The organism is Aeromonas sp. QDB63, assembly GCF_027707425.1.
Lineage (GTDB): Bacteria > Pseudomonadota > Gammaproteobacteria > Enterobacterales > Aeromonadaceae > Aeromonas > Aeromonas caviae.
In genome coordinates, this window is record NZ_JAPCIS010000009.1 from 67,394 (window position 1) to 123,516 (window position 56,123).

At 63.9% G+C, this 56,123-nt stretch carries 47 protein-coding genes, 3 tRNA genes and 2 pseudogenes (1 of these 52 cut by a window edge); 31 read left to right on the forward strand and 21 right to left on the reverse strand.

The features are described from left to right. Nucleotide 1: 1 nt before the first annotated feature. The 3 genes from PG879_RS08580 (at nt 2) to PG879_RS08590 (ending at nt 270) form a co-directional block, all read left to right on the forward strand. Nucleotides 2–77: transfer RNA gene (locus tag PG879_RS08580), tRNA-Val, on the forward strand. Nucleotides 78–99: 22 nt separating this feature from the next. After that, nucleotides 100–175 (forward strand) — tRNA-Lys (locus PG879_RS08585). 19 nt (nt 176–194) lie between these two features. After that, nucleotides 195–270 (forward strand) — tRNA-Val (locus PG879_RS08590). A gap of 47 nt (nt 271–317) precedes the next feature. On the opposite strand, the gene PG879_RS08595 is transcribed toward PG879_RS08590, so the two are convergent. Continuing rightward, nucleotides 318–2,423 (reverse strand): methyl-accepting chemotaxis protein, encoded by a 2,106-nt coding sequence (locus PG879_RS08595; protein ID WP_210600655.1) that lies wholly within the window; start codon nt 2,421–2,423, stop codon nt 318–320. A gap of 142 nt (nt 2,424–2,565) precedes the next feature. On the opposite strand from PG879_RS08595, the gene nadA reads away from it, so the two are divergent. Then, nucleotides 2,566–3,639, forward strand: coding sequence for a quinolinate synthase NadA (nadA, locus tag PG879_RS08600; protein WP_052816503.1), 1,074 nt, complete (start codon nt 2,566–2,568; stop codon nt 3,637–3,639). 70 nt (nt 3,640–3,709) lie between these two features. On the opposite strand, the gene PG879_RS08605 is transcribed toward nadA, so the two are convergent. Both PG879_RS08605 and gap read right to left on the reverse strand, forming a co-directional pair. After that, nucleotides 3,710–4,570: a D-hexose-6-phosphate mutarotase gene (locus PG879_RS08605; RefSeq protein WP_210600653.1), complete on the reverse strand. Its 861-nt coding sequence runs from the start codon at nt 4,568–4,570 to the stop codon at nt 3,710–3,712. A gap of 105 nt (nt 4,571–4,675) precedes the next feature. Continuing rightward, complete coding sequence (gene gap / locus PG879_RS08610) at nt 4,676–5,671, reverse strand: type I glyceraldehyde-3-phosphate dehydrogenase (protein WP_010672882.1); 996 nt, start codon at nt 5,669–5,671, stop codon at nt 4,676–4,678. A 345-nt stretch (nt 5,672–6,016) separates the two neighbouring features. Between gap and malQ the strand changes: the two genes are divergently transcribed. The 4 genes from malQ (at nt 6,017) to msrB (ending at nt 13,139) form a co-directional block, all read left to right on the forward strand. Next, nucleotides 6,017–8,206: a 4-alpha-glucanotransferase gene (gene malQ, locus PG879_RS08615; RefSeq protein ID WP_210600651.1), complete on the forward strand. Its 2,190-nt coding sequence runs from the start codon at nt 6,017–6,019 to the stop codon at nt 8,204–8,206. A gap of 82 nt (nt 8,207–8,288) precedes the next feature. Continuing rightward, nucleotides 8,289–10,466, forward strand: coding sequence for a 1,4-alpha-glucan branching protein GlgB (glgB, locus tag PG879_RS08620; RefSeq protein ID WP_210600649.1), 2,178 nt, complete (start codon nt 8,289–8,291; stop codon nt 10,464–10,466). Next, nucleotides 10,466–12,607, forward strand: a complete 2,142-nt coding sequence (glgX, locus tag PG879_RS08625) for a glycogen debranching protein GlgX (RefSeq protein ID WP_210600645.1) — start codon at nt 10,466–10,468, stop codon at nt 12,605–12,607. Before glgB ends, glgX begins: the two co-directional genes overlap by 1 nt. A gap of 145 nt (nt 12,608–12,752) precedes the next feature. Continuing rightward, complete coding sequence (gene msrB / locus PG879_RS08630; RefSeq protein ID WP_210600644.1) at nt 12,753–13,139, forward strand: peptide-methionine (R)-S-oxide reductase MsrB; 387 nt, start codon at nt 12,753–12,755, stop codon at nt 13,137–13,139. Between the two features lie 70 nt (nt 13,140–13,209). Here msrB and PG879_RS08635 read toward each other — a convergent pair whose 3' ends face one another. The 4 genes and pseudogenes from PG879_RS08635 to PG879_RS20525 all read right to left on the reverse strand — a co-directional run bounded on the left by PG879_RS08635 (nt 13,210) and on the right by PG879_RS20525 (nt 17,156). Continuing rightward, the gene (locus PG879_RS08635; protein WP_210600643.1) at nt 13,210–14,079 is read right to left on the reverse strand and encodes an AraC family transcriptional regulator; all 870 of its coding nucleotides are present in this window, start codon (nt 14,077–14,079) and stop codon (nt 13,210–13,212) included. Between the two features lie 137 nt (nt 14,080–14,216). After that, a complete protein-coding gene (gene chrA, locus PG879_RS08640; RefSeq protein ID WP_210600642.1) occupies nt 14,217–15,359 on the reverse strand; it encodes a chromate efflux transporter in 1,143 nt (380 codons plus the stop codon). Nucleotides 15,360–15,532: 173 nt separating this feature from the next. Beyond that, nucleotides 15,533–15,973, reverse strand: coding sequence for a nucleotide triphosphate diphosphatase NUDT15 (locus PG879_RS08645; protein ID WP_139736425.1), 441 nt, complete (start codon nt 15,971–15,973; stop codon nt 15,533–15,535). 178 nt (nt 15,974–16,151) lie between these two features. Beyond that, nucleotides 16,152–17,156 (reverse strand): annotated as a pseudogene (locus tag PG879_RS20525) (NADP-dependent oxidoreductase). Nucleotides 17,157–17,332: 176 nt separating this feature from the next. Between PG879_RS20525 and PG879_RS08660 the strand changes: the two are divergent. The 3 genes from PG879_RS08660 (at nt 17,333) to PG879_RS08670 (ending at nt 18,490) form a co-directional block, all read left to right on the forward strand. Next, complete coding sequence (locus PG879_RS08660) at nt 17,333–17,758, forward strand: MarR family winged helix-turn-helix transcriptional regulator (protein WP_029313694.1); 426 nt, start codon at nt 17,333–17,335, stop codon at nt 17,756–17,758. Nucleotides 17,759–17,793: 35 nt separating this feature from the next. After that, a complete protein-coding gene (locus tag PG879_RS08665; protein ID WP_210600657.1) occupies nt 17,794–18,024 on the forward strand; it encodes a hypothetical protein in 231 nt (76 codons plus the stop codon). Nucleotides 18,025–18,172: 148 nt separating this feature from the next. Continuing rightward, nucleotides 18,173–18,490, forward strand: coding sequence for a hypothetical protein (locus PG879_RS08670; RefSeq protein WP_210600640.1), 318 nt, complete (start codon nt 18,173–18,175; stop codon nt 18,488–18,490). Nucleotides 18,491–18,625: 135 nt separating this feature from the next. Here PG879_RS08670 and PG879_RS08675 read toward each other — a convergent pair whose 3' ends face one another. Together PG879_RS08675 and PG879_RS08680 are read right to left on the reverse strand one after the other, a co-directional pair. Then, entirely contained in the window at nt 18,626–19,102 is a 477-nt protein-coding gene (locus tag PG879_RS08675; RefSeq protein ID WP_010672894.1) for an Lrp/AsnC family transcriptional regulator, read from the reverse strand. A gap of 309 nt (nt 19,103–19,411) precedes the next feature. Beyond that, complete coding sequence (locus PG879_RS08680) at nt 19,412–20,035, reverse strand: helix-turn-helix transcriptional regulator (protein WP_041214535.1); 624 nt, start codon at nt 20,033–20,035, stop codon at nt 19,412–19,414. Nucleotides 20,036–20,183: 148 nt separating this feature from the next. On the opposite strand from PG879_RS08680, the gene PG879_RS08685 reads away from it, so the two are divergent. Both PG879_RS08685 and PG879_RS08690 read left to right on the forward strand, forming a co-directional pair. Next, nucleotides 20,184–21,422 (forward strand): MFS transporter, encoded by a 1,239-nt coding sequence (locus PG879_RS08685; protein ID WP_210600638.1) that lies wholly within the window; start codon nt 20,184–20,186, stop codon nt 21,420–21,422. A gap of 234 nt (nt 21,423–21,656) precedes the next feature. Then, nucleotides 21,657–22,478: a Cof-type HAD-IIB family hydrolase gene (locus PG879_RS08690; protein ID WP_049635931.1), complete on the forward strand. Its 822-nt coding sequence runs from the start codon at nt 21,657–21,659 to the stop codon at nt 22,476–22,478. 54 nt (nt 22,479–22,532) lie between these two features. On the opposite strand, the gene PG879_RS08695 is transcribed toward PG879_RS08690, so the two are convergent. Beyond that, nucleotides 22,533–23,096, reverse strand: a complete 564-nt coding sequence (locus tag PG879_RS08695; protein WP_010672898.1) for a DUF2799 domain-containing protein — start codon at nt 23,094–23,096, stop codon at nt 22,533–22,535. Between the two features lie 200 nt (nt 23,097–23,296). Here PG879_RS08695 and PG879_RS08700 point away from each other — a divergent pair, with 200 nt between their 5' ends. The 3 genes and pseudogenes from PG879_RS08700 to PG879_RS08710 all read left to right on the forward strand — a co-directional run bounded on the left by PG879_RS08700 (nt 23,297) and on the right by PG879_RS08710 (nt 27,387). Beyond that, nucleotides 23,297–24,136 (forward strand): isopenicillin N synthase family dioxygenase, encoded by an 840-nt coding sequence (locus PG879_RS08700; protein WP_010672899.1) that lies wholly within the window; start codon nt 23,297–23,299, stop codon nt 24,134–24,136. 209 nt (nt 24,137–24,345) lie between these two features. Continuing rightward, nucleotides 24,346–25,660: pseudogene (locus tag PG879_RS08705) on the forward strand (sodium-dependent transporter). Nucleotides 25,661–26,073: 413 nt separating this feature from the next. Beyond that, nucleotides 26,074–27,387 carry a sodium-dependent transporter gene (locus tag PG879_RS08710; protein WP_041211033.1) on the forward strand — a complete coding sequence of 438 codons (1,314 nt, stop codon included), beginning with the start codon at nt 26,074–26,076 and terminating at the stop codon, nt 27,385–27,387. Between the two features lie 36 nt (nt 27,388–27,423). Here the strand turns inward: PG879_RS08710 and PG879_RS08715 are convergent, their stop codons facing one another. The 3 genes from PG879_RS08715 to PG879_RS08725 form a co-directional block, all read right to left on the reverse strand. Next, nucleotides 27,424–29,061, reverse strand: a complete 1,638-nt coding sequence (locus PG879_RS08715; protein ID WP_270830009.1) for a hypothetical protein — start codon at nt 29,059–29,061, stop codon at nt 27,424–27,426. Nucleotides 29,062–29,203: 142 nt separating this feature from the next. After that, nucleotides 29,204–29,668 carry a hypothetical protein gene (locus PG879_RS08720; RefSeq protein ID WP_202040217.1) on the reverse strand — a complete coding sequence of 155 codons (465 nt, stop codon included), beginning with the start codon at nt 29,666–29,668 and terminating at the stop codon, nt 29,204–29,206. A 29-nt stretch (nt 29,669–29,697) separates the two neighbouring features. Next, entirely contained in the window at nt 29,698–31,071 is a 1,374-nt protein-coding gene (locus PG879_RS08725; protein ID WP_104451831.1) for an aminotransferase-like domain-containing protein, read from the reverse strand. A gap of 116 nt (nt 31,072–31,187) precedes the next feature. Between PG879_RS08725 and PG879_RS08730 the strand changes: the two genes are divergently transcribed. The 4 genes from PG879_RS08730 (at nt 31,188) to PG879_RS08745 (ending at nt 34,747) form a co-directional block, all read left to right on the forward strand. Next, nucleotides 31,188–31,784, forward strand: a complete 597-nt coding sequence (locus PG879_RS08730; protein ID WP_039039402.1) for a LysE family translocator — start codon at nt 31,188–31,190, stop codon at nt 31,782–31,784. A gap of 102 nt (nt 31,785–31,886) precedes the next feature. After that, entirely contained in the window at nt 31,887–32,477 is a 591-nt protein-coding gene (locus PG879_RS08735) for a LysE family translocator (RefSeq protein ID WP_010672906.1), read from the forward strand. Nucleotides 32,478–32,612: 135 nt separating this feature from the next. Further along, nucleotides 32,613–33,305 (forward strand): aspartate/glutamate racemase family protein, encoded by a 693-nt coding sequence (locus PG879_RS08740; protein WP_210600632.1) that lies wholly within the window; start codon nt 32,613–32,615, stop codon nt 33,303–33,305. Between the two features lie 227 nt (nt 33,306–33,532). Continuing rightward, nucleotides 33,533–34,747 carry an aldose 1-epimerase family protein gene (locus tag PG879_RS08745; protein ID WP_210600630.1) on the forward strand — a complete coding sequence of 405 codons (1,215 nt, stop codon included), beginning with the start codon at nt 33,533–33,535 and terminating at the stop codon, nt 34,745–34,747. A 60-nt stretch (nt 34,748–34,807) separates the two neighbouring features. Here PG879_RS08745 and PG879_RS08750 read toward each other — a convergent pair whose 3' ends face one another. Next, on the reverse strand, nt 34,808–36,598 hold the full coding sequence (locus tag PG879_RS08750; RefSeq protein ID WP_210600628.1) for an AMP-dependent synthetase/ligase: 1,791 nt from the start codon (nt 36,596–36,598) through the stop codon (nt 34,808–34,810). Between the two features lie 182 nt (nt 36,599–36,780). On the opposite strand from PG879_RS08750, the gene PG879_RS08755 reads away from it, so the two are divergent. After that, the gene (locus PG879_RS08755) at nt 36,781–37,323 is read left to right on the forward strand and encodes a thioredoxin family protein (protein WP_210600626.1); all 543 of its coding nucleotides are present in this window, start codon (nt 36,781–36,783) and stop codon (nt 37,321–37,323) included. Nucleotides 37,324–37,396: 73 nt separating this feature from the next. Here PG879_RS08755 and rimI read toward each other — a convergent pair whose 3' ends face one another. Beyond that, entirely contained in the window at nt 37,397–37,846 is a 450-nt protein-coding gene (gene rimI / locus PG879_RS08760; protein WP_029313700.1) for a ribosomal protein S18-alanine N-acetyltransferase, read from the reverse strand. A 74-nt stretch (nt 37,847–37,920) separates the two neighbouring features. Then, on the reverse strand, nt 37,921–38,358 hold the full coding sequence (locus tag PG879_RS08765) for a hypothetical protein (RefSeq protein WP_210600624.1): 438 nt from the start codon (nt 38,356–38,358) through the stop codon (nt 37,921–37,923). 216 nt (nt 38,359–38,574) lie between these two features. Here PG879_RS08765 and PG879_RS08770 point away from each other — a divergent pair, with 216 nt between their 5' ends. Both PG879_RS08770 and viaA read left to right on the forward strand, forming a co-directional pair. Next, a complete protein-coding gene (locus PG879_RS08770; RefSeq protein WP_201895115.1) occupies nt 38,575–40,188 on the forward strand; it encodes an ATPase RavA domain-containing protein in 1,614 nt (537 codons plus the stop codon). A 95-nt stretch (nt 40,189–40,283) separates the two neighbouring features. Continuing rightward, entirely contained in the window at nt 40,284–41,738 is a 1,455-nt protein-coding gene (gene viaA, locus PG879_RS08775; RefSeq protein ID WP_029313704.1) for an ATPase RavA stimulator ViaA, read from the forward strand. 12 nt (nt 41,739–41,750) lie between these two features. Here the strand turns inward: viaA and PG879_RS08780 are convergent, their stop codons facing one another. Beyond that, complete coding sequence (locus PG879_RS08780) at nt 41,751–42,755, reverse strand: sensor domain-containing diguanylate cyclase (RefSeq protein ID WP_210600622.1); 1,005 nt, start codon at nt 42,753–42,755, stop codon at nt 41,751–41,753. Nucleotides 42,756–42,950: 195 nt separating this feature from the next. Between PG879_RS08780 and PG879_RS08785 the strand changes: the two genes are divergently transcribed. The 5 genes from PG879_RS08785 to PG879_RS08805 all read left to right on the forward strand — a co-directional run bounded on the left by PG879_RS08785 (nt 42,951) and on the right by PG879_RS08805 (nt 48,208). After that, nucleotides 42,951–43,112 carry a hypothetical protein gene (locus PG879_RS08785; RefSeq protein WP_234839593.1) on the forward strand — a complete coding sequence of 54 codons (162 nt, stop codon included), beginning with the start codon at nt 42,951–42,953 and terminating at the stop codon, nt 43,110–43,112. Between the two features lie 18 nt (nt 43,113–43,130). Then, a complete protein-coding gene (locus PG879_RS08790; RefSeq protein WP_270830011.1) occupies nt 43,131–44,819 on the forward strand; it encodes a diguanylate cyclase in 1,689 nt (562 codons plus the stop codon). A gap of 244 nt (nt 44,820–45,063) precedes the next feature. Then, complete coding sequence (gene prfC / locus PG879_RS08795) at nt 45,064–46,653, forward strand: peptide chain release factor 3 (RefSeq protein ID WP_089503670.1); 1,590 nt, start codon at nt 45,064–45,066, stop codon at nt 46,651–46,653. Between the two features lie 168 nt (nt 46,654–46,821). Beyond that, on the forward strand, nt 46,822–47,160 hold the full coding sequence (locus PG879_RS08800; RefSeq protein ID WP_104451827.1) for a nuclear transport factor 2 family protein: 339 nt from the start codon (nt 46,822–46,824) through the stop codon (nt 47,158–47,160). Nucleotides 47,161–47,263: 103 nt separating this feature from the next. Further along, complete coding sequence (locus tag PG879_RS08805; protein ID WP_113069659.1) at nt 47,264–48,208, forward strand: bile acid:sodium symporter family protein; 945 nt, start codon at nt 47,264–47,266, stop codon at nt 48,206–48,208. A 169-nt stretch (nt 48,209–48,377) separates the two neighbouring features. Here the strand turns inward: PG879_RS08805 and PG879_RS08810 are convergent, their stop codons facing one another. Both PG879_RS08810 and PG879_RS08815 read right to left on the reverse strand, forming a co-directional pair. Next, a complete protein-coding gene (locus tag PG879_RS08810; protein ID WP_113069660.1) occupies nt 48,378–49,289 on the reverse strand; it encodes a bifunctional helix-turn-helix transcriptional regulator/GNAT family N-acetyltransferase in 912 nt (303 codons plus the stop codon). Between the two features lie 192 nt (nt 49,290–49,481). Beyond that, on the reverse strand, nt 49,482–50,519 hold the full coding sequence (locus tag PG879_RS08815; RefSeq protein WP_041214552.1) for an alkene reductase: 1,038 nt from the start codon (nt 50,517–50,519) through the stop codon (nt 49,482–49,484). Nucleotides 50,520–50,686: 167 nt separating this feature from the next. Between PG879_RS08815 and PG879_RS08820 the strand changes: the two genes are divergently transcribed. Further along, a complete protein-coding gene (locus tag PG879_RS08820) occupies nt 50,687–51,253 on the forward strand; it encodes a TetR/AcrR family transcriptional regulator (RefSeq protein ID WP_010672924.1) in 567 nt (188 codons plus the stop codon). Between the two features lie 339 nt (nt 51,254–51,592). On the opposite strand, the gene PG879_RS08825 is transcribed toward PG879_RS08820, so the two are convergent. After that, a complete protein-coding gene (locus tag PG879_RS08825) occupies nt 51,593–51,928 on the reverse strand; it encodes an endonuclease domain-containing protein (protein WP_210600620.1) in 336 nt (111 codons plus the stop codon). A 490-nt stretch (nt 51,929–52,418) separates the two neighbouring features. Continuing rightward, on the reverse strand, nt 52,419–53,330 hold the full coding sequence (locus tag PG879_RS08830; RefSeq protein WP_210600618.1) for a LysR family transcriptional regulator: 912 nt from the start codon (nt 53,328–53,330) through the stop codon (nt 52,419–52,421). Nucleotides 53,331–53,475: 145 nt separating this feature from the next. On the opposite strand from PG879_RS08830, the gene aguA reads away from it, so the two are divergent. Then, nucleotides 53,476–54,573: an agmatine deiminase gene (aguA, locus tag PG879_RS08835; RefSeq protein WP_210600616.1), complete on the forward strand. Its 1,098-nt coding sequence runs from the start codon at nt 53,476–53,478 to the stop codon at nt 54,571–54,573. A gap of 280 nt (nt 54,574–54,853) precedes the next feature. Next, on the forward strand, nt 54,854–56,123 hold the 5' portion of the coding sequence (locus PG879_RS08840) for an amidase (protein ID WP_210600614.1). Its footprint extends 434 nt past the window's final position; only the first 1,270 of its 1,704 coding nucleotides appear in the window; the start codon lies at nt 54,854–54,856; its stop codon lies off the right edge, out of view.

Consider the following 56,123-nt stretch of genomic DNA (forward strand, 5'->3'; position numbering starts at 1 on the left):
TGGTCGTTTAGCTCAGCTGGGAGAGCACCTCCCTTACAAGGAGGGGGTCACTGGTTCGAGCCCAGTAACGACCACCATGCTTTAAAAAATGATTTCGATGGGTCGTTAGCTCAGTCGGTAGAGCAGTTGACTTTTAATCAATTGGTCGCTGGTTCGAATCCAGCACGACCCACCATCATTTCAGTCATATCCCAGGTCGTTTAGCTCAGCTGGGAGAGCACCTCCCTTACAAGGAGGGGGTCACTGGTTCGAGCCCAGTAACGACCACCATATTGAAAAGCCCGCAGCGATGCGGGCTTTTTCGTTTCCGTCTCTCATCAGGTTCGCAGTCGATCCAGCTCGCTTGCCAGGGTGGTGGCCGCCTGTTCCAGTGCCTCGCTCAGGCGCTGGCTGGCATTGGCCTCTTGTCCCAGGGTGGTGGCGGCGTCGCCGATGCGCATCAGGTTCTGGTTGATGGTGTCGCTCACGGCACTCTGCTGCTCGGCGGCGGTCGCCACCTGGCTGATGTGATCATGGATCTGCTGGATCTGGGTGACCACTTGATTGAGTGCCTCGAAGGCCTGCTCCGTGCCTTCAACCGTGCTCACCGAGCGGGCGATCCCCGTGCTCATCAACTGCTGGCTGCTGGTGACCTCGGTTTGCAGGCTGCCGATGAGCTGCCCTATCTCGTCGGTGGATGAGCGGGTCTTGTTGGCCAGCGCCCTCACCTCGTCCGCCACGACGGCAAAACCCCTGCCCATGTCGCCGGCCCGCGCCGCCTCGATGGCTGCGTTGAGGGCCAGCAGGTTGGTCTGTTCGGCAATGGCCCGGATCACATCGAGAATATGGCTGATATTGGTGCTGCGCTGGGCGACCTGGGCGACCGCCTTGTCGGCCTGATGCATGTCCTCGACCAGGGTATGGATCTCGTTGCGGGCCCTGCTCAAGGTCTGCTGGGCCGTGCTGACATGGTGGGTCGCCGCTTCAGACTCCTGCGCCGCCTGTTCCGCATAGCCCGCCACACTGACTGCCGTGGTGCTCATCTCGTGCATGGCGCTGACCACGCTCTCCAGCTCCAGGCTCTGATCATCCAGGCTGCTGCGCATGGCATCGGCCGTCTGTTTCATGCCCCTGGCCTGCTGATGCACCTGTTGCCCTATCTGCTTGCTGCCCTGCACCATGGCCCTCAGCTTGCCGAGGAAGGCATTGAGATGCCTGCCCAGCTCGATGAGCTCCTGGTGGGTGTCGATACGCATCTGCTGGGTCAGGTCGCCTTCATTGCTGGCGAGGTGGGAGACGTGGCGGCTGATGAGGGAGAGGGGCGCCGTGATGGTCTGGATGAACCAGACAAGCAGGCCCAGGGCCACCAGGGTGATGACAACGATGGCAACCAGCTGCTGCTGCTGGGTAGCCTGCAACAGGCTGCCGAGCTGCTGGCTGATGGTGTTGGCCTGGCTGAGGGCGAGGGCCTTGGGCACCTTGATCATCAGCCACCACTGGTTGTCGGCGGCCTCGATCCGTATGGGCTGCTGCAGGATGAAATCGCTGTCGGTATCGGCGGGGTGTCCATTCGGGGTAACCAGTCCGGCCTCTGTCAGGGGGCGCCCCAATTTGTCCGAATGGCGGTTGCTGCCGACGATGAAGCCCGTCTTGCTGACCAGGGTGACCTCGGCCTGGTTGTCATAGAGGCTCTTGCCTAGGTGCTCGGCCAGTTGCTGGAAGATGGGCAGGTTCATGTCGACCCCGGTGATCCCGGCAAACTTGCCATCTTTGAGGACGGGCACCGTCAGGCTGGTCATCAGCATCTTCTGGCCAGTGCTTATCTCGTAGAGGTAGGGTTCCATCAGGCAGGGGCGACGAGTCTCGCGACCGCAGAGATACCACTCGCTGTTGCGAATGCCGAATTCATTGCGCGAGGTGTCGAACTTGGCGTCACTGGTGGCGGCATCTATGGTCTGCTGCGCGATGTTTCCGTTCTGTTCCCGGGTGAAGTAGACCTCGAGACTGCCCTTGCCGGCAACCGAATGGCTGGCGCCCGTCTGCCAGTCGGCGTCCTGTCCGTCGTAACCGTTGGGTTCGAACTGGGCGTAGATGGAACTGATCCCGTTTGCCTGGCGCAGGCGGCTGCCAAGCAGCAGCTCCACTTGTGGGCGACTCAGCCGCTGGTCCGGCTGGGCCATGCTTCCTTCAAGCTGCGCCGCCATGCCGAGCGGTATCTGATAGGCCTGCTGCAACTGGTCTTCGATCTGCACTGCATACCGCTCTGCCTGGAATTGCAGGGAACGGGAAACCTCCTGCTCCAGGGCGCCACGGGTCTGCGCCATGATGTCATCGCGCAGGCCGTTCAGCGAGGAGGACTGTATCCATGTCATGGCGACGCCACTGGCGAGAAAAAGTCCCAGCGTGAGCAACAACAACTTGGTCTTGAGCGAACGTTGTTTCATTCGACAACTCCTTTTGGCAAGAATGACAACGATATGGTCGGAGCGGATCCTGACAGTTGTACTGTACTGGATTTGTTGATGGGTTTGTGCACGGCTTCTGGTTATAATTTTGGCCTTCCCGAGCGTTGATGGAACAGTCGCAATGAGCAATGCACTGAGCAGTATTCCGCCGGTAGTCGAGATGGACTACCCCTTCCCGGCCAAACCACAGCCCCTGACTCCCGAGCAGAAGGCGACCCTGATCGCCGAGATCAAGGTGCTGCTCGAGGCGCGCCAGGCCGTGCTGGTTGCCCATTACTACACGGATCCCGAGATCCAGGCCCTGGCAGAAGCCACCGGTGGCTTCGTGGGTGACTCCCTGGAGATGGCCCGCTTCGGTCGCGACCATGCGGCCCAGACCCTGATCGTGGCTGGTGTGCGCTTCATGGGAGAGACCTCCAAGATTCTGAGCCCCCACAAGCGGGTGCTGATGCCGACGCTGGAGGCCGAGTGCTCTCTTGATCTGGGTTGTCCCATCGACCAGTTCTCCGCCTTCTGCGATGCCCACCCCGATCACATCGTGGTGGTCTATGCCAATACCTCGGCAGCGGTGAAAGCACGGGCCGACTGGGTGGTCACCTCCAGCATTGCGCTGGAGATCGTCGAACATCTGGACAGTCAGGGTCACAAGATCATCTGGGGCCCGGACCGCCACCTCGGCGCCTACATCGAGAAGAAGACGGGGGCCGAGATGCTGCGCTGGCAGGGGCACTGCATCGTGCACGACGAGTTCAAGGCCAAGGCGCTGCGCGAGCTCAAGGCCCAGAACCCGGATGCCGCCGTGCTGGTGCACCCGGAGTCTCCGGCCTCCGTCATCGAACTGGCGGATGCGGTGGGTTCTACCAGCCAGCTCATCAAGGCCGCCAAAGAGCTGCCCCAGCAGAAACTGATCGTGGCGACCGATCGCGGCATCTTCTACAAGATGCAGCAGGCATGCCCGGAGAAAGAGATGGTGGAGGCGCCCACCGGTGGTGATGGTGCCACCTGCCGCAGCTGCGCCCACTGCCCCTGGATGGCGATGAACGGCCTGGTGGCCATCAAGGAGGCCCTGACCGACGGCGCCGAGCGTCACGAGATCCATGTGGATGAGGCACTGCGTCTCAAAGCGCTTGTCCCGCTCGACCGCATGCTGGATTTCGCCGCCGAGCTCAAGCTCAAGACCCAGGGCAACGCCTGACTGACGCTGATGGCAAGATGCAAAGAGGGCTCCCGCGGGAGCCCTCTTTATTTATCCGTCATCTGTATCGTCAGATGATGACGGTGGAGAAGCTGTGCTCCTCGTCGGGCGGGACGGTGATCCCGTCCTCGGCGGTGATGGCCGCCTCGACACAGAGCATGGTGCGATAACCGTTGTCACTCATGTCGGCCATGGCGCTGGCCCCTTCCTGCCAGGGGGTCCAGACCACCACGCTGTCGTGGTTGCCGTTGACCACCCGGGTGGTGCGCTCACCATCCTGCACGCTGACCATGGCATCGGGCTGGCGGTAGATGCGATCCATGGCTGCGGTGACGGTCAGCGCTCCCTGTTGCAGTTCGTTTCGGCCGGTCAGCTTGTCCAGATAGGGTTCGCCGAGGCCGGTCACGGTCACCGCTTCCGGCGCACTGATCTGCAGGTAGGTGTGCAGGGCGGCATTGTAGGTGAGCGCTGACTTGCCGGTGTTGCGGGTGGTCAGCACCAGGGAAAGCTCCTTGCCGACCAGTACGTCCAGCTCCAGCTCGAAGGCATGGGGCCAGAGTGTCCTGCTGGCATCGTTGTCACGCAGGGAGAGGTGGACGAGTGTGCCATCCCCGTGATCGGAGACCCCATCCAGCGTCCACAGGCAGTTGCGTGCGAAGCCATGAGCCGGCTTGCCGCTGCCAACGCGAGCGGGGGAGGGGCCGAACCAGGGCCAGCAGAGGGGAATGCCGCCGCGAATGGGCTTGCTGCCATCCAGTATCGCCTTGTCGCTGAGCCAGAGAGAGGCCGGCTCACTATGGCGTTGGTAACGCAGCACATGGGCGCCAAACAGGCTTATCTCGGCCCTGGCGTGCTCATTGTCTATGGTCAGCAGGGGCAGGCCATCCTGGCTCAGGGTGCAGTGGGCAGTCAGCGTACGTGTCGGTGTCATAAAGGCTCCAGTGCTCGGGGACATTCAGAAAGGGTCCGTGATTCAGAATACAAAAAGGCGGCCATTGGCCGCCTTTTTTCAAGCTACGCGATTGCGCATCCCAAATTACTTGGAGATGTGAGCGATCAGGTCCAGAACCTTGCTGGAGTAGCCCATTTCGTTGTCGTACCAGGAGACGACTTTCACGAAGGTCTTGTTCAGCTGGATACCAGCCTTGGCATCGAACACGGAAGTCTGACGCTCACCCAAGAAGTCGGTGGAAACCACTTCGTCTTCGGTGTAGCCCAGCACGCCCTTCATGGCGCCTTCGGAGGCAGCCTTCATGGCCTGGCAGATTTCAGCGTAGGACGCTTCTTTCTTCAGGTTGACGGTCAGGTCAACAACGGACACGTCCGGAGTCGGCACGCGGAAGGCCATGCCGGTCAGCTTGCCGTTCAGTTCCGGGATGACCACGCCAACAGCCTTGGCAGCACCGGTAGAGGACGGGATGATGTTCTGAGCCGCACCGCGGCCACCGCGCCAGTCTTTGGCAGACGGACCATCAACGGTCTTCTGGGTAGCAGTGGTAGCGTGAACGGTGGTCATCAGGCCGGATTCGATACCGAAGGTATCGTTCAGAACCTTGGCGATGGGGGCCAGGCAGTTGGTGGTGCAGGAAGCGTTGGAAACGATGTCCTGGCCAGCGTAGGAATCCTGGTTGACGCCCATGACGAACATCGGGGTAGCGTCTTTGGACGGACCGGTCAGTACGACTTTCTTGGCACCGGCAGCGATGTGCTTTCGAGCGGTTTCGTCGGTCAGGAACAGACCGGTTGCTTCGGCAACAACGTCAACACCGATTTCGCCCCATTTCAGGTTGGCCGGGTCACGTTCAGCGGTAACACGTACGGTTTTGCCGTTGACGATCAGGTTGCCGTCTTTGACTTCAACAGTGCCCTTGAAGCGACCGTGAGTGGAGTCGTACTTCAGCATGTAAGCCATGTAGTCAACGTCGATCAGGTCGTTGATACCAACCACTTCGATGTCAGCACGCTCAGCGGCCAGACGGAAAACGAAACGACCGATACGGCCAAAACCGTTAATACCTACTTTGATAGTCATAATTGGTTACCTAACTGTTCAGTAGTCAAAGAAAATTCCGTTTGTAAATTTACTAGAACTCCCTCGCGAGTCAACCAACAATCTGCGCGAAATTGCGCTATATCATGAAAAACTGTGAAATTTATTTTCGGTTTATGTAACTGGCTACCAACTTTTGTTGAATGCATCATCAGCAAAGTCGGTGGCAGAGAACAACAATAGTGCCTGCCCGGTCACACATCCAGCCGGGGAGATATGTAAAAATGTGCGCGGTTTAGCATGGCCAAAGAGCCACTGTTCAAATACCAACCAAAAAATTAATCACAAAATAGCGTAGACAGAATCCACAGCGGGAATTCTCAAACTATGACCACCCTGATTGAACAGCTGGCTGCCGCCAAAGGCATTGCCAGTGAGTATGTTGATGCCTGGGGCCAGCCGGCCCTGGTATCCGAAGAGAGCAAGGCCGCCATGCTGGGCGCCATGGGTTACCGCGTCGACGACGAGGCCGCCCTGACCGAGCAGCTGGAGCAGGAGCATCGCCAGCACTGGCTGCGGCCACTGGATCCCGTGATGGTGGTCCGCAGCGGCGAGCCCATCAGCCTCGAAGTCCGTCTGCCCATCGAATTCGTCAACGACGCCCTCACCTGGCAGCTCCAGCAGGAGCAGGGTGCCGTGCTGTCCGGTCAATTCACTCCCATCGAGGGTGAGCTGGTCGGGGTGGCCGAGTTCGAGGAGATGGAGTGCCAGGCCTATCGCGTCACCCTGGATGTCCAGCCGGCGCTGGGTTATCACCAGCTCATCCTGCTCGAAGAGGGCAATGACGAGCCGCTGGCCACCATGCGTCTCATCGTCGCCCCCAAGTCCTGCTACAAGCAGGCGCCCATCGCCAATGGTCGCAAGGTGTGGGGCCCGAGCGTGCAGCTCTACTGCCTGCGCAGCCGCCACAACTGGGGCATCGGCGACTTCAGCGATCTCGGTCAGCTGGTGGAGAAAGCCGCCGCCTGGGGCGCCCACTTCGTCGGCCTCAACCCCATTCATGCTCTCTATCCGGCCAACCCGGAGAGCGCCAGCCCCTACAGCCCCTCTTCCCGTCGCTGGCTCAACGTCGCCTATATCGATGTGGAGGCGGTGCCCGAATTCCTGAGCAACGATCGCCTGAAGGCGGAGGTGGCGAGCCCGGCCTTCCAGCAGCACCTCACCTCCCTGCGGGTCAAGGACAACGTGGACTACACCGGCGTCATCCAGACCAAGATCGGCATGCTGCGCCAGGTGTTCGACCAGGCCAGCTTCAGCGCCGAGCGCCAGGCTGCGTTCGATGCCTTCGTGGCCGCCGGTGGCGACAGCCTGCAACAGCAGGCGGCGTTCGATGCCCTGCAGGCCCACTTCTATGCCAAGAGCGACAACGCCTGGGGCTGGCCGGTCTGGCCTGAGCAGTTCCGTGACTACCACAACCCGGCCGTTGCCGCCTGGATGGCCGAGCACAACCAGGACGTGGCCTTCTACCTCTACCTGCAGTTCCTGGCCGACGAGCAGCTGGCCCAGGCCGATGCCCGCGCCAAGGCCGCCGGCATGGTGATGGGGATCTACCGGGATCTGGCGGTGGGTGTCTCCGAAGGCTCCACCGAGATCTGGGCGAACCGGGATCTCTACTGCCCGAAAGCCTCGGTCGGTGCGCCGCCCGACATTCTCGGCCCCCTCGGCCAGAACTGGGGCCTGCCCCCCATGAACCCGAACCAGCTGTTCGAGGCGGCCTACCAGCCCATGGTGGATCTGTTCCGCGCCAACATGCGCTCCTGCGGTGCCCTGCGTATCGACCACGTGATGGCCTTGCTGCGCCTGTGGTGGGTGCCGCCCGGAGAGTCCGCCGCCAAGGGTGCCTACATCTATTACCCGGTCAACGACCTGCTGGGGATCCTGGCCCTCGAATCCCACCGCAACCAGTGCCTGCTGATCGGCGAGGATCTCGGCACAGTGCCGGAGGGGATCGACGTGACCCTGAAGGAGAACGGCGTCCACTCCTACAAGGTGTTCTTCTTCGAGCGCTCCAAGGACGATGGCGGCTTCATCTCCCCGGCCCACTACGCCGAGCAGGCGATGTCGGCCCTGACCACTCACGACATGCCGACCCTCAAGGGCTTCTGGCATTGCGACGATCTGGCGTTGGGACGCGAACTGGGCCTGTATCCGGATGAAGAGGTGCTCAAGACCCTGTATGCTGATCGCCACCAGGCCAAGCAGCGGATCCTTGACAGCCTGCATGCCCATGGGGTCATCTCTGGCAATATCAGCCACGACGTGAACTGGGTCGGCATGAACACCGAGCTCAACCACGGTCTGCAACTGCACATGTCCCGCGGCAGCTGTGCCCTGTTCAGCACCCAGCTGGAAGACTGGCTGGAGATGGACAAGCCGGTCAACGTGCCGGGCACCAGTTACGAATACCCCAACTGGCGTCGCAAGCTCTCCCGGGATCTGGAGGATATTTTCGCCGATGAGGCGCTCAAGAATCTGGCGGGCAAGATGAGCCGGGCCCGTGACGAGGCCAGCCGTTGAGCCTTAATCGCCAACATGTGACTCACTTTCATCCGCTTCGGCCCAGGCCGAAGCGGATGTTCAGCCATCAAAGGAAATGTCGATGCCCGTTGAACGTTTGGTTGCCGCCCGCTGTGCCGATCCCTTCTCCCATCTAGGCCTGCTGGCCAATCCGGATGGGCCAGGCCTGAAACTCACCGCCTGGTTGCCCGATGCGCTCGAGGTCCGGGTCAGAGACCTCAAGTCAGGCAAGATAGTTGCCACCCTGACTGCCGCTGACGAAGCGGGCCTCTTTGAAACTGTTTTCACCCGCCGCAAGAATCCCTTTCCCTACCAGCTCATCGCCAGCTACGCCGACGCCAGTGCCGACATCATAGACCCCTACCAGTTCCAGGCCGCCGCCTGGGAAGGGTTGGCGGAGCTGACCTGGCAACCGGAAAACCTCTACCACACCCTAGGTGCACAACTGCGCACAGTGGAGCACCTCGGCCAGCAGGTGGAGGGGGTGCGCTTCGCCGTCTATGCGCCGAGCGCCACCGCGGTGAGCCTCATAGGCGACTTCAACTTCTGGGATGGCCGTCGCCACCCCATGCAGCGCAGCCAGTGCGGTCACTGGGTGCTGTTCGTGCCGGGGCTCAAGGCCGGGGATCGCTACAAGTTCGAGCTCAAAGACCCCATGGGCAACCGGCTGCCCCACAAGAGCGACCCGGTGGGTTTCTACTGCGAGCAGTACCCCTCGTTCGCCTCCGTGGTCTATGACCACGATCAGTACCAGTGGCAGGATGCCGCCTGGCGCGAGAGCCAACGCAACGACAAGCTGGAGCAGCCGCTCTCCATCTACGAGCTGCACGTGGGCTCCTGGAAGCGCCACCCCAACGGCGACAGCCTGAACTGGCGCGAGCTGGCGGTGGAACTGGTGAACTACATCAAGGAGATGGAGTATACCCACATCGAGCTGCTGCCGGTCTCCGAGCACCCGTTCAGCGGCTCCTGGGGCTACCAGCCGGTGGGCATGTTCTCCCCCACCAGTCGCTACGGCAGCGCCGACGACTTCAAATACTTCGTGGACCAGTGCCACCAGGCCGGGATCGGCGTCATCCTCGACTGGGTGCCCGCCCACTTCCCGTCCGACGCCCACGGCCTGGCCCGCTTCGACGGCACCCCGCTCTACGAGTACGAGGATCCGCGCCGTGGCTGGCACCCGGACTGGAACTCCTACATTTATGACTTCGGTCGCGATACCGTGCGCCAGTTCCTGGTGGCGAGCGCTCTGTTCTGGCTCGACAAGTTCCACGTCGACGGCCTGCGGGTGGATGCGGTCGCCTCCATGCTCTATCTGGACTACTCCCGCAACGCCGGCGAGTGGGTGCCGAACGTCGATGGCGGCAACCACAACTACGAGGCAATCAGCCTCTTGAAGTGGACCAACGAGGAGGTGTACGGCAAGTACCCCCATGCCATGACCATCGCCGAGGAGTCCACCGCCTTCGCCGGGGTTTCCCGTCCCACCTTCCTCGGCGGCCTGGGTTTTGGCTTCAAGTGGAATATGGGCTGGATGCACGACACCCTCAGCTACATGCAGAAGGAGCCCATCCACCGCCGTTACCACCACAACGACATGACCTTCTCCATGGTGTACCACTATGACGAGAACTTCATCCTGTCCCTCTCCCACGACGAGGTGGTCCACGGCAAGCACTCCCTGCTCTACAAGATGCCCGGCGACGAGTGGCAGCAGGCCGCGAACCTGCGCGCCTACATGGGCTTCATGTATGCCCACCCCGGCAAGAAGCTGAACTTCATGGGTACCGAGATCGCCCAGAGCAATGAGTGGAACCACGACGCCCAGCTGCCCTGGCACCTGTTGCAGTATCCCAAGCACGGCGGCCAGCAGCGGCTGATCCGGGATCTCAACCACCTCTATCGTCACGAGGCTGCCTTGTATCAGGCCGATTATGAACAGGCCGGTTTCCGCTGGCTGGATCACAACGACGCCGACAACAGCATCTTCGCTTGGCTACGGGCGGACAAGCTGGGGGCGCATCCCCTGATGGTGGCCTGCAACTTCACCCCGGTGCCTCGGGTCGGCTATCGCCTCGGGGTGCCGGCGGCCGGCCACTATCGGGTGGTGCTCAACACCGACAGCGAGCATTACTGGGGCAGCAACTATGATGTGGGTCTGGTCTTCGTCGCCGAGCCGACGCCCTGGCAGGGCATGGCGCACAGCATAGTGCTGGATCTGCCGCCGCTCGCGACCTTGTTCATCAAACAGGAGTCTTGATGTTCGCAATGGAAAACGGGGTGGATCACCCGCTGGGCGCCCGGCTCGACGAGACGGGCTGCCACTTCTGCGTCTGGGCACCGCAATCGGACAAGGTGGAGCTCTGCCTGTTCGACGAAGAGGAGCAGGAGCAGGCCCGGCTGGCCCTGCCCGGCCGGCGAGGCCAGTACTGGTTCGGCCATGTGCGCGGCGTCAAGGCCGGTCAGCGCTACGGTTATCGGGTCCATGGCAGCCCCCAGGACGGCCTGTTGTTCGACCCGGACAAGCTGCTGATCGACCCCTATGCCAGGGCACTGAGCCGTCCTACCTACTGGGACGACGCCCTCTATCAGGGGGACAGCGCGGCCATGGTGGCCAAGTCCGTGGTGGTGGACGATGCCTTCGACTGGCAGGGGGTCGGCAAGCCCGGCATCCCGCCCGAGCGGGTCGTGCTCTACGAGACCCACGTCAAGGGCTTCACCCGCCAGCACCCCGGGATCCCCAAGGAGCTGCAGGGCACCTATCTGGGCATCAGCCACCCGCTGATGATCGAGCACCTGCAGTCGCTGGGGGTCACCTCGGTGCAGCTGATGCCGGTGGCGGCCTTCATGTCCGAGCCCAGGCTCGAGCAGCTCGGGCTCACCAATTACTGGGGCTACAACCCCATCGCCTTCTTCGCCCCCGAGCCGCGCTACGCGGCGAAGGAGGCGGTAACCGAGTTCAAGACCATGGTGCGGGAGCTGCACCGGGCCGGGATCGAGGTGATCCTGGACGTGGTCTACAACCACACCGCGGAATCCGGCTTCGACGGCCCCATGCTGTCGTTCAAGGGGTTCGACAACGCGGGCTACTACGCCTTCGAGTCGGGGGCCCACGGGCCGGACTACCACCGTCACGCCAACGTCACCGGCTGTGGCAACAGCGTCAATCTGGATCATCCCAACACCCTGCGGCTGGTGCTCGACGCCCTGCGCTACTGGGTCACCGAGATGCAGGTGGACGGTTTCCGCTTCGATCTGGCGGTGACTCTGGCGCGGGAGGCGGGGGAGTTCGATCCCATGAGCGCCTTCTTCAAGGCCATGATGGCGGATCCCGTGCTGGCGCGGGTCAGGCTCATCGCCGAGCCCTGGGACATCGGCCCCTTTGGCTATCGTCTCAGCCAGTTCCCGAGCCAGTGGCTGGAGATCAACGATCGCTATCGCGACACGGTGCGCGCCTTCTGGCGCGGCGACGCGGGCAAGATGGGGGACTTCGCCACCCGGCTGGTGGGCTCGCGGGATCTCTTCCCGAAGAACTGGCGCGCCCCCCACACCAGCGTCAACTACCTCTGCTATCACGACGGCTTCACCCTGGAGGATCTGGTCTCCTACAACCAGCGCCACAACCAGGCCAACGGCGAGGACAATAGAGACGGCCACGGTCACAACCTCTCCCATAACCACGGGGTGGAGGGGCCGACGCTCGACCCCAGGGTGAACAACCTGCGCCAGCAGCAGAAGCGCAACCTGATCGCCACCCTGCTGCTCTCCCAGGGGACGCCGCACTTCCTCGCCGGGGATGAGATGGGCCGCAGCCAGCTTGGCAACAACAACGCCTACTGCCAGGACAACCAGATCAGCTGGGTCAACTGGCAGTTGCGCCCGGAGGACGAGCGGCTGCTCGCCTTCACTCGCCAGATGATGGCGCTGCGGGCGGAATCCGGGGTCTTCTCCAACCTGCAGCTGAGCGACGACAGCTGGAATGGCAAGGCGACCAGCTGCCACCAGGTCAACTGGTACCACCCGGACGGCCACCAGCTCACCGATCAGGACTGGCATGCCCCCATGGGTCAGGCGTTCGCCATGGACATCGGCATGATCGGCTGCACCGGCGAGCGCTGGTTCGTGCTGTTCAACGCCAGCGATTACGACATCCAGTTCCGCCTGCCACCGCCGGGGGAGGGGATGGAGTGGATCCAGACCATAGACACCGCCACCAACGACGGCCTGCCCTTCCTGCCGGACGACATCAAGCGGCAGGTGGCGGTCGGGCGCGCCCACTCCCTCAAGCTGCTGGAGCGGGTCGCCCTGCCGGCGGTGGCCCTGGCCAGGGAGGGGGTAGTCGCCACGCAGGATGTTGCCGCCGTGTTGCCAACGGGATCACAGTTCCCGCTGGCAGGGTAGAGTGAAACGGCCTGACTCGGTATGCTGGTCACCGCTACACATGGCAAGGAGTCCATATGAATGGCAATAATCCTGGACGGTTGCGTAGCAATCCCGAGAACCGCGCAGTTTCATATCTGCCCGGTCAGCATGACGAGGAGTCAGTATGAGCGGTAACAATCCCGAGCAGTGGCGCAGCAAGTTGAGCGCCGAGCAGTTTCACGTCTGCTGGGAGAAGGGGACCGAGCGGCCCTACAGCGGTACCCTGCTGCACAACCGCAAGAGCGGCGACTACCTGTGCGTCTGCTGCAAGAGCGTGCTGTTCCACTCGGATGCCAAGTTTGACTCGGGCTGCGGCTGGCCCTCGTTCGATCGGGCCATCGAGGGGACTGTGACCTACACCGAGGACAACAGCCACGGCATGAAGCGGGTGGAGATCACCTGCCGTCAGTGTGGCTCTCACCTGGGTCACGTCTTCCCGGACGGGCCGACCGAGACCGGCCAGCGCTACTGCGTCAACAGCCTGAGCCTGGATTTCGAGCCCGACGCCTGATCCCCGACACGACCAGCGGCGCCTCCCTTCGGAGGCGCCGCTTTTTTATCTCCCCCTGTCAGGTGCCGGGCTATGCCAGCGGCAGGTAGATGTCGGTGACCAGCTCATGGGTGGGCACCTCGTGTACAAAGTTGTGGTAGTGGAAGAAGAGCGGAAAATCCCGCAGCTCTTCGCCGCTGGCGGGCAGCCAGTCGCGGTAGAGCGCCCGGGCACAGTCGGCCAGGAGGTCGTGGGAGCCGTGGTGGCGTACCACGGCGCAGCGCCCGGCCGGGATGAGGGCATTCTTCACGCCCCACTCATTGTCCTCGGCGACGGGGGCCTCGACGCTGCCACAGAGGGTAAAGCGAAACGCCGCACCCTCCGTCGTGGCGGGGTCGTCCGGCGCCAGGCCATAGGTCCGGCTGGTGGCGACCGGGGAGCCGCCCGTGGCCTTGCGCCACTGGATGAAGCGCGCCGCGGTGTCGTTGATGCGCTCGGGCAGGCCCTGATGGGTCAGGGCGGCGACGGCGGTCTGCGGGAACTGGATGATGTCGACTCGCATGGGGTCAATCCTCTTTGTGGGGGGCCGTGGCAGGCAGCGATGCCAGCTGGCCCAGTCCGGGTGCTGCCTGAACTGGCTGGGCGTCAGGCCGAACGTCTGCTTGAAGGCGCGACTGAAAGATTCGCCATGCTGGAAGCCGGCATCGAGGGCGATATCAGTCACCTTGTCCAGAGGAGCGAATGCCAACCGGTAAGAGGCTCGCTTCAGCCGCAGCAGCTGGATGTAACGCCCCAGCGGCACGCCGCAGTAAGCGGCAAATTGCCGATGAAAGTGAAAGGGCGAGAAGTGCGCCACGGCGCTGAGCTGCTCCAGCGACAGGTCGTCGTCGAGATGGCGCTCGATGTGCTCTGTCACCGTTTGAAAGCGTCGGCGGTAGGCCTCTGTCTGGTTGTGATCCATGGTCTCTCCTCTGTGCTGCCCACTATCGGCCAACGGGCCCGAGCTGTCCTGACGGATCTTGCTCTCTTTGCCTCCCCTCGGGGATAAGAGCCATGACCGCCAGCCCGGCGGGCGCTGCCTGACTTGTCGCGGGTTCGTCAGGCCAGCAGCAGGGCTGCCCCCGTCAGCAGGGCGGCGAGGGGCAGAACGGGGAGCCGTGGCACCCGCAGCAGGTAGAAGCCGACGGCGGCCAGCGCCAGATCGGTGGGGGAAAGCACGGCGCTCTGCCACACCGGCTGATAGAGGGCCGCCAGCAGCAGCCCCACCACGGCGGCGTTGATGCCGGCCACGGCCCCCGCCAGACGGGGGCGGGCCAGCCAGTGCTGCCAGCAGGGGCCCAGCGCCCAGAGCAGCAAGAAACCCGGCAGGAAGAGCGCCAGGGTCGCCAGCAGCGCTCCGATGAGGGGAGTGGCGGGCAGCAGCACGGCGCCCAGGTAGGTGGCCAGGGTGAACATGGGGCCGGGTACCAGCTGGGCCAGGCCGTAGCCGGTCAGGAACTGCTGCTCGCTCAGGTGGTGACCCAGGCTCTCCTGCAACAGGGGCAGCACCACGTGACCACCGCCAAACACCAGGCTGCCTGCCCGGTAAAAGTCGGCCAGCAACTGGCTGACGGGGCCGCTCGTCACCAGGGGCAGGCCGACGAACAGCAGGGCGAACAGCAGCAGGGTCGGCCAGTGAGGCTGGCGAGCCGGAGTGGACGCGAGGCCCTGACTCCCCGGGTGCGGCTCGCGCAAGGCACAGAGCAGGGCCGCGCCGAGCAGCGTGGCGACCTGGGTCAGAAGACCGGGGGCGCACCAGAGGGCGGCGGCGGTTGCCACCATGACGCCCTGTTGCAGCGCCGTCTTGCAGAACTGGCGGCTCATGGTGAGCACCGCATCCGCCACCACGACGAGCGCCAGCAGCTTGAGGCCGTGCAGGGCGGCGTCCAGCCAGAAGTTGCCCGCAAGCTGACCTAGACCGACGGCGGCCGCCAGCAACAGCAGGAAGGAGGGGAGGGTAAAGCCGACGAAGGCGGCCAGGGCGCCGCCGATGCCGGCACGGTGGCGGCCGATGGCAAAGCCGAGCTGGCTGGAGGCCGGACCCGGCAGCAGTTGGCACAGGGCCAGCAATTGGGCGAACTCCCCCTGGTTCAGCCAGCCCAGCCGCTGGACAAAGGTGCGCTGAAAATAGCCGATATGGGCGGCCGGCCCGCCGAAGCTGATGCACCCCAGCCACAAGAACTGCACGAATACCTGTCCCATCTTCCCCTCCTCGTCATCATCCTGGCCCGGATAATATGACAAAAAAGTGACGGTTTGGTGACGGTACGCCCTCCCGCGCTGCCTGCCATCAACAGGGGCTGGCGGGGTGGCGGGTCGCCTCCGCCAGCAGACGAGAGGTACCGGTATTACGTGCGGCAGCCTGCCGGTGAGGGTCAGGGGGCAGGTTGTGGCTGGGGCAGGTAGCATTGTCCCGCCAGCCAGCAGGCGATGGACTGGCGACTGGCATCGAAGTGAGGCTCGGGCAGAGTGTGCGGGTCGCACCAGATCCAGCCCTCGCATTTTTCCGGCTCCAGCAGTTGCGGCTCCCCGTCCACATCTGCCAGCAGGGTGACCGAGATGTAGTGCAGGCCGCTCTCGCGCCAGGTCTCCAGGTTGTTGGTGACGGCGATGACGCGAGGCTGGCGGATGACGAAGCCGGTCTCTTCCGCCACCTCCCGGATGGCTGCCGACTCGAAGGTTTCCCCCAATTCCAGATGACCACCTGCGATGGACCAATAGGGGGCATGGCTGCCCTTGCGCTTGCCAAGCAGTACCTGGCCCTGGCCATTGGTGAGAATGACGCCGACACCGACGCGGGGATAGGGGGTAGACATAGGGGAGGCTCCTTGCTGAGACGGCGGGGTGCGCCAGGGAAAACGGGCCCACCTTAGGGGGGATGGGCCCGTTGTGCAAGCCGCCTGTTCAAGGGGGATCGGATGCCGATTCTCCATCGCTTAAATGGATGGGTATGGCGAAATTCTATCTGTTAAACAGATGGAAAACGCCCCCGGATCAGGGCAGTCTGACCAGCATCTTGCCGGTATTGCGGCCCTGGAACAGTCCGATAAAGGCTTGCGGCATGCTGGCCAGCCCCTCGCTGACGGTCTCCTCGGCCTGGAGGGTGCCCGCCTCGAAGGCCGGCATGGCCTCGGCCAGGAATTCCCCGTAGTGCTGCCAGTGATCGGAGACCAGCAGCCCCTGCATCAGGATACGCTTGCGGATCACCTGGGAGAGGTTGCGCGGGCCGCTGGCCTGGCCGTTGCTGTTGTACTGCTCGATGAGGCCGCACAGCACGATGCGCCCGTGCACCACCAGGTGGTTGAGGGCGGCATCCAGCATGGCGCCCCCCACGTTCTCGAAGTAGACGTGGATGCCTTCGGGGGCGAGGCGGGCCAGCTCGGCGTCGAGATCCGGGGTCTCCCGGTAGTTGATCACCGCATCGGCTCCCAGAGTCTTGAGGTAGGCGACCTTGTCGGCCGAGCCGGTGGAGCCGATGACCCTGGCCCCCGCCTGCTTGGCGAGCTGGACCGCCATGGTGCCGACCGCCCCGGAGGCTGCCGAGACCAGCAGGGTTTCACCGGCCTTCAGGTGTGCCACCTTGTGCAGCCCCGCCCAGGCGGTCATGCCCGGCATGCCGAGGGCGCCGAGGAAGCGCTGGGGCGGCAGGGTGGTGTCGGGCAGGCGGGTGAGCTGGGCGGCGTTTGCCACGAAGGCATCCCGCCAGCCCAGCATGCTGCTCACCTTGTCCCCCACCTTGAAATCGGGATGGCGCGATGCCTGTACCGTGCCGATGGCGCCGCCGTCGAGGGGACCGTTGAGGGGGAAGGGAGGAACGTAGCTTTTGGCCTAGCTCATGCGGCCGCGCATGTAGGGGTCCACCGACAGCCACTGGTTGGCGACCTGCACCTCTCCCTCCTGCAGGGCGGGCAGGGGCACGTCCCGGAGGGCGAAGTCCTCCAGGGTGGGGAGACCGGTGGGGCGACGCAGCAGTTGGATTTGATGGCTGATGGCATTCATGGGCATTCTCCGGCAGTGGGGCCGCGCGTCGGGCAGCGGCCTGGTATTTTTGTTTGTGTGCAAACTAAAATCAGGGTAGTCCTGAACGCGGAGGCTGGCAACTGTTTTGTGTGCAAACTATTCAGCCCCGAAGTTGATGGGGTATACTGCCCCCCTTGTCGTCAGCGAGGTCCTCCATGAGCGAATTGAAAAAGCAGGTCTGTTTTGCCCTCTACAGCGCCTCCAATGCGGTGATGCGTGCCTATCGGCCGCTGCTGGACAAGCTGGATCTCACCTATACCCAGTACCTGGTGATGCTCTCGCTCTGGGCCCGGGACGAGGTCAGCCTCAAGGAGATAGGGCAGGAGACCGGACTGGATGCGGGCACCCTGACCCCCATCGTCAAGCGGCTGGAGAGCAAGGGGTGGCTGACCCGCACCGTCTCCCACGAAGATGAGCGGCAAAAGTGCATCAGCCTGACCGAGGCGGGACGCCAGTTGCAGCAGGAGGTCAGGGAGTGCTGTCTGGCGGACAGCTTGCGCAACCAGGTGGATCTGGCCGATGCTGAGTTGGCCCAGCTCAAGCAGCTTTGCGATCGCGTGGCGGCGCAGCTGGGGCGCTGATCCCTTTCCCCGTCAGGAGTGACCCGATGAAACCCATGCAATCCCTGCTCCCTCTGTTTGCCATCCTGCTGTGCGCCTGCGCCTATACCTCCTATCCCCGTTCCGAGTTGCAGATCGACGATGCCGATGCCTGGCAGGCCATCTGCAAGGACGGGGTCCGGGTGCGGGCGGTCACCGACGAGGGGATCTGTGCGGATCACCGCGGGGTGGCCATGTGGACAAATAAACCAAGGGCTGCACGGATGGCAGAAGAAGCGGCCAAGTAGTGTGACCTGTACGACATAAAATGACATGACCGGCCATGGAGCCGGTTTTTTTCGCGATCTTGCCAGCACTTTGGCACCTTGTTCATGGTGCACTCATTTTTCTCTTCCCATACTGGCCCTCAAGGTAGCAAACTAACAGGAGAGAGAGATGCAATCATCCATCGTCGGGCTCTCCATTCTGTGGGGGCTGGCCAGCTTTGGTGTTCAGGGGGATTTCATCGAGAGCCGTGATACCGCCTCCCCCTCCTGGCAGGCCGAGTCCAGAGTGGAGATGGAAGGGTACTTGATGGAGTCGTTGGGAGCCGATCTCTGGGTGTTCGACAACGGCAGCGAGAGCCTGGAAATCTCTCTGCCCAAAGGGCAGTGGGTGTCGACCGGTGAGCGGCTGCGGCTGCGCGGCGAACCCCTGCAGGAGCAGAGCGGCTGGTTGCTGCAGGTGCAGGACGTCAGCCAGGTCGAGGCATGACCAGGCGTCCACCACCTGGCGGCGCGATGGCGCCCGGGGGCTGTGTTGACCGCGAATGCCCTTGATAGCAGAGACAAGAAGAGGAGGCCCTGGCCTCCTCTTGCTTTTGGTGCTCCCCGGATGCGGGGTGGGTTGTCAGCCCAGGTGGTTGAGCGGCAGGGCGGTCTTGTGTTTGATGCGGCGCAGCACGAAGCTCGAACGCACCCCGGTCACGCCGGAGATGTGGGTCAGCTTGTCCAGCAGGAAGTGCTGGTAGTGCTCCATGTCCCGCACCACCACCTTGAGCTGGTAATCCGCATCGTTGCCGGTGATGAGGTCGCACTCCAGCACCTCGGGCAGATCCTTGACGGCGCGATCGAAGTTCTCGAACCGCTCCGGAGTGTGCCTGTCCATGGAGATGTGAATGTAGGCGGTGAGGGTCAGCCCCAGCTGGCGGGCATTGAGCAGGGTGACATGGGTATCGATGAGACCGGCATCCTCCAGCGCCTTGACCCGGCGCGAGCAGGGGGAGGGGGAGAGCCCGACCAGCTCGGCCAGCTCCAGGTTGCTGATGCGGCCATTTTCCTGCATCAGCTCCAGAATATGCCTGTCTATACGATCAAGTTTCAGCATTCTCCGTACCTCTTCGCAATTACTAATCCACTTTTCCTAGATTAAGGGTGAACTATTGCAAAAACAACTGAAAATACCTGCTACTTCACAACCACTCACCGCATCGCGGGGAGTACCATGGTTACATCTTCCGGTGGCAAGACAGGCGCCCGACCAGGCACCTGTGGTGAAGGACCTTACCGGGTCAAGAGCCCCATCAGCCGTTCGACCTTATCGGGAAACAACGGGCTGGAACGAGAGCACCCCCTCCCCGAAGGCAACAAAGCAGGCATCCCGGCGCCTGCTTTGTTGTTTTTGCGTTCCGCCCGCTCAGGGGCGGGGCGGCCGGATGCGATAGAGACAGCGGCTGTCCCCCTCCAGCAGATACTGCTCCCGCTCCACCTCGGCCGGCGCCAGCAACCGGCGAAACAGCGCCAGCTCGCTGCGGCAAAAGCCCCGACAGGCCCTGGCCGCACTGCAGATGGGGCAGTGACTCTCCCACCACAGCCAGCTGCCGTCCTCCTCCTGCGACATGTCCGCCATATACCCCTCCTGGGTGCGCAGCGCCTTGAGCGTCATCAGCCTGTCTGCCAGCGCCGGCTGGGTTAGCCTGGATTCATAGCGTGCCTGCATCTGCTGCTCCCGCCGCGTGATGAGCTGCTCCATGCCCGCGTCGCCAAACACCTGCCGGATGTCGTCGATCAGTTGCAGGGTCAGATCGCCATGGGTGTCGGGGAAGCGTTGCCAGGCCTGGTCGGTGAGGTGCCACAGGCGCACCGGGCGACCACGGCCGCGGGCCTCGTCACTAAACCCCACCCAGCCCTCGGACTCCAGGGCCATCAGGTGCTGGCGCGCCCCCATGGACGTCATCTGCAACTGGTCGCCGAGTTCGGCGGCGCTCTGGGGGCCGCGGGTTTTCAGCAGATAGAGGATCTTGTCGGTACTGGCGTTCATGGGGGCTCCGGTGGTGGGTATCGGTGCGGTGACTGCCTGGATGAGGTCATTATGGGTAGCAGGGCGATTTAAATCAACAATATGCTTTACTTAATGGACGACCCCTCACAATATAAATAAACCGATAACTTTATTTAATGAGGCGAAGATGGAAGGGATCAAGGGACAGGTGACCCTCTGGGTATTGGTGATGACGGTGACGCTGGCGGTGGCGGGATTCAGCCTGCCTTCCCCCGTCCTGGCGCCGCTGCTGCTGGATCCGGTCCAGGGCATGCTGACGCCACAGGCGTCGGACTGGAGCCGCAAGGTGTGGCTTGGCGTCATCATGGGGCTCTATCCGTTGTTTCAACTGCTGGGGGCCCCCTTGCTTGGCCGTCTCTCCGATCGCCATGGGCGCAAGCCGGTGCTGACCCTCTGTCTGGTGGGGGTGCTGGCGGGGTATGTGCTGATGGCCCTCGGCATCGCCTGGCGTTCCCTGCCGCTCTTGCTGCTGAGCCGGGTGGTGGAGGGCTTCTTCAACGGCGACATCGCCATCGTGCAGGCGATGGCGGCGGACATGAGCACGGCCAGGACCAAGGCACGCAACTTCGCCCGCATCAACATCGGCATGAACCTGGGCTGGGTGGTGGGCCCCATGATCGGAGGCTATGCGGCCGTGGTCTCGGGAGATTACAGTCTGGCGGCCTGGCTGGCGGTGGGGATGACGGTGATCAACCTGCTGCTGGTGCTCTGGCTGCTGCCCAATCGTCCCCCGGTGCCGGCGACCCGGGATGAGGTTCCTCTCTCGACCCGCCAATTGCTGTTGCAACCTCGTCTCCTGCCCTACTTTGCCCTGACCCTGGCAAGCTACGGGGCGGTACAGCTCTACTTCACCTACTTCAATGTCTGGCTGGTGGAGCGGCTGGCATGGGATCCGGTGCAACTGGCCCAGGCCGCCGTGCTGGTGAGCGTGCCCATGATGCTGGGCTCCTGGATCGGTGAGCAGCTGGCACGGCACTGGCGCGGCAGCTCCCTTGGCATCGTCGGCCACCTGGTGATGGCGGCGGGCATGCTGATGTTCATCCTGCCGACCCAGTGGTGGGGGCTCGCGCTCACCTTCATCCCGGCCGGCATCGGCATGAGTCTGGGGGAGCTGGCCACCTCGGTGGCGGTCTCCAACCGCAGCCATGCCAGCCAGCAGGGGCAGGCGATGGGGCTCTACCGCGGTCTGGCGGTGGGCAGCGAGATCCTGGCGGTGGTGCTGGGCAGCCTGGTGCTGCTGGCGGGGACCGAGTGGCCCTTCTACCTGGCCGGCCTCTGCGGCGTGATCTGTGCCCTCGGTTTCTACGGATTGCGCAGACGGGCGGACAGGCGAAACGCCGTGGCCGGGTGCGCCGAGGCGGGCTGACGAAGGGCGCGGGGATCACAGTTCGGCGACGGGATGGCGGGCCGGACTTGCATCGCGGCGCCGAGTCTGGGACGGTATGGCTCTTTGCTCCGCTGTTCCCGCCCCCCGGCGAGCGCGTCTCCCATCATGGGCCTTGTGATGCCCAGTCCGCATTCCCGGCGGTGAGATGTGTCGTCATGGCACTGGAAACGGGAGGGATGGCGCCGCACCCGTCTCGACATTCCTGGAGGTGATATGAGTCGTTATCAGGCCATTGCATTGGACATGGACGGCACCCTGCTGAACCGGGATCACAAGATCTCGTCCGCTACCCGGGCGGCCCTGGCCCAGGCCCGGGCCCACGACATCAAGGTGCTGCTGGTGACGGGTCGCCACTTCATGACGGCCCGTCCCTTCCACCACGAGCTGGCCCTCGACACCCCCATCATCTGCAGCAACGGCGCCTACCTCTATGATCCGGTGCAGGAGAGGATCCTCGCCGGGGATCCCCTGGCCGTGGCGCCTCTCACCACCCTGCTGGAGGAGGTGCAGGCCCAGCAGATGGGGGCGCTGTTCCACCTGGGGGACGGCATCGGCTACCTGGGCTGCGAGGAGCACGTGGGCCGGATGCGGCGCTGGTCGGCAACCCAGCCGGATCACCTCAAGGTCTCCCTGCTGCCCGCCGAGGATATCGAGTCCTGGTTGCAGTCCCCCATCTGGAAGCTGGAGTTGTTCAACCAGGATCCCGGCCGGTTGCACCGTTTCGTCGGGGAGGTGGTGGAGAGACTGCCCTTCACCCGTGACTGGGCGGCCCCCTATGCGGTGGAGCTGGTGCAGCCAGGTTGCAGCAAGGGCAACCGGCTGGCCCAGTGGGCGGCGAGGGAGGGGATCGCTATGGAGAACCTGGTGGCCTTTGGCGACAACAACAACGACATCAGCATGTTCGAGCAGGTGGGGCTGGCGGTGGCCATGGGCAATGCGGCGCCCCAGATCCAGGCCCATGCAGACCGGGTCACCGCGGATCACAACGAGGATGGCATCGCCCTGGCGTTGCAGCGCTGGGTCCTGCCCGCCTGAGGGGAAAAACAGTCTGCGGCATAAACAGAAAGGGGCCATGTCGGCCCCTTTTTGTCAGCTCCCGAAGGAGAACTGGATCACCCGATCCGGGAAGCGCAGCCGGTTATAGTCCCGGTACACCCCTTCGTAGTGACGGATGGCGCGCTCGCGCTGGGCACGGTAGTAGTCGCGCTGGCGGCTGTCGCTCTCGCCCCGGATCTGCTGATCCAGCTGGTGGATGCTCCGCTCGGTGCGTTCCAGCTCCTGCTGCAATTCGCCGAGGCGCTGCTCCAGCAGGTACTCCTTGCGGCCGCGCTCGAACTGGGTGAGGAAGCTGGTGTCGTTGGGGCAGACCCCCAGGTATTCGCTCCCTTCCCGTCCCTTGCTGTAGGCAAGCTCGGGGATGCAATAGAGCTCCAGCCCCTTGGCGTAGCCGCGCTGCCACTCCGCCTCATCCACCTTGAGGCCGTACTCCCCGCAGGTCTTCTGATAGTCGCGGGTGGCGCTCCGGGTCTTGCCCTGCTCCCCGTCCTGATAGCCCTGGTTGTACCAGCTCATGGCACGGCACTCCTCCTCCGAGAGGGAACTGCACCCGGCGAGCAGGAAGGGAAGGGTCAACAACAGGATCTTGGGGGACATGAGGGGGCTCCGACAGCAAAGGGGGTGGGGCATTCTAGAAGAGGAGGCCCGTCCGGGACAAGCACCGGGCGAGGGGGCCGTATCATGATGTTTTTATCAGTATTTTCAAGCCGTTGTAGACGGGCTTCCGGCAGCCTTTTCTTGCCGGGGGAGGCAGGGTAAACTGCGCCTACTTTTAACTGGCATGTAACATAAAAACAATGAAAGTCCTGACCGTCGATTATCGCTCCCCCGATGCGGCCGAGCGCTTCACCGAATCCCTGCGCACCACCGGCTTCGGGGTGCTGACTCACCACCCCATCCCGAAGGAGCTGGTGCAGTCCATCTATGACAACTGGTATCGCTTCTTCATGAGCGAACAGAAGCAGGATTTCCTGTTCAATCGCGAGACCCAGGACGGCTACTTCCCGCCCTCGGTGTCCGAGGTGGCCAAGGGTCACAGCCAGAAGGACATCAAGGAGTACTTCCACATCTATCCCTGGGGCCAGATGCCGGCAGAGCTGAAAGAGCAGGCGATGGAGTACTACCGCCTCGCCAACGATCTGGCCGCCGAGCTGCTGGGCTGGGTGGAGCAGCACACCCCGGGCGACATCGCCGCCCACTACAGCTGCCCGCTCTCCTCCATGATCGAAGAGAGCCACAAGACCCTGCTGCGGGTGCTGCACTACCCGCCCTTCGACGGCACCGAGGAGCCGGGTGCCATCCGCGCCGCCGCCCATGAAGACATCAACCTGCTGACCATTCTGCCCGCTTCCAACGAGCCGGGCCTGCAGGTGAAAGGTTCAGACGGGGAGTGGATGGATGTGCCCTGCGATTTCGGCACCCTCATCATCAACATCGGCGACATGCTGCAGGAGGCCTCCCGCGGCTACTACCCCTCCACCACCCACAGGGTCATCAACCCGACCGGGGGCAGTGCCGCCAAGTCCCGCATCTCCTTGCCGCTCTTCCTGCACCCCCGTCCGGACGTGGTGCTCTCGGAGCGTCACACCGCCCACAGCTATCTGATGGAGCGGTTGCGGGAGCTGGGGGTGATCTAATCCCGCCAGACCCGAGCAGACAACAAACCGGAGCATACCCGCTCCGGTTTTTATTTTGTGGCACGATTGGTGGGTTATCCGAATTTTATTTGTTAATGATGCTAAAAACTGAGTTTTATATCGGATATACGCCGAGTGATTGCGCGCCCGCGGGCGTACTCTGAGCGCCATTTCGGGCCTCGCTGGCAGGCCTTTCGCGTGGAGTTCTTATGAAGCAGTCCCAATGGTCATCCCGGCTCGGTTACATCCTGGCCGCCGCAGGTTCCGCGGTCGGTCTCGGCGCCATCTGGAAGTTCCCCTATGTCACCGCCGCCAACGGTGGCGGCGCCTTCCTGCTGGTCTTTCTGTTGTTCAGCTTCACCCTGGGGGGGGGCGGTGCTGATGGGGGAGACCCTGATCGGCAGCCTGACCCGGCGCGGGGTGGTGGGCGCCTTTGGCGAACTGATGGGCAAGCGCTGGCGTTGGGTCGGTGCCATGGGCTTGCTGTGCAGCCTGCTCATCTTCTGTTTCTACAGCGTGGTGGGCGGCTGGACCCTGGGGTATACGGGCATGGCCCTGGCGGGGGAGCTGCAACAGGGGGACGGCGCGGCACTGACCGCCCGTTTCAACGACTACGTCGGTGATCCGCTCTGGCCGGTGCTGACCCACCTGCTGTTTGCCGGCTTGACCTGGTGGTTCGTGCGGGGCGGTGTGCAACAAGGGGTGGAGCGCACCCTGCGCTGGATGATGCCGGCCCTCTTCATCATGATCCTGCTGCTGGTGGCCTTCGGCCTCACCCTGCCGGGCGCCATGGCCGGGGTGCGCCACTTCCTGATGCCCGATTTCAGCAAGCTCGGCATGTCGGGTGTGCTGGACGCCATGGGGCTGGCCTTTTTCTCCCTCTCCATCGGCCTTGGCATCCACACCACCTATGGCGCCTACCTGCCTTCCAGCGAAGGGGTCGGTCGCTCCAGCCTCTGGGTGGTGCTGCTGGCGAGCGTCATCGCCGTGCTAGCGGGCCTGATGATCTTCCCGGTACTGGCGGCGACCGGTATTGACCCGGCCTCGGGCCCGGGCCTCACCTTCATGACCATGCCAGCGGTGTTCCAGCAACTGCCCTTCGGCCAGGGGCTGGCGGTGGTGTTCTTCTCTCTGCTGGTGGTGGCGGCGCTCTCCTCCTCCATCTCCCTGCTGGAGCATTTGCAGTGTTTCCTGTGCGAGAGCCTGGGCTGGTCCCGCCGCGCGGCGTGCAACCTGGTCATTGCCCTGGTGATGGCGGGTGGCATCCCGGTGAGCCTGTCGTTCGGTCCCTGGGCCACCCTGACCCTGTTTGGCAAGAATATCTTCGAGTTGCTGGACTTCATCACCTCCAACCTGATGATGCCCCTGTTCGGGCTGGCCCTGACGCTGCTGCTGGGCTGGCGGCTCGGTCGCCAGGCGCTGCCCGAAGGGCTGGCTCCCCACTGGCGGGCCCTGCTGATGGGCTGCTGGCGCTGGCTGGCTCCCCTGCTCATTGGCGGCATTCTGGTGCGCGGCCTGGTGTAGGGAGGGTTGGTCATCTGTGCCACTCCCCGGCCGGGCTGGCTGGGGAGTGGGGTGGCAGGATTGACTCTTTATAAAAATCTGTCAATTAAAAATAAACAGAGCAACAGTCTGTAATCTCGATATTTTGTTTTGATTAAATCTGTTTTTGGTTCTGTTTTAGACTATTTCCTGTCAACTTCTCTTGCCATGGTTTAGGCTGTGGCTCCTTTTTACCGTGCAGGCGTCGCCCTCCCCATGTCACCCCTTATCGCTCTCTGTGGCCGATTTAGCCCCTTCCTGGAGAGGTGACCTTGCAGGTGTCGTTTGTCTGACTGTTCATTGCAAAGGTCGCCCTCAGGCGGCCTTTTTTGTTGCGGCGCACACCGCGTCTAGCCATGGAGTATCGAACTGATGTTGTCTTGCCCGGAGGTTGTATGAGCCAGGTTCAGTGGTCTTCCCGTATTGGTCATGTGCTGGCGGCCGCCGGCTCGGCGATCGGCCTTGGCGCCATCTGGAAGTTTCCCTATGTGACAGCCACCAACGGGGGCGGTGCCTTCCTGCTGGTGTTCCTGCTCTTCAGCTTCACCCTGGGGGTCGCGGTGCTGGTGGGGGAGACCCTGCTCGGCAGCCGCAGCCAGCGCGGCGTGCTCGGCGCCTTCCACAAGCTGGTGGGGCCGAACTGGCGCTGGATGGGTTACATGGGGATCCTGTGTGGCTTCTTCATCTACAGCTTCTACAGCGTGGTGGGGGGCTGGACCGTCGGCTATGCGGCCCTGGCCGTGGGCGGCGAGCTCAACCTGAGTGAGGCGAGCACCCTCACCGCACTCTTTACCGGTTATGTGAGCGATCCCCTCTGGCCGGCCCTCACCCATCTCGTCTTCGCCGGGCTCACCTGGTGGTTCGTGCAGGGAGGGCTGCAACAGGGGGTGGAGCGGGCGCTGCGCTGGATGATGCCGGCCCTGTTCGTGATGATGCTGCTCCTGGTGGTGACCGGGCTCTCCATGCCGGGGGCCATGGCCGGGGTACGCCAGTTCCTGATGCCCGACTTCTCCCACCTGACGGGGCAGGGGGTGCTCGACGCCCTGGGGCTGGCGTTCTTCTCCCTCTCCATTGGCCTCGGGGTACACACCACCTATGGCGCCTACCTGCCGAGCAGTGACGGGGCGCTGCGCTCCGGGGTCTGGGTGGTCACCCTGGCGAGCTGCATCTCGGTGCTGGCGGGGCTGATGATCTTCCCGGTGCTCGCCTCCACCGGTATCGATCCTGCCGCCGGCCCCGGCCTCACCTTCATGACCATGCCGGCGGTGTTCAACCACCTGCCGTTCGGTCAGGGGCTGGCGGTGATCTTCTTCCTGCTGCTGCTGGTGGCGGCGCTCTCCTCCTCCATCTCCATGCTGGAGCACCTGGTGCGCTTCACCACCGAGGAGTGGGGCTGGTCGCGCCGCAATGCCTGCCGGGTGCTGACCCTGCTCATCATGGCCTGCGGCATTCCGGTCAGTCTGTCGTTCGGGCCCTGGGCGGACTACACCCTGTTTGGCAAAACCCTGTTCGATCTGCTGGATTACCTCACCTCCAACCTGATGATGCCCCTGTTCGGTCTGGTGCTGACCCTGCTGCTTGGCTGGAAGCTGGGGGACAGTATTGTGCCTGCGGATCTCTCGCCGCTGATGCGTGGCGCGCTGCTCTGGTGCTGGCGGCTGGTCGCCCCCCTGCTGATCGCGGGGATCCTGGTGCGAGGCTTGTTGTAACGCACCAGCCAGGGCGGCATGCACCGCCCTGGATGGCTACAGGCCCTGGTGGGGACCGAGGGGCGGCAGTTTGGGGGCCAGATGGGATCTCACCTGTTGCAGGGTCTCCCGATAGGCGTTCCCATGGTGCTCCAGGAAGGCGGCACTGTGGTTGAGACGCTGCTCCAGCCTGTCCACCAGGCGGGCCACCGCCGGGGCCGCCATGCCGGCGGGCCAGCACTGGGTCAGCAATACCAGCAGTTGCCAGGCATCCCCCGCCTGGGCCGGGAATCGCTCCTGCAGGGTCAGTGCGCTCTGCACGGCGAGCTGGAGCTGACCCGTGGTCATGGCCCGTTGCCGCTCCTCGCGCAGCTGGGTCAGCTGCTGCTCCCGCTGCGCCAGTTGCCGCGCCAGATCGTCGACCACCTGCAAAATGAGCCCCTGCAGCAGCGGGGTCTGTGCCACCGGCCCCTGATACTGGCCGAGCTGGGCCAGATAACGCTGGGCATGGTGGGGAAGCCCGCAGAACTGGCTGACGGCCACCCCGAGCAACTGGTTGAGGTGATTGTCCCGCGCCGCCTCCGGCGGGTGCTTGGCCAGCAGCATCAAGGCGTCATCGAATCGATAATCCAGACCCAGCATCAGGGCGCGCAGCAGCCCCTCCTCGTGGGCACGCAGGGTCACGGCCTGCTGACCGAGCTCCTCCAGAGCCTGCTGCAGCCCATGAATTCTGGCCTCTCCCGGTGGATGCCAGAGCACCGCCAGGGTCGCATCCAGCAGGCAGCGTTCGACGGAGTGGCGAAACGTCTGTTTGGGGAAGTAGCGCAGGATGAAATCGGTGGCCTGCGCCAGCACCTGATCTTCATCCCTTCGCAGCAAGGCCAGCAAAATGGCCACCTGGCGCCACTGCGGCTGCCAGGGGCAGCGTTGCAGCAAGCCTGACAAGGTTTCCCAGGCAGGATCCCACTGCGCCTCGTGCAGTTGACAGGCGAGAACCAGCGCCTGATGGATGACGGGGGGCAGTCGCTCCCGGTTGCGGGCCAGATCCTTGTGGGCACTCTCCACCCGGTTCAGCCCGAGCAGGGCCTGGTTCAGCCCCTGGCGCGGCCACCAGGCATCGTGCTCCGTGGTGCAGATGGCGTAGTGCTGGGCGGCCTGCACCCGTTCCCGGGCTTGCAGCAGCATGTAGCCCTTTACCCTGTCCATCTGTGCTTCCAGCCCCTTGTGGCTAGCGTGCCGGTAAAGCAGATCCTCGCACTGGGCGCAGGCGCTGCGCCACTCCCTGAGCGCCATGGGGGTGGCCAGGGGGCGGGTCACCGTGGTCAGTGTCAACAGCGCTTGCAGGCTGTGCGCCAGCTGCTCCGTGGTGAAGGGCACGGCCAGACGCAGGGCGAAATAGAGGTCGGAGGGGGGGAACTGACCGGTGTCCTCGTCCTGCTCCAGCAGCAGGAGCACGCAGCCGGGCGCGAGCAGGCCCAGGTGGTGTGCTTCATGCAGCAGCCTGACTCCCTCGTGGGCCTGGTGGTGATACTGGCGGCAAAGAATGGCATCGAAGGCGTGCTGGCGCAGCAGGGCGGGCAGGCTTGCTATCTCTTTGCAGTGAAACAGCTCGGTGGGGGGCTGCCCCAGATCACTCAGTCCCTGGGTGAGGGTCGAGCCCATCATGGCATCGTCTTCGATGAGGAGGATCTGCATCTTTGACGCTCCTTCGCCGGTCGGGGGTGGCGAGGTTGGATTCAAAGTTAGCCTCCACTCTCCCGCGAGAGCCAGAGGGGGTCAATACCCCACCTGGGTCAGGGATGGCTCAGTGCCGGCTTTGGGCGGGGCAAAGATAGCATCACTGAAGGCCGGGCCCCCTGGCCGAGAAGGGGCAGTCCCGCTGGGGGACACGCAGCTCCCCGGCTCCCGCCTTTCCCTGCCAGGCGAGCTCGAGCTGGCCCAGGCGCCCGAGGCGGCGCAGCTCGAACTCGTAGCGCAGGCAGGGGTTGTCGGTGGGCAGCTGCGTCATTCCGGCGGGCAGCCGGTAGTCGTAGCGCAGCAGAGGGCCATCTTGCAGTCGGCTCTGCACGGGCACCAGCCCCTCCGCCGTCGGTGCGGGGGCCTTGAGATAGCGGCGCAGCGCCACCGGGGCGTCGATGGCTTTTTGATAGTGAAGGCCGTTCATGGCTGCCAACTCCTCCTCCAGCCGCGTCAGCTCCCCCTCCAGTCCGCTCAGGGCGGCGCCAAGCTGTTGATGGGCCGGGGAGGCGCAGCCTCCCAGCAGCAGGGTCGCGATCAGCAGGGCGGGACGGACGGCAGACATGAAGGCTCCTCGGGTGCCAGGGTCAATGACTATAGCAGGGGATTGGTGGGCGGCGTGCCCCTCAGCAGCCCGGCGAGGCGCTCCAGCCCTTCGGCGACGCGGGCGTCGGTGGCGGGCTGGCTCAGGCTGAGGCGTACTCCCTGCGGGGCGGCAAACTGGCCGGCGGCGAAGTGTTCTCCGCTGGCGACCCCCACGTCAAGGGCGTTGGCGGCCTCCGCAAACTCCTGGCTGCGCCAGGGCTCGGGCAGCGGCAGCCAGGCGTGCATGGACCCCGCCTGCCAGCGCGCTCCCGGCAACAGGTGGCGCAGGAGCTCACCCCGGCGCGCCAGGATTTTTCGCTGGTGTTCGATGAGCGGCATGATCTGGCGCTGGCTCACCAGCTTGCAGGCCAGCTCGATGAGCAGCGGACTCACCATCCAGCTCGACAGCCGCATCGCCTGGGCGAAGCCGTTGCGAAGGGCGGGAGGGGACAACACGAAGCCGACCCGCAGGCCGCCGCAGGCGATCTTGGCGAGACTGCCGAGGTAGATGACCCGCTCCGGTGCCAGATTGACCAGGGGAGGGAGCGCACTTTCGGGCAGCAGGCCGTTGACGTCGTCCTCGACGATCAGCAGATCGTGGCGACGGGCGATGGCGACGATGGCGTCGCGCCGCGCCAGGCTCATGGTGGCCGTGGTGGGGTTTTGCAGGGTGGGGGTGAGGTAGAGCAGCTTGGCCCGGCGGGTACGGCACGCGGCATCCAGCGCCTCTGGCAGCAGTCCCTCCTCATCCATCGCCAGTCCCACCACCTGATTCTTGAGCTGGCGTGCATTGCCCAGCATGCCGGGGTAGCTCAGGCCCTCGCAAAACAGGGTCTCTCCCACGCAGCCGGTGGCCAGCAGGGCCAGCATGATGCCGTGCTGGGCCCCATGGCTGAACAGCAGGCGATCTTCGCTCGCCGTGATGCCCTGCTCGGCGAGCCAGTCGACGAACAGCTGGCGCTGTGCGGGGCGTCCCGCCTCTTTGTCATAACCGAGCAGGCCGTTGAGATCCCCCTGCGCCAGATCGGTGAGCAGGGGCCTGATGATGGCGCCCCTGTCCAGCTGGACCGGGAGGTTCTGCCACAGCTCGATGCGCTGGCTGTCTTCATTGCGGATCACCCATTCGTTGGCAGGATCCGCCGCTCCCCTGACCCAGGTGCCGTGCCCGACCCGGGCCGCCAGCAGGCCCCGTCGCTCCGCCTCGGTGTAGGCGCGGGTGACGGTGCCCACGGTGACCCCCAGCTTGTCTGCCAGAGCCCTGTGGGTCGGCAGCCGGGTCTCGGGTGAGAGGATGCCGGTGGCGATGGCCTGCTCGATGGCCTTGACCAGTTTGAGGTAGAGGGGCCCCTCGAAAGGGGTGAGGTCGGGCGTCCAGATTGTCATGGTGACAATAAATCCATTGATCCAAGATTGTCCGCAATATAGCGTGATTATCAGTCTTTACACAACCAACAAGCACGCATTGTATCGGTACAATGTGGCGAGAAAGGAGTCTCCCCATGACCATCGAATGGTATGCCACCCTATTTGGCTTCGCCCTGCTCACCTGCGGTACGCCCGGGCCGAACAACCTGATGTTGACGGCGTCCGGTGCCAACTTCGGCGTGCGTCGCACCCTGCCCCATCTCATCGGGGTGGCGGTGGGCCAGCCTGTGCTGCAACTGGTGCTGGCGCTCGGCTTCTATCCGCTGTTCGAGCGCTGGCCCCTACTCAAGCTGAGCCTGCAGGTGCTGGGCAGCCTTTACCTGCTGTGGCTGGCGTGGCGCATCGCGGTGGCAGGCGCCCCCGGAGATCCCGCCAGCCGTGCCCGGCCCTTGACCCTGCTTGAAGGGCTGGGCTTCCAGTTCCTCAATCCCAAGGCGTGGATGATGGGGATCTCGGCCATCAGTCTGTTCAGCCTGCCGGGGAGCGACTACTGGCCGAGCATGTGGGGTATCATGAGTGTCTTCCCCATGGCGGGGTTCCCGGTCTGCTTCGCCTGGGTGATGTTTGGCCATCAGCTCAGCCGCTGGATCAACTCGGACAAGGGGTGGCGTCGTCTCAACGGCAGCCTGGGTGCCTTGACAGCCCTGTGCGTGGTGATGCTCTGGTATTAACAGCACCTTGATTATTCATGCAAAGAAAATGCATTGCTGACCTTGTCGTCAGGGCGTCGGCTCTGCATATTAGGAGGCTTGCCGTATCTGAACGAGGTTGAGATGGATCTGAACTGGTTGCTCCCCCTGGCGGGCTTTGCCCTTATCACCTGTGGCACGCCGGGCCCCAACAACATGCTGCTCACCAGTGCCGGGGCTGCCCAGGGGTTTCGCCGCTCCGTGCCTCTGCTGGTGGGGGTGGTGGGAGGCATCAACCTGATGATCCTGGCCACGGCCCTGGGGCTTGGGGTGGTGTTCGAGCGTCTGCCCCTGCTGCACGACGGCCTCAAGCTGGTGGGGTCGGCCTACCTGCTCTGGCTGGCCTGGAAGGTGGCCAACGCCAGTGGCCCGGCGGAGGGGAACCGGCCGCTCATCCCGGCCCATCAGGGGGCCATGCTGCAACTGCTCAATCCCAAGGCCTGGATGATGGCGCTCTCCGCCATCAGCGGCTTCACCCTGGCGGGGGAGGCTTACTGGCCGTCCGCGGGCTGGGTGCTCGGCATTTTCTTCGTGACCGGCCTCTATACCGGTGCCTTCTGGGTGCTGTTCGGTGCCCAGGTGCGCCGCCTCATCCGCACCGCCACCGGCTGGCGTCGTTTCAATCTGGGCATGGGGCTCGCCACGGCGGCCTGCGTGCTGATGATCTGGGTTTAGGCCTCGGCCTGAGCCTTTACCGGCTGTCTTGTTGGCCCTTCGGGGCCTTTTTTATTGCCGGGGCGGTGCAATCAAACGCGCCCCCTGAGGGATTGCGGCATTGGTTTGCATCATCGGGTTACATAAGGAGATCCCATGAAATGTATCGGTCTGCTGGGTGGCATGAGCTGGGAGTCCACCGTCAGCTATTACCAGGCCCTCAACCGGGGGGTACGCGAGCGGCTCGGCGGTCTGCACTCGGCGCGGGTGCTGCTGAGCAGCGTGGATTTTGCCGGGATAGAGCGGTTGCAGCACGCCGGTGACTGGCCCGCCACCGCCCGTCTGCTGGCGGCCGAGGCCAAGGCCATCCAGGCCGGTGGCGCCGATTTTCTGCTGATCGGGACCAACACCATGCACAAGGTGGCGCCGGAGATCGAGGCCGCCATCGACATTCCCCTGCTCCACATCGCCGATGCCACGGCCCATCGCCTCCAGGCCGACGGGGTGACCCGGGTAGGCTTGCTCGGCACCCGCTTCACCATGGAGCAGGATTTCTACAAGGGGCGGCTCCAGGAGCGCTTCGGGCTGGAGGTGCTGGTGCCTGATGACGCTGCACGGGAGCGGGTGCACCGCATCATCTATGACGAACTCTGCCTCGGCGACATTCGCGAGTCGTCTCAGGCCGAGTATCTGGCCATCATCGCCGATCTGGCACAGGCCGGTGCCCAGGCGGTGATCCTGGGTTGCACCGAGATCGCCCTGCTGGTGGGGGCGTGCCAGGCCGCCGTGCCCCTCTATGACACCACCGCCATCCACGCCGAAGCCGCGGTGACGCTGGCCCTTGCCTGATGTGGTGCGGGCGGGGTGAGGGGGCGCCCCTCTCGGCGCCCCGCCTGTTTTTTCCTCCTTTCATAACTGTGAGTCAGCCTTCATTTCAGCAGGGCTGAAGCCGTTTTTATTGTCAATCGGCTCACATTTCCTCCGTTTGTCTCTTGAGTCCGGGGCGTCAGGAGCCTAGTTTTCGATCACTGAAACGATTCAGCTTTCACAAAAACAAGAGACACGAGGATAAATCCATGTTGAAGAAACTCTCCATTGCCGTGCTGCTCGCCCTGGGCGCCACCGCGGGTCACGCCGCCGAATTTCTGCTGACCGACTCCCAGCAAGGGCTGGATGTGGGTGACTGGAAGATCACCAGCGAGAAGCTCGGCATCAAGAGCCCGGTTCCCTTCACCATCGAGAAGAAACGCCTGCACGGCGGCCGCCAGGAAGGGGTGGATCTGCTCATCGTCGACAACGGCGTCATGAAGATCACCCTGGTGCCGACCCGCGGCATGGGGATCAAGGAGGTCAAGGCGGCGGATCTGCGCCTCGGCTGGGATTCACCGGTCAAGGAGGTGGTCAACCCCGCCTTCATTGATCTCGAGAGCCGTGGCGGCCTCGGCTGGCTCGACGGCTTCAACGAGATGCTGGTGCGCTGCGGCTACGAGTGGACGGGTCATCCCGGAGTGGATGACGACGGCCGCCTCAAGAGCCTGCATGGCCGGGTGCAGAACATTCCCGCCTCAGTGGTCAGCGTGACCGTGGACGAAGAGCCGCCCTATGCCATCCACGTGCTGGGCCGGGTGGACGAGCGCACCTTCAAGATGAGCGAACTGGTCACCTGGACCCAGCTGAGCGTGGTGCCCGGTCAGGCGGAGTTTGCCCTGCAGGACAAGCTGACCAACCACGCTGACTACGAGAACGAGTACCAGATCATCTATCACGGCAACTTCGGGGCTCCCATTCTGGAGGAGGGAGCCAGGGTGAGCACGCCGGTGAAGCAGATCTCCCCGTTCAATGACTACGCCAAGGCCGGACTCAAGGGTTGGCAAACCTATCTGGGGCCCACCAAGGGCTTCGACGAGATGGTGTTCAACCTGATGCCCTACAGCGACGCCGACGGCAATACCCTGGCAGTGCTGAACAACCGGGCCGGCAACGCCGGTGTGGCGGTGGGCTACAACACCCGACAGCTGCCGGTGCTGACCCTGTGGAAGAACACCGACACCCGGGCCCAGGGCTATGTGACCGGCATCGAACCCGGTACCAGCTATGCCTACAGCACCAAGTACCAGCGCCCGCTCGGGCTGGTCCCCAAGATCCAGCCGGGGGAGACCAAGACCTTCGATCTGACCTATCGCCTGCTGCAAAATGCCGACGAGGTGAAGCAGGCCCTGGCCCAGGTGGAGAAGATCCAGGGCGGTCGGGCCACCGAGCTGCGCGAGCAACCCCTGGTCAAGCTCCCATAAGGGAGAGACCCCCAGCAAAAAGCCGCTCCATGAGCGGCTTTTTCATATCAGGCCCGTCGATCAGACGTGGCTGTACATGGCTTCTATCTCGCGCTGGTACTTGGCCTCGATGATCTTGCGGCGCAGCTTCATGGTGGGGGTGATCTCCCCGAGTTCCATGGAGAAGGCGCTCGGCAGCAGGGTGAACTTCTTCACCTGCTCGAACTTGGCCAGCTCCTTTTGCAGATCCTGAATGCGGGCCTCGAAGAACTCCATCACCCGGGAGTGGCGCAGTAGCTCGGTCTTGCACTGGTACTGCAGGTTGATGGAGCGGGCGTACTCCTCCAGGGACTCGAAGCAGGGCACGATGAGCGCCGACACGAAGTGGCGGGCATCGGCGACGATGGCAATCTGCTCGATGAAGCGATCCTTGCCGAGGGTCCCCTCGACCAGTTGCGGCGCCACGTACTTGCCGTTGGAGGTCTTCATCAGCTCCTTCAAGCGCTCGGTGAAGTAGATGTTGCCCTCGTCATCCAGCTCGCCTGCATCGCCGGTGCGCAGGAAGCCATCCTCGGTCATCACCTCGGCGGTGGCCTCCGGCTTGTTGTAGTAGCCACGCATCACGGTGGGGGCGCGCACCAGCAGTTCGTTGTTCTCGCCGAGTTTCACCTCGATGCCGTTTAGCGCCGTGCCGATGGAGCCCAGCCTGAACTGGGTGTCTTCATAGCAGCAGACGGTGGCGGTGGTCTCGGTCATGCCGTAGCCGTACTTGAGGTTGAGCCCCATGGCCTGGAAGAAGAGATTCACCTCGTCCGCGAGACGGGCGCCCGCCACCGGCAGGAAGCGGGTGCGACCGCCGAAACGGGCGCGCAGCTTGCGAAACACCAGGCGCTCGGCAAGCCAGAGCTGGCCATAGAGCAGGGGAGAGGCGGACTTGCCCGCCTGACGGATGGCGACCATCTGCTTGCCCACCCGGGTGGCCCAGCCGAACAGGGCGCGGCGCAGGCGCGGCGCCTGGGCGACCTTGGCCTGGATCATGGCGTAGGCCTTCTCGTAGAGGCGAGGCACGGCGCACATCACGGTGGGCTTCACCTCGCCGATGACATCCATCACCTTCTGCGGGTCGCGAATGTAGACGTTCTCGGCGCCGCAATAGAGCACGTAGTAGCTCCAGGCGCGCTCGAACACATGGCTCAGCGGCAGCATGCAGAGGGAGACATCCTGCTCGCTGAGGTCGAGGCGAGCGTCATGCATTTCGAAGCAGGCGGCCATGTTGGCGAAATCGAGCATGACCCCCTTGGGTTCGCCCGTGGTGCCCGAGGTGTAGATGAGGGTCAGCAGGTCGTCCATGCGGTAGTGGCGCTCGCGCTCGCGCAGCACCTGCTCGCTGGGTTGGTGGTTGCCGGAGACGAGGAAGGTCTGGAAGTGGCTGGCCGAGGCGCAGCCGCGCAGATCGACGGTGCCGTCCAGGGCGACGATGTGGCTTATCTCGCCGCTGTCGATGAGGTGCAGCGCCTGATCGAACTGGGGCTGCTCCCCCACGAACAGCATCCTGATGCCGGCATCCTTGACGATGTAGCGCAGCTGATCGAGGGTGCTGGTGGGGTAGATGGGCACGCTGACGCCACGGGCGGCCAGGATGCCGAGGTCGGCCTGGGTCCACTCGGGCATGTTGCGGGCATAGATGCCGACCATCTCGCCGGACTGGTGGCCCGCCCGGATCAGGCCTTGGGCGCAATAATCCATGGCCTGACCCAGGGTTCGCCAGCCGATGGCGCGCCATTGGCCATCCTGCTGGACGCGCAGGGCGGCCTTGTTGCCAAGGCGGGCAATACGCTCACGCATCACTCTAACCAGATGAAACTGCGACATCTCACGCATCCTCAAGTAACAGTTGTGCGCCCGCAGGGGGCACCAAAATCGGGGCTGGAGTTTAAACTCTAACATTACAGCTTACAAGTGTGCGCCATTTGTCCTGGATCACAAAGTCGTCAACCAGATGAGAGTGAGGCATGATAGGGGGCAGGGATCGGATTCATTCAGGGAGTTGCACCATGAATATCGGGATCAAGAGCCTGTTCACCGGCGTGTTGCTGCTGTTGGCGGGGGCAGGCGCCCTCTGGTATCTGCTGGGGGGCGCGGGGGAGCAGGAGAATCCCTGGCTGAGCGGCGCCGAGGGCTATGAGCAGGCGCAGCGGCTGGCGCTGAGGGAAGGATACCCCTTGCTCTACGTGATCGAGCGCGCCAAGTGCCGACGCTGCAAGGCGCTGAATACTAGGCTGTGGCGTGCCCCCGAGATGCAATCCGCCCTGGCGGGGCTGGTGAAGGTGCGACTTAACCTGGATGCGGGGGATGGCAGCGAGCACATTCTGCGCCGCTTCCCCCAGGTTGCGACGGCCCCTGGCATCTATGTCCAGCGACCGGGTGAGCCGCTTCGCCCCATCAAGATCGCGGTGGATATCGAACAGATCTGGATGCCCGGCGTCACCTATGGTCGCGGCTTCTTCATGCCCCTCTCGGGAGCCGCCTTCGAGGCCGTGCTGAGGGTGACCCTGAGCCTGGAAGACCCCTCCATCGACAACGCGCCCCTGCCCTGAGGGGGAAGCGAAGCGGGGGAGTCTGGGAGGTCAGAGGGGGTGTTGCCCGCTGACGGCGGTCTGCAGCGGGTTGTCAGCCGAAGTCGAACAGACGGGACATCAGCACGGCATCCTCCCTCTCCTGCCCGGTGCCATAGTAGTCGGCGCGGCGGCAATATTCGGCAAACCCCTCGCTCTCGTAGAGGTTGATGGCGGTGCGGTTGCCGGCCCTGACCTCCAGGAACCAGGCCTCGGCCTTGCCGGCCTTGCTGCGGGCCAGGTACTCCCTGAGCAGCGCCCGCCCCAGCCCCTTGCCCTGAAAGTCGGGGTGTACGCAGATGTTCATCAGGGAGCTGTCTCCCGCCACCAGATCCGAGATGTAGAAACCGGCCGGTCGTCCGTCCACCAGCATCAGGCCGTTGAGATAGCGCGGCCCGAAGCAGGAGAGCAGGTTGGCCTGGCTCCAGGGCTCCTGGTGGGCGGCCTGCTCGATGGGGTAGATGGCTTCGAAGTCCGATTCGAGCAGGGGGCGAAAGTGGGGCAAGAGGTCAGACATGGTCACTCCGGACGGGATTCAGGCTTGCGATGGACACCATGGCCGTGCCATGGTCGTGAGCATCAAGGGGTGTGGCGCTGCCGGCACTGCTGCCAGAGGGCGCGCTTGTGCGCCCCATCGGGCTTGAGCGGGCAGACCAGGGCATCGGGCCAGCGAGGGTCCGGCGCCGTCAGCCAGAGCAGGGGCGAAGCGCCCCCTGCTGGCAGGGAAGGCATCTCGGACAGCAGGGAGACCTCGTCTGTGCCAAGGCCGAGCCAGCGGCAGATGTCCCCGAGCAGGGAGGGCGCGGGCAGCGTCTCTGCCAGCAGCCAGAGCTTGCCGGTCGGCAGAGGGGCAGTCTCCTGCGGGGCCAGCACCTCGTCGGCGGGCGTGTTTCCCGGCTGTGCGGCGCCGTCGGGGCTGGTGCCTCCCGCCAGGAGTCGGCCTCTTTGTTGCCAGAGGGGGATGCCCATGCGGGCCAGGATGCGCTGGCGCAGCGGGTCCAGCAGGGGATCTTGCATGGCGAAGGCTCACTCTTGATCTGCGTTGGGGTAAATAATGATGCGCAGAGTACACTCTCGCGGGATTTGCTGCACCCCGGACGTGCGCTTTTCGCCCTGTGGCGATGGCAAACGAGCGCCTCCCCGGGGGCAGAGATGACAGACAATGAGAGTGGGGCGGGGCCAGAGGCCGGACCCCGTCAACACGGATGACCTATCAGCTTCGGAACTGTGCCTATGCCGCCTTTAGCCCAGAATACTGTTCGTGCCACCCCCATTCATGAGCGCCTGCCACGGCTCCTTTCCGCCCTTGGTGAGGGACTGTATGAGCGCCAGGATGCCCTGCGGCTCGGCCTGCTGGCGGCCCTGAGTGGCGAGAGCGTCTTTCTGCTGGGCCCCCCGGGCATCGCCAAGAGCCTGATCGCGCGGCGCCTCAAGCTGGCGTTTCAGGATGCCCGCCATTTCGAATACCTGATGACCCGTTTCAGTACGCCGGAGGAGGTGTTCGGCCCCCTCTCCATCCAGGCGCTCAAGGAGGATGGCAAGTACCTGCGGTTGACCAGCGGCTACCTGCCGGAGGCCGAAGTGGTCTTCCTCGACGAGATCTGGAAGGCGGGCCCCGCCATCCTCAACACCCTGCTCACCGCCATCAACGAGCGGCAGTTTCGCAACGGCGACAGCCAGCACCCCATTCCCATGCGGCTGCTGGTCACCGCCTCGAACGAGCTGCCAGCCCCGGACAGCGGGCTGGAGGCGCTCTACGATCGCATGCTGGTGCGGGTCTGGATGGACAGGGTACAGGAGAAATCCAACTTCCAGGCCATGCTGGCGAGCGATGGCCAGTCCCATCAGAACCTGACCCCCTCGGTGCAGATTCGGGGGGAGGAGTACGACGCCTGGCAGGATGCCATCGAGCAGGTGCGCCTGCCGGACGCCTGTTTCGAACTCATCTACCAGCTGCGCCAGCAGCTCGACAGCCAGCTCGGGCACGGCTGCTATGTCTCGGATCGGCGCTGGAAGAAGGCGGTGCGGCTCATCAAGGCGAGCGCCTTCTTCAATGGCCGCGACGAGGTGGCTCCCCTGGATCTGCTGCTGTTCAAGGATTGCCTCTGGCACGACGAGGCTTCCCGCACCGCGCTGCTGGAGATGATCGGCGAGTTTTCCCGCCTCTACGGCTACCAGCAACTGGCGCTGACCCGGGAGCTGCTCTCCCTGCGCGAGCAGTTCAAGCAGTTGCAGGGGGCGGTCGCCCTGCGCATCGGCTGCAAGGCGGTCAAGCGCAAGCAGTGGTTCGGCCGCCGCGCCCGAGGCACCGAACTGCCGCTGGCCAACGCCAGGCCGTTCGGCAAGCTGGTGCATTTCCAGCTGCTCACTCCGGCGCCCCTGGATGGCAGCGATCCCGAGCGCCTCACCGGCACCCTCACCTTCGATCGCACCCTGCTCTCTCACTGGCACCCCACCGGGGAGGCGCTGGTGGGCTGGCCTCTCGGCAACCCCAAGGAGGGGCACTACGAGCTGGTGCTGGACGAGCAGTTGCGGCTGCACGTGCTGGATATCCAGCGCCAGCCCGTGCCCCTGATGCTGGTGGAGCGCACCCCCATCCCCGAGGTGGTGATGGCCCCCTGGCTGTCGGCCCTGGACGACCTGACGGGCCAGGTGAACCGGGTGCTGCAAAACCTCAAGGGCCAGCGCAACCTGTTCGACCGTCACCAGCCCCATCTGTTCGTGGGGGACCACTGGCTGCGTCAGGTGGAGGACAGCTTCTTCGTGCTGAACCGGGACCTGGAGCGGCTGGGGGCCGAGCTGCAGCAGTGGCGGGATCGTCTGCCTCTTCTCGATGCACAGGGGTGACGTCGCGTCTGACGTGGGATTGGTGAAATAAACAGGATGAAAAACATGTTTAGTCAGCATGATACTCCATCACATCTCAACGTCCGGGGTGGCCCATGCTAGAGATCGGCATGATGGACCTGGGGCTGCTCATGGGGGAGGGGGAGCTGGCGGGGGAGATGGCGCTGCTGCTTGCCTCCACCCCCAAGATCTCCGAGTTCCTCAAGCGCTCGCCCCTGCAGGGGAAGCTGCTCAGAAAGCGAATCCAGACCTGGAGCGAACAGCTTGGGGAGGAGATGCGCCACAAGCCGGTGCCGGTGGCCCTCGAGCGGGAATACCTGCTCTATCAGGCCCACCGGCAATTGCCTCTGCCGGAGCTGGTGGGGCGCCTGCCTGCCTTGCTGGAAGCCCTTGAGCAGCACAGCCCCTTTGCGGGGGATGCCCGCAGCCTGGTGCGCCAGATAGTGGCCCAGCCCACCGAGGGGCTGCGCCAGCTCTTCATCGAGAAGTGGCGCGCCAGCCTGGTGGGCAGCCTGTTGCAGTTGCAGCAGCAGATAGCGGAGGCGGAGCGGGAGAAGCAGCGCCAGGAGATAGAGGATCAACTGCTGGCCAACCGGACCCTGGCCGATGCCCTGGATCCGCACCAGATCTCCGCCGGGGGGCTCTGGGATCTGGCCCAGGGGAGCTGGCACAAGCGCAGCCTGGCGCTGGTGAAGCAGTACGCCCGCATGTTGCAGCAGGAGCCTCTGCTCGCGGAGATCGCCGCCCTGCTTGGGCGCAGCGAGCGGGAGCGGCGCAGCGAGGACAGGACGCTGCCGCCGGTGCCTGTGCACGAGCTGGAGGAGGTGCAAAGTGACGATGTGCCGGACGATCTGGTGGGGGTGCACCCGGCCAGCGATCTGATGCGCCTCCTGCCGAGCGAGGCGGTGATGCTGGCGCTGCCGGAGCTGGAGCTGGAGTTCTATCGCCGTTATCTGGAGCGGCGCCTGCTGAGCTACCAGTCGCGGGGCACCCTGCCGCGCCAGCGTCTGATGCTGCGCTCCCCCGAGCAGGGAGGGCAGGAGGTGCAGCCGCGGGGCCCCTTCATCGTCTGCGTCGATACGTCAGGTTCCATGGGGGGCTATCCGGAGGAGTGTGCCAAGGCGCTGTTTCTCGCCCTGCTCAAGGGGGCGATGGAGGAGAAGCGGGGCTGCTATCTGATGCTCTTCTCCACCGAGGTGGCGACCCTGGAGATTACCGCCGACACCGGGCTTGAGAAGGCGGAGCGTTTTCTCTCCATGAGTTTTCACGGGGGGACCGATCTGGTGCCCTGCCTGGAGCAGGCCCTGACCCAGCTTGAACAACCCGCCTTTGCCAAGGCCGACGTGCTGGTCATCTCCGACTTCATCGCCCAGAACCTGCCCCACCCCCTGCTCGAGCGGATGAACCGGCGACGGGCGCAGCAGACACGCTTCCATGCGGTCGCCATGTCCCGTCACGCCAAGGCGGCCATTTTGCGGGTGTTCGACAACAGCTGGCTGCTCGATTGCGGCCTGCGTGGACGCCTGCTGCGGCGCTGGCAGCGCCATTGAGGGCGCTCAGGCTCAGAGAGTGGGCCTGTGGTAGAGGCCCCGTTCGTTGACCTGCTCCTGATCCAGCAGCGGCTGACCGCTTGGCTGGGCAATGCAAAAACCCCGCTTGCCGCTGCGCTTGACCCTGTACATGGCCTGATCCGCCCGGGCCAGCGCCGCGCCGAAATCGTCCTGGGGCCGGATGGCCGCAATTCCCATGCTCAGTCCCACCGAGGCGTCCCCGTTGGGCAGCTCGAAGGGGGTGGCGATGGCATCGATGCACTGGCGGGCGAGGTGGCTGGTGCGGGGATCGTCGCACGCCCAGGGCAGCAGCAGCACGAACTCGTCCCCGCCGATGCGCCCCAGCCGTACCTCCTCGCCGCAGCAGTGGCGAAGGCGCTGGGCGAGGGAGACCAGTAGTTCGTCACCTGCCCGGTGGCCCAGGTTGTCGTTCACCAGCTTGAAGTCATCGAGATCGATGAAGCAGATGGCCTGGTACTCCCCTGGAAAGTGGCGGTGCAGCGCGGTGCGGTTGAACAGGCCGGTGAGGGGATCCCGGTGGGCAAGCTGGGCGAGCTGCTGCTCGTACTCCTTCTCGTGGGTGATGTCGATGTGGGTGCCCATCACCCGGACGGGGTTGCCCTGATCATCCCGCTCCACCACCCGGCCCCGGTCCAGCACCCAGGTGGTCTTGCCATCCTTGGCGATCATGCGGTGCATCGCCTGATAAAATGGGCTCTTGCCCTCCAGATGGTCGAAGAAGGCCTGCAGCACCTGCTCCCTGTCCTCCGGGTGCAGGTGGGCGCGCCAGACGTCGAAGTGGGCCGACAGCTCCTTGGGCTGGTAGCCGAGCATGGAGCCCCAGCGCCGGTTGAAGATGATGAGTTTGCCGGTGGGCACATGGTTCTGCCAGATGCACAGGCCGGTGCCGTCCATGGCTGCGTCCAGCTTCTCCCGCGCGTCATCCGCGATGCGTTTGAGACGCTCGTTCTCCAGCAACAACCTGTCGTAAGCCTCCCTCAGCTCCTCGTAGGTCATTTCTCATCCCTTCCCCTGTTCGAAAGCATATATAGTCGATGCACTCTCTCCTTCTGTAAAGAAGGAGATAGGGGAGGCTCTCGTTCGATATGAGGCGTTTTCTCACCCTCTGGCGGCTGTGCGCCCAGAGTCTGTGGGGATATGATGACAGTGGTGAGCGCGGCGTCCGGCCAGTGAAGAGGAGAAAATGTCCGCATGAAGATCCTGATGGGAGGTGGTCTGTTGCTGGGGGTTGCCCTAGCCCAGGCGACGCCACTGGCTGGGTACGAGTTGCAACTGGCGTTGCAGCGACTGGAAGAGTCGACGATGCCGGTGCAGGTGTTTCGCGAGCGCGTCGCCGCCCTGACTGCCGGATAGGCACACTATCCGCCCGAGGTGCAGGGCCGCCTTGCCCGGCTGCAGTGCTGGGCCCAGCCGAGTGAACGGGACGAGGAGTTTCGCCGCGCGGTGGCGTTTGCCGAGCAGGAGCAGGAGCTGGCGCAGGCCCGTGCCCGCAAGGACAGGGTCACCGAGGTAGGGTTGCTCGCCTGCCGCGGGTATCACCGGCAACTGCTCGGCAACATGGCCGGGGCCGGGGAGGATTACGACGCCGCCCTGACCCTGGCTCGCCGGCTCGGGGATGAGCGCCAGCGTGCCGACATCCTGAGTCTGCGGGGGGAGATGTACTCCTACCAGGGGGAGCTGGCGGAGGGGCTGATGGATCTCATCGATGCCCACCAGCGCTACGAGGCGCTCGGGCTGGAGGCCAAGGGGCGCGAGGGGCTCGCCAATATTGCCAATGCCTATCGCAGGATGGGGCTCTATGAGCGGGCCGAGAGCTACTTCAACGAGCTGGAACACGACTACCGGCAGCTCGGGGACGAGGAGCACCTGGTGGACATTCACAGCCAGCAGGGGCTCCTCTACATCGACACCGAAGAGTACGACAAGGCGCTGCCCCTGATGGCCGAAGCGGAGCGTTACTATCTGGGGTCAAAGCAGGAAGGAGTACTGGCCTGGAGCCGGATCGAGCTGGCCACAATCCTGCAGAAACAGGGCAAGCCGGACCAGGCCATGACCAAGCTCGATCAGGCGGCAGCCTCCCTTCATCAGGGGGAGGGGGCGGACAGCGTCACCCTGGGCCACTGGCACCTCGTCATGGCCGAGGTCCTCGAGGCCCTGAACCGCCCCGGCGAGGCGCTGCGGCACCTGGACGAGGCCGAGCCCATCTTTACCCGGGAGCAGAACCTGCGCTTCCTCGCCCGGGTGCATGAGACACGGGCCCGGGTGCTGGAGCGTCAGGGGCATATCCAGTCGGCCCTCACCAGCCTCAAGACCTATGTCGAGACCCGCCAGGCCCTCGAGCTCAGATTGCGGGAGCAGCGCTCCTTGCAGATGCGTTTCGAGTTCGATCTCGCCCGCAAGGAGCTGGAAAACCAGAGCCTCAGGTCCCAGCAGCAGTTGCAGGCGGAGAAACTCAAGCAGTTGCAGGAGCGGCGCTACTGGCAATACCTGGTGGTGGCCCTGCTGCTGGTGGTGATGGGTACCCTGGTGGTGCACCAGCGCGGGCGCACCCGCAAGATGCAGCGCCTCGCCATGACGGACGAACTGACCGGCATCCACAACCGGCGCCAGATCCAGGCCAAGGGGCGCAAATGGTTCACCCAGGCGCGGGAGGAGGGCAAACCCCTGTGCGTGCTGCTGCTGGATGTGGATCACTTCAAGAAGGTGAACGACCAGCTGGGCCACCACGTGGGGGACAGGGTGCTCACCGCCGTGGCCCAGTGCATCGAGGAGCAGTTGCGCAGCCTCGACAGGGTGGGGCGCAACGGCGGCGAGGAGTTTCTGGTGCTGCTGCCGGATACCCTCCTGGGCGAGGCCGTCGAGGTGGCGGAGCGGATCCGCCAGGCCGTCGCCCGTCTCGAGATTGAGGGGGTGCCTGCGGATCATCCCATCCGCATCAGCATCGGCTGCGCCCAGTACAAACCCGAGGATGACAACCTGGGCGAGCTGGTACGCCGGGCCGACGAGGCCATGTACGAGGCCAAGCTGGCGGGGCGCAACCGGGTGATGACGGCCCGGTGAGGCCGACTCCGGGCCCCCGTGATAGCGGGCTGGGTATTTTTCACTCGCGCGGGTATAATGCCGCGCAATTTTGCTTTGATCCGGGGCCAGACCCATGTAATGCAACGCGCTTCTCCTGTCTCCACCGGTGGTCACTGACCCGCCCGCGTGGTGTCGTTGTCTGCATGGGCGCCCTGATTCCAAGGTGCTGTCCCGCATTTTTCCCACGGTGGCTCCAGGCCGCCGCTCAATAGAAGAACGTTGAATTATGTCAGCTGAATTTCTGAGTGAAGTCTCCAAGAGACGCACTTTTGCGATCATCTCGCACCCGGATGCGGGTAAAACCACCATCACCGAAAAGGTCCTGCTGTTCGGACAGGCCATTCAGCGCGCCGGTACCGTCAAGGGCCGTGGCTCGGGCCAGCACGCCAAATCCGACTGGATGGAGATGGAGAAGCAGCGCGGTATCTCCATCACCACTTCCGTGATGCAGTTCCCCTATGCCGACTGCCTGGTCAACCTGCTCGATACCCCGGGTCACGAGGACTTCTCCGAAGATACCTACCGTACTCTCACGGCGGTCGACTGCTGCCTGATGGTCATCGACGCCGCCAAGGGTGTTGAAGACCGGACCCGCAAGCTGATGGAAGTGACCCGTCTGCGGGATACCCCCATCCTCACCTTCATGAACAAGCTGGACCGCGAAGTGCGCGACCCGATGGAGGTCATGGACGAGGTGGAGCGCGAGCTCAACATCATGTGCGCCCCCATCACCTGGCCCATCGGCTGCGGCAAGTCCTTCAAGGGTGTCTATCACCTCTACAAGGACGAGACCTACCTGTATCAGAGCGGTCAGGGCCACACCATCCAGGAGAAGCGGGTGGTCAAGGGGTTGAACAACCCCGAGCTGGACGCGGCCATCGGCGACGATCTGGCTGCCCAGCTGCGTGGCGAGCTGGAGCTGGTGCAGGGCGCCTCTCCCGAGTTCGATCACGACGCCTTCATCGCCGGCGAGATGACCCCGGTCTTCTTCGGGACCGCCCTTGGCAACTTCGGTGTCGACCACATGCTGGACGGCCTGACAGACTGGGCGCCAGCCCCCATGCCGCGCAAGGCCGAGAGCCGCGAAGTGGTGGCGACTGAGGAGAAGTTCTCCGGTTTCGTGTTCAAGATCCAGGCGAACATGGACCCGAAACACCGCGACCGTATCGCCTTCATGCGTATCGTGTCAGGTACTTACAGCAAGGGCATGAAGATGCGCCACGTGCGCATCGGCAAGGACGTGAACATCTCCGACGCCGTCACCTTCATGGCCGGTGACCGTGAACAGGCGGTCGAGGCCTGTGCCGGCGACATCATCGGTCTGCACAACCACGGCACCATCCAGATCGGCGACACCTTCACCCAGGGTGAAGATCTCAAGTTCACCGGCATCCCGAACTTCGCACCTGAACTGTTCCGCCGTATCCGCCTGCGTGACCCCCTCAAGCAGAAGCAACTGCTCAAGGGGTTGGTGCAGCTCTCCGAAGAGGGGGCGGTGCAGGTGTTCCGTCCGCTCATCAGCAACGATCTCATCGTCGGTGCGGTCGGTGTGCTGCAGTTCGACGTGGTGGTCTCGCGCCTCAAGAGCGAGTACAACGTCGAGGCCATCTACGAGGCGGTCAACGTCGCCACCGCCCGCTGGGTGGAAGGGACCGACGTCAAGAAGTTCGAGGAGTTCAAGCGCAAGAACGAGGTCAACCTGGCCCTCGATGGGGGTGACAACCTCACCTACATCGCGCCGACCATGGTCAACCTGCGCCTGGCCCAGGAGCGTCACCCGGACGTTCACTTCCGCCAGACCCGCGAACACTGATCACCCTGCCCGCACCCAGCGGGTGGCTGATGACCAGAGAGACCCCGCTTCGGCGGGGTTTTTTGTTATGGGGCGTGTCATTGGAAGGGGCGGCGATCCCCATCCGGGGCTTGATGAATGAATAAAAATCAAGGATAAGTGATTTAAATTTCACCCATGGAGAGAGACATGTCCGTCACCCAACCCGTAGAGGCGCAGTTTGCCGCCTACAATGCCCACGATCTCGATGCCTTCGTGGCCTGCTTTGCCCCGGATTTCAAAGGCTATCGCATGCCGACCGAGACGCCGAGCACAGTCGGCAAGGGGGCGCTGCGGGCCTTCTATGCGGAGCACAGATTCAACAACCCGCTGCTCAAGGCCGAGCTGCTGTCACGCACCGTCTTGGGCAACAAGGTGTTTGATCACGAGCTGATCCATGGCCTCTCCCTTGAGCCCATCGAGAGCGTGGCGGTGTTCGAGGTGAAGGAGGGTCTTATCCAGACCGCCTGGTTCTATTTCCCTTCCTGAGCGCCGCGACACGGGCCTGCCGGCGACAAAGCTGGTATAAGAGAAAGTTCCCTGCGGGCATCCCCTGGTCTGCCCGCGTCTGGACAATAACAAGGAGTACACCATGCTTGGACGCATCACCCACCTCTTCCCGCTTTGGGCCCTGCTGTTTTCCCTGCTGGCCTACTGGCAGCCCGAGCCCTTCGTCGGCCTCAAGGGCCAGATAGTGCCGCTGCTGACCATCATCATGCTGGCCATGGGGCTGACCCTCAAACCCCAGAACTTCCTCGACGTGGTGCGCAACAAGAAGGCCATCGGCCTCGGGCTGGTATTGCAGTTCAGCGTGATGCCGCTGGCCGCTCTGCTGGTCAGCCTGTTGCTGGGCTTTGATGCCGAGTTGACCGTGGGAATGGTGCTGGTGGGCAGCGTCGCCGGTGGCACCTCTTCCAACGTGATGTGCTATCTGGCCAAGGGCGATGTGGCTCTCTCCATCACCATGACAGCTCTCTCCACCCTGCTCGGGGTCCTCGTCACCCCCCTGCTGGTGCAGCTGCTGGCTGGCAAGAGCGTCGACGTGCCGGTGCTGGACATGCTGCTGAGCCTGGTGAAGATAGTGCTGATCCCTGTGGTGTTCGGGGTGGTTGCCAATGTCTTCCTCCACTCCCTGACGGCACGTATCGAGCCCGTGCTGCCGCTCGTCTCCATGGCCGCCATCGTCATGATCATCGCCATCGTGGTCGCCCTCAACGCAGGGCAGTTCGCCAGCATCGGCCCCATCGTGGCGCTGGCGGTGATCCTGCACAACGGCATCGGCATTGTGGCGGGCTACTGGGTCAGTCGCTGGCTGGGCTTTGAGGAGCGGATCTGCCGCACCGTGGCCTTCGAAGTGGGGTTGCAGAATTCTGGCCTCGCCACGGCGCTGGCCATGAAATTCTTCACTCCCGCCTCGGCCATGGCTGGCACCCTCTTCTCGGTCTGGCACAACCTGTCCGGCTCTCTGCTGGCCGGGGTCTGGGCCAAGCGACCGCTTTCCCGGCCTGCTGGGACCCTGGAGCAGCGCGCTGGCTGATCAGGGGGCGCAAGATGAAACAATAAGGGGCCATGGGCCCCTTGTTGTTGTTTGAGCTAGGGAAGGTGCGAATAAGTCATATGGCACGAGAGCATTTACTGGTAACCCATTGATATTAAATGACTAAAATTTTCATTTTTTGTTCTTGGGATACTTGTTCGCACTTTCCCTAGTCGAGCGCCAGCACCATGCAGATCTCGCAGGCGTCGTGGCCTGTGCAGCCAAGGGGCCCCGGCAGGTGTTCGAAGCCCAGGGATTCATAGAGGGCGGTGGCTTCCCGCAGCACGGCGGTGGTCTCCAGATAGCAGCGCTGGTAACCCAGGGCGCGAGCCTCGGCCAGCGCCTGCAGCACCAGCCGCCGTCCCAGCCCCAGCCCCCGCAGGGCGGGCAGGAAGTACATCTTCTGCAGCTCGCATACATCCGCTGCCCCCGCCAGCGGCGCTATGCCGCCCCCGCCAAGAATGGTGCCGTCCGGCCCCTCAATCACCCAGTAGCGGCTGCGCTCCCCCTGATAGGTCTCGTGGAGAAAATCGAGGTTGGGATCCGCTACCCCGTACCCCTTGTCGGCGGTGAGGCCGTATTCGGCGGAGACGGCGCGCACCACGGCGGCGATCCGGGGATTGTCGGCCGGGGTGATGGGGCGGATGACGAACCCCTGCTGGCGGCGGGCGCGGGAGAGGGCGCTGCGATAGAGCCGCATGCCCTCCCAGATCTGCTCGCACTCGGCGGGGGAGAGCTGGGCCAGGGCCCCCGCCATGGTCTCGTCCATCTGCCGGTGCAGCTCCTCAAGCTGTGCCTTGCCCGGCTCGGTGAGGCTCGCCTCCTTGCTGCGCCCGTCCGAGGGGTGGGGTTGCCAGGCGATCAGCTCCCGCTCGGCGAGGCGGGCCAGGGGGCGGCTGGCGTTGGACTTGTCGATGCGAAGGCGCTCGGCAAGCTGCTGGTTGGTGGCGGGACCGTTCTCCAGCTCGATGAGCAGGTGGGCCTCCAGGGGGCTCAGGGCCAGCGAGCCGCACTGCTGGGAGAGCATGCCGAGTTCGCGTACCAGTTCCCTCGACAGGGCGCGCAGGGGGCGGGGATCCATGGGGTTGTCTCCTTGTGATGGCATTTGGTTGTTATGCGCAACCAATACCATCTTTTGGTTGTTGATGACAACCATTTGCGTGAAAAAGGGCGAAAGACAGGCAGAAAAAAGGGCCCGGGAGAGGGCCCAAACATTGGAAACCCGCGCGGGGGCGCGGATCCCATCCTTGGTCTGGCAAGGTGCCGGCGAGGGTTAGACCAGCTCGGCCAGCATGGTGTCGGCATAGGGCACCAGGGCGTCGCCCTGTTTCACCTTGGCGAGGTAGTCCGGGTTGGCGATGAGGGGGCGACCGATGGCGACGAGGTCGAAGCGGTCCGCCTCGATGGCCTCGAGCGCGGTCTCGGCGCTGTAGTTGCCCACCCCCACCAGGTGGCCGTCGTAGCGGGCACGCAGGTAGTCGGAGGCGCGGCCGTCCAGGTAGTCGAAGGTGAGGCTGTCATCGAAGATACCCAGGTGCAGATAGGCCAGAGTACGCTGGTTCAGCTCGGCCAGCAGGTGGTCGAACACGGCGCGATCCCGGGCATCCCCTTCCAGGTGCACATAGGCGCCGGGGGAGAGACGAAGGCCGGTGCGATCCCCGCCAATGCGGGCGGCGATGGCATCCACTACCTCGAGGGCGAAGCGGCTCATGTTCTCGGGGCTGCCGCCGTAGTTGTCGGTGCGCAGGTTGCTGGCGTGGTGCAGGAACTGATCGATGAGGTAGCCGTTGGCACCGTGGATCTCCACCCCGTCAAAGCCCGCTTCGATGGCGTTGGCGGCGGCCTGGGCGTAATCCTCGACCAGCTGGGCGATTTCGCTCCCGGTCAGGGCGCGGGGTACCTGATAGACCAGCTCGCGCATGCGCGGCACCGTGCCCTCATGGGCGACGGCGGAGGGGGCCAGCACTTCGGCGTGGTGGAAGAAGGGGTGGGAGAGACGGCCCACGTGCCACAGCTGGGCGAAGATCTTGCCGCCGTTGGCATGCACGGCGCTGGTCACTTTCTTCCAGCCGGCGATCTGTTCGGCGCTGTAGAGCCCCGGGGTATTGGGGTAGCCCTGCCCGTCCGGACGGATGATGGTGGCTTCGGAGATGATGAGGCCGATGTCGGCGCGGCGGCCGTAGTAGGCGGCCATCTGTTCGGTGGGCACCAGACCCGGGCCAGCCATGCAGCGGGTGAGGGGGGCCATCATGAAACGGTTCGCGAGGGTGAGGGTGTCGTTGAGGCGATAGGGCTGAAACAGGGTATTCATGATCGTCTGTCCTGAGGGAGTGATTCTTGAACGGGCATTCAAGACGTTTTTTGGTTTGTGTGCAAGTATTTTTTGAACAAGCATTCAACATGGATTGACGGGGGAGGCTGGGGTAAACTTGCCGCCCTGTTTTTTCCGTCCCGCGGGACCTTGCCACCGGAGACCCCATGCGCAGCGCCGAATACGATCGGGATGCCGTCTTGCGAAACGCCATGGAAGCCTTTCGCGCCAAAGGCTATGCCAAGACCACCATGCAGGAGCTGGTGGCCGCAACCGGCCTGCACCCCGGCAGCCTCTATGCCGCCTTTGGCAACAAACGCGGCCTGCTGCTGGCGGCGGTCGATCACTATGTGGCAGAGAAGGGAGCCCTGCGCCGTCGCTGCCTGGCACAGCCCAGTCCGCTGGCGGGGCTGCACGCCTTCCTCGAGCAGGTGGTGGACGATGCCCTGCAGGGCTCCTGCCTGCTGACCCGCACCCTGATGGAGCTGGCGGAGCAGGACGAGGAGCTGCACCTTCGCTTCAAGGCCATCTACGGCGAGCTGGAACAGGATCTGGCCGGGCAGCTGGCCCTGGCAAAGGCGCAGGGAGAGCTGGCAAAAGAGGGGGACATCCCCACCCTGACCGCCTTCTTGCAGGTCCATATCCAGGGACTGGTCACCTTCGCCCAGTGTCACCCCGACCGCCCTCTGCTGGCCGGTGTCGTTGCCCGGATGATGAGCGCCCTGCGGGCGTGATGGCGAAGATGTAAACAACAAAGGCTCCCGCGGGAGCCTTTGTTGTTGCTGGGCATGCCCCTCGCAGCAGGGTTTTTGCCCCCTTCTCCCCCTTGCGGGAGCCATGGTTGTTTCTGGGGATGCCACACGCCGCTGGGTTGTTTGCTCCCTTCTCCCCTTGCGGGAGCCATGGCTGTTTCTGGGGGAGGCCACACGCCGCTGGGTTGTTTGCTCCCTTCTCCCCTTGCGGGAGCCTTTGTTGTTGCTGGGATGCCACACGCCGCCGGGTTGTTTGCTCCCTTCTCCCACTTATTTACAAAAGAATGGTAGAAGGGCTGGGGATGAGGGGAGGGCTCGTGCTCAGCGCAAAGAGAGCAAAAGAAGTTCCAGTACGGCCTCTATCCGACTCAATACATCGTTATTCCACACCCGGATCACCCGAAAGCCCTGCTGATTGAGGTAGGCCGTTCTTGCGCCATCATGTTGCCGTCCGGCCGGTTCGTTGTGCTGTGACCCATCTACCTCGATGATCAGCCTCTGCTCAAGCGAGATGAAATCGACAATGTAGGGCCCGATGGGCATCTGGCGACGGAATTTCACCCCAGCCAGGCGGCGGTCGCGCAATTGCAGCCACAGTTTCTGTTCGGCAAGGGTGGCTTCTCGCCTCATGCGCCTGGCAAACGGATGGGTTCTCATGGTGCTTATCCAGAGCTGTTTGAACCTATTAGATATAGCCATTCCCCGGTCTGGTGACTGAGTGGGTGGCGTCCCCTCACCCTGGCCCTCTCCCAGAGGGAGAGGGGACAGATCGAGTAACAGTTGTCATCTTGTTGGTCATCTCGGGGCCATCGTGAACTGATGAACTGATGAACTGATGAACTGATGAACTGATGAACTGATGAACTGATGAACTGATGAACTGATGAACTGATGAGCTGATGAGCTGATGAATCGACAGGTCGATGTGCTGGTGGGATGTATTTCGCCCTAGCAGACAGGTTGTTTGCGATGCTGCCAGTGGCGCAGATCCGCTCCCTTCTCCCCTTGCGGGAGAAGGGTTGGGGATGAGGGGGGGAGTCACACGCCGTCGGGTTATTCAGGAGTCACCAGCTCTTTCATCAGATGCTTGAGCCACACCTGGGCCGGCTGCTGCGCATGCTGCTTTGGTATGCCAGACGCTGCGGGTTTACGCGGGGCTGACCAGATCCTTCATCAATGCCTTCAACCAGATCAAGGCCGGTTGCTGGGCGTGGACCGGATGCCAGACGCAGTTGAGGTGATAGTCCGGCACGTCGTCGGGCAGGGGCAGGCTTTTCAGCGGCCAGTGGCTGGCGAGCAGCTCGGCCACCATGCTGGGCAGTACCAGCAGGTGGTCGCTCTGGCTCACGATGGCGGCGGCGGACATATAGCTCTGGCTGTTGACCGAGATGGTGCGGTTATGGCCCAGGCTCTGCAAATAGCGGTCGAGGCTCGCCTCCGAGGTGCCGAGCGGCGAGTGGAACACATGGGGCATCTCGATTAGCTGGTCGAGGGTGATGCGCTCCTCCTCCAGCTCCAGGGTGGCGCGCACCAGCCCGGCCAGGGGTTCGGTGAGCCAGGTCTCCTTGCCCAGATACCCCGGCACCTGCATGTACTCGTCAAACCCCAGCACTAGATCTATCTCGCCGCTCGCCAGCTCGGCTTCGGGCAGGGTATCGCGCAGGATGCGGATTTCGATGGTGACGCCGGGGGCCAGCTTCCTGAGGCGCTGGATAAGGGGCGGGATCAGCACGCATTCCACGTAATCCGTGGTGCAGAGCACGAAGCGGCGCTTCGACTGGCGCGGCGCGAACTCGTCCTCCTCCCAGAGTTGCTGCTCCAGCAGCCGCAGCGCCTGCTGCACCCCCAGATGCAGCCGCTGGGCCCGGGGAGTCGGCAACATCCCCTGGGGCGTGCGCACCAGCAGCGGGTCGCCGAGAAAGGCCCGCAACCGGCCGAGGGAGTGGCTCATGGCGGGCTGGCTGATAAAGAGCGATTCGGCGGCGCGGGTCACGCTCCCTTGCGTCATCAGGGCGTCAAAGGCGAGCAGCAGATTGAGGTCGAGCTGGTGCAGTTTCATGGGGGGATTATTCGCCGTGTTTATGGGACAATTAATCCTATTCATTTGATGGATGGGCGCGCAACTTCTTACACTGCGACCCACTCTTATTTTTTCAGGGTTCCCAGGCAAATCGGGGGCCTCAATCCATGCAAGGAGCCTTGCGATGAGCATCAAGACCATGAATTCCACGCCGGCCGCCGACGGCTTCACCATGCCCGCCGAGTGGGCTCACCAACAGGCCGTCTGGATGATCTGGCCGTTCCGCCCGGACAACTGGCGGGAAGCCGGTCGCTTCGCCCAGGCCACCTTCGCCAAGGTGGCCGATGCCATCGGTGGCGCGACGCCGGTCTTTATGGGGGTGCCGGCCCAGTTTATGGAGCAGGCCCGTGCCATCATGCCCGCCCACGTCACCCTGGTGGAGATGGCCAGCGATGACTGCTGGGCCCGCGACACTGGCCCCACCGTGGTCACCAACGCCGCAGGCGAGTGCCGTGGGGTGGACTGGGGCTTCAACGCCTGGGGCGGCCACAAGGGCGGCCTCTACTACCCCTGGGATCAGGACGAGAAAGTGGCGGCACAGATGCTGGAGCAGCACGGCATGGATCGTTACGCCGCGCCGCTCATCCTGGAAGGGGGCTCCATCCATGTGGATGGCGAAGGCACCTGCCTGACCACCGCCGAGTGCCTGCTCAACGAAAACCGCAACCCGCACCTGACCAAAGAGCAGATCGAAGCTCACCTGCGCGACTATCTGGGTGTCACCAGTTTTATCTGGCTGGACGAAGGCGTCTACATGGATGAAACAGACGGCCACATCGACAATATGTGCTGCTTCGTGCGCCCAGGTGAAGTGGCCCTGCACTGGACCGATGACGAGAACGATCCCCAGTACGCCCGCTCCCTGGCCGCCCTCAAGGTGCTGGAAGCGGCGGTCGATGCCAAGGGTCGCAAGCTGAAAGTGTGGAAGCTGCCCCAGCCGGGCCCGCTGTTCTGCACTGAAGAGGAGTCTACCGGCGTCGAGAGCGGCAGCGGTGTGCCGCGCGAGGCAGAAGGCCGTCTGGCCGGTTCCTACGTGAACTTCCTCATCACCAACGATCGCATCGTCTATCCGCTGCTGGATGCCGCCACCGATGGCGAAGCCCAGCGCATTCTGGAAGAGATCTTCCCGGATCACACCGTGGTCGGCGTACCGGCCCGCGAGATCCTGCTGGGCGGTGGCAATATCCACTGCATTACTCAGCAGATCCCCTCCGGCAAATAAGAACCGGATGACGATCCTGCTGCGAGACCGTGATCAAGGCTCATGTGCTGCTCGCTTATGTGAAACCGAGGGCTCACGTATGTTAATACGCTCCGGTTCCTGCGCTGCTCTTCACTGAGCTTCCGGCCTCTCGCGACGGGTCGTAAACCGATTCCAAGCCAGCCGAGGTTGGTATTCAAAACCCCACTCAGTGGGGTTTTATCCCTTGATGACGTGATGGTCGCAGGCGCCGATGCGGCGATCATCATGACAAACAGTCACCCTTTTACAGGAGATCCCCATGATCGAAGTGACCGAGGTTTCCATTGCCGAGCTGCGTGCCGCGCTCGAATCAGGCCGCACCACAGCGGTCGAACTGGTCAAGGCCTATCTGGCCCGGATCGAGGCCTACAACGGCCCCGAGACTGCCACCAAACTCAATGCCGTGGTGGTCGCCAATCCCGATGCGCTGAAAGAGGCCGAAGCTTCCGATGCCCGCCGTGCCCGTGGCGAGACCCTGAGCCCGCTCGACGGCATCCCCTACACCGCCAAAGACAGCTATCTGGTCAAGGGGCTGACCGCCGCCTCCGGCAGCCCGGCCTTCAAGGATCTGGTGGCCCAGCGCGATGCCTTTACCGTTGAGCGCTTGCGCGCCGCCGGTGCCATCTGCCTTGGCAAAACCAATATGCCGCCGATGGCCAATGGCGGCATGCAGCGCGGCGTCTATGGCCGTGCCGAGAGCCCCTACAACGCCGACTACCTGACCGCGCCGTTTGCTTCCGGCTCCTCCAACGGCGCTGGTACCGCCACCGCCGCCAGCTTCTCCGCCTTTGGTCTGGCCGAAGAGACCTGGTCGAGCGGCCGTGGCCCGGCTTCCAACAACGGCCTGTGCGCCTACACCCCGTCCCGTGGCGTCATCTCGGTGCGCGGCAACTGGCCGCTGACTCCAACCATGGATGTGGTGGTGCCCTATGCCCGCACCATGGCCGATCTGCTGGAAGTGCTCGATGTAGTGGTGGCCGACGATGCTGATACCCGTGGCGATCTGTGGCGCATGCAGCCCTGGGTGCAGCTGCCCAAGGCCTCTGAAGTGCGTCCGGCTTCCTATCTGGATCTGGCTGCCAAGCCCGATGCCCTCAAGGGCAAGCGCCTCGGCGTGCCGCGCATGTTTATCAACAAGGATGAACTGGCCGGCACCAGCGACAACCCCGGCATCGGCGGCCCGACCGGTCAGCGCATTCATACCCGCGAGACCGTAATTGCCCTCTGGGAAGTTGCGCGCAAGGCGCTGGAAGCCGCTGGCGCCGAAGTCATCGAAGTGGACTTCCCGCTGGTCTCCAACTGCGAAGGGGACAGACCCGGCGCGCCGACCGTGTTCAATCGCGGCATCGTGAGCCCGGAGTTTCTTAATGACGAGCTGTGGGAGCTCTCCGGCTGGGCGTTCGACGACTTCCTGCGCGCCAATGGCGATCCCAAGCTCAACAAGCTGGCCGATGTCGATGGGCCGAAGATCTTCCCCCACGACCCGGGCACCCTGCCGAACCGCGAGGGCGATCTGGCGGCGGGCATGG

What these genes read in the sequence shown, in the direction of transcription:
- PG879_RS08595 (WP_210600655.1), bottom strand. Translation starts at nt 2,423, where the DNA reads ATGAAACAACGTTCGCTCAAGACCAAGTTGTTGTTGCTCACGCTGGGA.
- nadA (WP_052816503.1), top strand. Translation starts at nt 2,566, where the DNA reads ATGAGCAATGCACTGAGCAGTATTCCGCCGGTAGTCGAGATGGACTAC.
- PG879_RS08605 (WP_210600653.1), bottom strand. Translation starts at nt 4,570, where the DNA reads ATGACACCGACACGTACGCTGACTGCCCACTGCACCCTGAGCCAGGAT.
- gap (WP_010672882.1), bottom strand. Translation starts at nt 5,671, where the DNA reads ATGACTATCAAAGTAGGTATTAACGGTTTTGGCCGTATCGGTCGTTTC.
- malQ (WP_210600651.1), top strand. Translation starts at nt 6,017, where the DNA reads ATGACCACCCTGATTGAACAGCTGGCTGCCGCCAAAGGCATTGCCAGT.
- glgB (WP_210600649.1), top strand. Translation starts at nt 8,289, where the DNA reads ATGCCCGTTGAACGTTTGGTTGCCGCCCGCTGTGCCGATCCCTTCTCC.
- glgX (WP_210600645.1), top strand. Translation starts at nt 10,466, where the DNA reads ATGTTCGCAATGGAAAACGGGGTGGATCACCCGCTGGGCGCCCGGCTC.
- msrB (WP_210600644.1), top strand. Translation starts at nt 12,753, where the DNA reads ATGAGCGGTAACAATCCCGAGCAGTGGCGCAGCAAGTTGAGCGCCGAG.
- PG879_RS08635 (WP_210600643.1), bottom strand. Translation starts at nt 14,079, where the DNA reads ATGGATCACAACCAGACAGAGGCCTACCGCCGACGCTTTCAAACGGTG.
- chrA (WP_210600642.1), bottom strand. Translation starts at nt 15,359, where the DNA reads ATGGGACAGGTATTCGTGCAGTTCTTGTGGCTGGGGTGCATCAGCTTC.
- PG879_RS08645 (WP_139736425.1), bottom strand. Translation starts at nt 15,973, where the DNA reads ATGTCTACCCCCTATCCCCGCGTCGGTGTCGGCGTCATTCTCACCAAT.
- PG879_RS08660 (WP_029313694.1), top strand. Translation starts at nt 17,333, where the DNA reads ATGAGCGAATTGAAAAAGCAGGTCTGTTTTGCCCTCTACAGCGCCTCC.
- PG879_RS08665 (WP_210600657.1), top strand. Translation starts at nt 17,794, where the DNA reads ATGCAATCCCTGCTCCCTCTGTTTGCCATCCTGCTGTGCGCCTGCGCC.
- PG879_RS08670 (WP_210600640.1), top strand. Translation starts at nt 18,173, where the DNA reads ATGCAATCATCCATCGTCGGGCTCTCCATTCTGTGGGGGCTGGCCAGC.
- PG879_RS08675 (WP_010672894.1), bottom strand. Translation starts at nt 19,102, where the DNA reads ATGCTGAAACTTGATCGTATAGACAGGCATATTCTGGAGCTGATGCAG.
- PG879_RS08680 (WP_041214535.1), bottom strand. Translation starts at nt 20,035, where the DNA reads ATGAACGCCAGTACCGACAAGATCCTCTATCTGCTGAAAACCCGCGGC.
- PG879_RS08685 (WP_210600638.1), top strand. Translation starts at nt 20,184, where the DNA reads ATGGAAGGGATCAAGGGACAGGTGACCCTCTGGGTATTGGTGATGACG.
- PG879_RS08690 (WP_049635931.1), top strand. Translation starts at nt 21,657, where the DNA reads ATGAGTCGTTATCAGGCCATTGCATTGGACATGGACGGCACCCTGCTG.
- PG879_RS08695 (WP_010672898.1), bottom strand. Translation starts at nt 23,096, where the DNA reads ATGTCCCCCAAGATCCTGTTGTTGACCCTTCCCTTCCTGCTCGCCGGG.
- PG879_RS08700 (WP_010672899.1), top strand. Translation starts at nt 23,297, where the DNA reads ATGAAAGTCCTGACCGTCGATTATCGCTCCCCCGATGCGGCCGAGCGC.
- PG879_RS08710 (WP_041211033.1), top strand. Translation starts at nt 26,074, where the DNA reads ATGAGCCAGGTTCAGTGGTCTTCCCGTATTGGTCATGTGCTGGCGGCC.
- PG879_RS08715 (WP_270830009.1), bottom strand. Translation starts at nt 29,061, where the DNA reads ATGCAGATCCTCCTCATCGAAGACGATGCCATGATGGGCTCGACCCTC.
- PG879_RS08720 (WP_202040217.1), bottom strand. Translation starts at nt 29,668, where the DNA reads ATGTCTGCCGTCCGTCCCGCCCTGCTGATCGCGACCCTGCTGCTGGGA.
- PG879_RS08725 (WP_104451831.1), bottom strand. Translation starts at nt 31,071, where the DNA reads ATGACAATCTGGACGCCCGACCTCACCCCTTTCGAGGGGCCCCTCTAC.
- PG879_RS08730 (WP_039039402.1), top strand. Translation starts at nt 31,188, where the DNA reads ATGACCATCGAATGGTATGCCACCCTATTTGGCTTCGCCCTGCTCACC.
- PG879_RS08735 (WP_010672906.1), top strand. Translation starts at nt 31,887, where the DNA reads ATGGATCTGAACTGGTTGCTCCCCCTGGCGGGCTTTGCCCTTATCACC.
- PG879_RS08740 (WP_210600632.1), top strand. Translation starts at nt 32,613, where the DNA reads ATGAAATGTATCGGTCTGCTGGGTGGCATGAGCTGGGAGTCCACCGTC.
- PG879_RS08745 (WP_210600630.1), top strand. Translation starts at nt 33,533, where the DNA reads ATGTTGAAGAAACTCTCCATTGCCGTGCTGCTCGCCCTGGGCGCCACC.
- PG879_RS08750 (WP_210600628.1), bottom strand. Translation starts at nt 36,598, where the DNA reads ATGTCGCAGTTTCATCTGGTTAGAGTGATGCGTGAGCGTATTGCCCGC.
- PG879_RS08755 (WP_210600626.1), top strand. Translation starts at nt 36,781, where the DNA reads ATGAATATCGGGATCAAGAGCCTGTTCACCGGCGTGTTGCTGCTGTTG.
- PG879_RS08765 (WP_210600624.1), bottom strand. Translation starts at nt 38,358, where the DNA reads ATGCAAGATCCCCTGCTGGACCCGCTGCGCCAGCGCATCCTGGCCCGC.
- PG879_RS08770 (WP_201895115.1), top strand. Translation starts at nt 38,575, where the DNA reads ATGCCGCCTTTAGCCCAGAATACTGTTCGTGCCACCCCCATTCATGAG.
- viaA (WP_029313704.1), top strand. Translation starts at nt 40,284, where the DNA reads ATGCTAGAGATCGGCATGATGGACCTGGGGCTGCTCATGGGGGAGGGG.
- PG879_RS08780 (WP_210600622.1), bottom strand. Translation starts at nt 42,755, where the DNA reads ATGACCTACGAGGAGCTGAGGGAGGCTTACGACAGGTTGTTGCTGGAG.
- PG879_RS08785 (WP_234839593.1), top strand. Translation starts at nt 42,951, where the DNA reads ATGAAGATCCTGATGGGAGGTGGTCTGTTGCTGGGGGTTGCCCTAGCC.
- PG879_RS08800 (WP_104451827.1), top strand. Translation starts at nt 46,822, where the DNA reads ATGTCCGTCACCCAACCCGTAGAGGCGCAGTTTGCCGCCTACAATGCC.
- PG879_RS08805 (WP_113069659.1), top strand. Translation starts at nt 47,264, where the DNA reads ATGCTTGGACGCATCACCCACCTCTTCCCGCTTTGGGCCCTGCTGTTT.
- PG879_RS08810 (WP_113069660.1), bottom strand. Translation starts at nt 49,289, where the DNA reads ATGGATCCCCGCCCCCTGCGCGCCCTGTCGAGGGAACTGGTACGCGAA.
- PG879_RS08815 (WP_041214552.1), bottom strand. Translation starts at nt 50,519, where the DNA reads ATGAATACCCTGTTTCAGCCCTATCGCCTCAACGACACCCTCACCCTC.
- PG879_RS08820 (WP_010672924.1), top strand. Translation starts at nt 50,687, where the DNA reads ATGCGCAGCGCCGAATACGATCGGGATGCCGTCTTGCGAAACGCCATG.
- PG879_RS08825 (WP_210600620.1), bottom strand. Translation starts at nt 51,928, where the DNA reads ATGAGAACCCATCCGTTTGCCAGGCGCATGAGGCGAGAAGCCACCCTT.
- PG879_RS08830 (WP_210600618.1), bottom strand. Translation starts at nt 53,330, where the DNA reads ATGAAACTGCACCAGCTCGACCTCAATCTGCTGCTCGCCTTTGACGCC.
- aguA (WP_210600616.1), top strand. Translation starts at nt 53,476, where the DNA reads ATGAGCATCAAGACCATGAATTCCACGCCGGCCGCCGACGGCTTCACC.